Source organism: Ectothiorhodospira variabilis (assembly GCF_022227625.1).
GTDB lineage: Bacteria > Pseudomonadota > Gammaproteobacteria > Ectothiorhodospirales > Ectothiorhodospiraceae > Ectothiorhodospira > Ectothiorhodospira haloalkaliphila.
On sequence record NZ_JAJNAO010000015.1, the window covers coordinates 1 to 57671 of the forward strand.

Annotated in this window: 49 protein-coding genes and 1 pseudogene (1 of these 50 running past the window's edge); 40 read left to right on the plus strand and 10 right to left on the minus strand. The window is 61.7% G+C overall.

The window, feature by feature from the left end; translation table 11 throughout:
* Window positions 1-101 precede the first annotated feature (101 nt).
* The gene (gene uvrA / locus LPW30_RS13010; protein WP_026623674.1) at window positions 102-2960 is read right to left on the minus strand and encodes an excinuclease ABC subunit UvrA; all 2859 of its coding nucleotides are present in this window, start codon (window positions 2958-2960) and stop codon (window positions 102-104) included.
* Window positions 2961-3173: 213 nt separating this feature from the next.
* Between uvrA and ssb the strand changes: the two genes are divergently transcribed.
* From ssb to lnt, 14 genes and pseudogenes are all read left to right on the plus strand, one after another.
* Entirely contained in the window at window positions 3174-3680 is a 507-nt protein-coding gene (gene ssb, locus LPW30_RS13015; protein WP_238624053.1) for a single-stranded DNA-binding protein, read from the plus strand.
* A gap of 153 nt (window positions 3681-3833) precedes the next feature.
* Complete coding sequence (locus LPW30_RS13020) at window positions 3834-5090, plus strand: tyrosine-type recombinase/integrase (protein WP_239681078.1); 1257 nt, start codon at window positions 3834-3836, stop codon at window positions 5088-5090.
* A gap of 67 nt (window positions 5091-5157) precedes the next feature.
* Window positions 5158-6645, plus strand: coding sequence for a site-specific integrase (locus LPW30_RS13025; RefSeq protein WP_274521689.1), 1488 nt, complete (start codon window positions 5158-5160; stop codon window positions 6643-6645).
* Window positions 6638-8674 (plus strand): hypothetical protein, encoded by a 2037-nt coding sequence (locus tag LPW30_RS13030; protein ID WP_239681080.1) that lies wholly within the window; start codon window positions 6638-6640, stop codon window positions 8672-8674. The genes LPW30_RS13025 and LPW30_RS13030 overlap by 8 nt, the downstream gene beginning before the upstream one ends.
* Before the next feature lie 692 nt (window positions 8675-9366).
* On the plus strand, window positions 9367-9834 hold the full coding sequence (locus tag LPW30_RS13035) for a hypothetical protein (RefSeq protein WP_239681081.1): 468 nt from the start codon (window positions 9367-9369) through the stop codon (window positions 9832-9834).
* 1376 nt (window positions 9835-11210) lie between these two features.
* A complete protein-coding gene (locus LPW30_RS13040; RefSeq protein WP_239681082.1) occupies window positions 11211-11753 on the plus strand; it encodes a hypothetical protein in 543 nt (180 codons plus the stop codon).
* Window positions 11754-12464: 711 nt separating this feature from the next.
* Complete coding sequence (locus LPW30_RS16240) at window positions 12465-13523, plus strand: peptidylprolyl isomerase (RefSeq protein ID WP_476588336.1); 1059 nt, start codon at window positions 12465-12467, stop codon at window positions 13521-13523.
* 27 nt (window positions 13524-13550) lie between these two features.
* Window positions 13551-14018 (plus strand): annotated as a pseudogene (locus LPW30_RS13050) (transposase); the annotation flags it as partial.
* A gap of 522 nt (window positions 14019-14540) precedes the next feature.
* Window positions 14541-15464, plus strand: a complete 924-nt coding sequence (locus LPW30_RS13055) for a hypothetical protein (protein WP_239681083.1) — start codon at window positions 14541-14543, stop codon at window positions 15462-15464.
* Window positions 15465-16224: 760 nt separating this feature from the next.
* On the plus strand, window positions 16225-17595 hold the full coding sequence (miaB, locus tag LPW30_RS13060; RefSeq protein WP_239681084.1) for a tRNA (N6-isopentenyl adenosine(37)-C2)-methylthiotransferase MiaB: 1371 nt from the start codon (window positions 16225-16227) through the stop codon (window positions 17593-17595).
* Between the two features lie 51 nt (window positions 17596-17646).
* Window positions 17647-18660: a PhoH family protein gene (locus LPW30_RS13065; RefSeq protein ID WP_025282182.1), complete on the plus strand. Its 1014-nt coding sequence runs from the start codon at window positions 17647-17649 to the stop codon at window positions 18658-18660.
* 2 nt (window positions 18661-18662) lie between these two features.
* Entirely contained in the window at window positions 18663-19139 is a 477-nt protein-coding gene (ybeY, locus tag LPW30_RS13070; protein WP_025282181.1) for an rRNA maturation RNase YbeY, read from the plus strand.
* Window positions 19136-20008, plus strand: a complete 873-nt coding sequence (locus LPW30_RS13075; protein WP_025282180.1) for an HlyC/CorC family transporter — start codon at window positions 19136-19138, stop codon at window positions 20006-20008. The genes ybeY and LPW30_RS13075 overlap by 4 nt, the downstream gene beginning before the upstream one ends.
* 36 nt (window positions 20009-20044) lie before the next feature.
* A complete protein-coding gene (gene lnt / locus LPW30_RS13080) occupies window positions 20045-21583 on the plus strand; it encodes an apolipoprotein N-acyltransferase (protein ID WP_239681085.1) in 1539 nt (512 codons plus the stop codon).
* A gap of 30 nt (window positions 21584-21613) precedes the next feature.
* Here the strand turns inward: lnt and LPW30_RS13085 are convergent, their stop codons facing one another.
* Window positions 21614-22147, minus strand: a complete 534-nt coding sequence (locus LPW30_RS13085; RefSeq protein ID WP_238624055.1) for a zinc ribbon-containing protein — start codon at window positions 22145-22147, stop codon at window positions 21614-21616.
* 245 nt (window positions 22148-22392) lie between these two features.
* On the opposite strand from LPW30_RS13085, the gene leuS reads away from it, so the two are divergent.
* The 14 genes from leuS (at window position 22393) to pmbA (ending at window position 39476) form a co-directional block, all read left to right on the plus strand.
* On the plus strand, window positions 22393-24846 hold the full coding sequence (gene leuS, locus LPW30_RS13090) for a leucine--tRNA ligase (RefSeq protein WP_239681086.1): 2454 nt from the start codon (window positions 22393-22395) through the stop codon (window positions 24844-24846).
* 5 nt (window positions 24847-24851) lie between these two features.
* Complete coding sequence (locus LPW30_RS13095) at window positions 24852-25385, plus strand: LPS-assembly lipoprotein LptE (protein WP_239681087.1); 534 nt, start codon at window positions 24852-24854, stop codon at window positions 25383-25385.
* 11 nt (window positions 25386-25396) lie between these two features.
* Window positions 25397-26437, plus strand: coding sequence for a DNA polymerase III subunit delta (gene holA, locus LPW30_RS13100; RefSeq protein ID WP_239681088.1), 1041 nt, complete (start codon window positions 25397-25399; stop codon window positions 26435-26437).
* Complete coding sequence (locus tag LPW30_RS13105; protein ID WP_239681089.1) at window positions 26437-27711, plus strand: glutamate-5-semialdehyde dehydrogenase; 1275 nt, start codon at window positions 26437-26439, stop codon at window positions 27709-27711. The genes holA and LPW30_RS13105 overlap by 1 nt, the downstream gene beginning before the upstream one ends.
* A 30-nt stretch (window positions 27712-27741) precedes the next feature.
* Window positions 27742-28380 (plus strand): nicotinate-nucleotide adenylyltransferase, encoded by a 639-nt coding sequence (gene nadD / locus LPW30_RS13110; protein ID WP_025282173.1) that lies wholly within the window; start codon window positions 27742-27744, stop codon window positions 28378-28380.
* 14 nt (window positions 28381-28394) lie between these two features.
* Window positions 28395-28781 (plus strand): ribosome silencing factor, encoded by a 387-nt coding sequence (gene rsfS / locus LPW30_RS13115; RefSeq protein ID WP_025282172.1) that lies wholly within the window; start codon window positions 28395-28397, stop codon window positions 28779-28781.
* A gap of 3 nt (window positions 28782-28784) precedes the next feature.
* Entirely contained in the window at window positions 28785-29255 is a 471-nt protein-coding gene (gene rlmH, locus LPW30_RS13120) for a 23S rRNA (pseudouridine(1915)-N(3))-methyltransferase RlmH (RefSeq protein WP_025282171.1), read from the plus strand.
* A 13-nt stretch (window positions 29256-29268) separates the two neighbouring features.
* The gene (locus LPW30_RS13125) at window positions 29269-29817 is read left to right on the plus strand and encodes a Maf family protein (RefSeq protein ID WP_025282170.1); all 549 of its coding nucleotides are present in this window, start codon (window positions 29269-29271) and stop codon (window positions 29815-29817) included.
* Window positions 29818-29894: 77 nt separating this feature from the next.
* On the plus strand, window positions 29895-31373 hold the full coding sequence (gene rng, locus LPW30_RS13130) for a ribonuclease G (protein WP_025282169.1): 1479 nt from the start codon (window positions 29895-29897) through the stop codon (window positions 31371-31373).
* Between the two features lie 39 nt (window positions 31374-31412).
* The gene (locus LPW30_RS13135; RefSeq protein WP_239681090.1) at window positions 31413-35219 is read left to right on the plus strand and encodes a YhdP family protein; all 3807 of its coding nucleotides are present in this window, start codon (window positions 31413-31415) and stop codon (window positions 35217-35219) included.
* A gap of 83 nt (window positions 35220-35302) precedes the next feature.
* Window positions 35303-35611, plus strand: coding sequence for a hypothetical protein (locus LPW30_RS13140; protein WP_051582632.1), 309 nt, complete (start codon window positions 35303-35305; stop codon window positions 35609-35611).
* 18 nt (window positions 35612-35629) lie between these two features.
* Window positions 35630-36454 carry a carbon-nitrogen hydrolase family protein gene (locus LPW30_RS13145; RefSeq protein WP_026623678.1) on the plus strand — a complete coding sequence of 275 codons (825 nt, stop codon included), beginning with the start codon at window positions 35630-35632 and terminating at the stop codon, window positions 36452-36454.
* A 158-nt stretch (window positions 36455-36612) separates the two neighbouring features.
* Window positions 36613-38058, plus strand: coding sequence for a metalloprotease TldD (tldD, locus tag LPW30_RS13150; RefSeq protein ID WP_238624060.1), 1446 nt, complete (start codon window positions 36613-36615; stop codon window positions 38056-38058).
* 71 nt (window positions 38059-38129) lie between these two features.
* Entirely contained in the window at window positions 38130-39476 is a 1347-nt protein-coding gene (gene pmbA, locus LPW30_RS13155) for a metalloprotease PmbA (protein ID WP_238624061.1), read from the plus strand.
* A gap of 56 nt (window positions 39477-39532) precedes the next feature.
* Here pmbA and LPW30_RS13160 read toward each other — a convergent pair whose 3' ends face one another.
* From LPW30_RS13160 to purM, 4 genes are read right to left on the minus strand one after another with little or no spacing between them, the layout of a single operon-like run.
* Window positions 39533-40966, minus strand: coding sequence for a dihydrolipoyl dehydrogenase family protein (locus tag LPW30_RS13160; protein ID WP_239681091.1), 1434 nt, complete (start codon window positions 40964-40966; stop codon window positions 39533-39535).
* 32 nt (window positions 40967-40998) lie between these two features.
* Window positions 40999-41709 carry a DUF3108 domain-containing protein gene (locus tag LPW30_RS13165; protein ID WP_025282163.1) on the minus strand — a complete coding sequence of 237 codons (711 nt, stop codon included), beginning with the start codon at window positions 41707-41709 and terminating at the stop codon, window positions 40999-41001.
* Between the two features lie 34 nt (window positions 41710-41743).
* The gene (gene purN, locus LPW30_RS13170) at window positions 41744-42415 is read right to left on the minus strand and encodes a phosphoribosylglycinamide formyltransferase (protein ID WP_025282162.1); all 672 of its coding nucleotides are present in this window, start codon (window positions 42413-42415) and stop codon (window positions 41744-41746) included.
* Complete coding sequence (gene purM / locus LPW30_RS13175; protein ID WP_025282161.1) at window positions 42415-43470, minus strand: phosphoribosylformylglycinamidine cyclo-ligase; 1056 nt, start codon at window positions 43468-43470, stop codon at window positions 42415-42417. Before purM ends, purN begins: the two co-directional genes overlap by 1 nt.
* Before the next feature lie 200 nt (window positions 43471-43670).
* On the opposite strand from purM, the gene LPW30_RS13180 reads away from it, so the two are divergent.
* The 3 genes from LPW30_RS13180 to hda are packed head-to-tail and all read left to right on the plus strand — an operon-like array spanning window position 43671 to window position 46001.
* Window positions 43671-44735 (plus strand): DUF2066 domain-containing protein, encoded by a 1065-nt coding sequence (locus LPW30_RS13180; protein WP_158407561.1) that lies wholly within the window; start codon window positions 43671-43673, stop codon window positions 44733-44735.
* Entirely contained in the window at window positions 44732-45301 is a 570-nt protein-coding gene (locus LPW30_RS13185; RefSeq protein WP_025282159.1) for a CDP-alcohol phosphatidyltransferase family protein, read from the plus strand. Before LPW30_RS13180 ends, LPW30_RS13185 begins: the two co-directional genes overlap by 4 nt.
* Window positions 45302-45305: 4 nt before the next feature.
* Window positions 45306-46001: a DnaA regulatory inactivator Hda gene (gene hda / locus LPW30_RS13190; protein ID WP_026623681.1), complete on the plus strand. Its 696-nt coding sequence runs from the start codon at window positions 45306-45308 to the stop codon at window positions 45999-46001.
* Here the strand turns inward: hda and LPW30_RS13195 are convergent.
* Together LPW30_RS13195 and wrbA are read right to left on the minus strand one after the other, a co-directional pair.
* Window positions 45998-46351: a DUF2069 domain-containing protein gene (locus tag LPW30_RS13195; RefSeq protein WP_419397966.1), complete on the minus strand. Its 354-nt coding sequence runs from the start codon at window positions 46349-46351 to the stop codon at window positions 45998-46000. The two genes, hda and LPW30_RS13195, sit on opposite strands and share 4 nt — an antisense overlap.
* Window positions 46352-46355: 4 nt before the next feature.
* On the minus strand, window positions 46356-46982 hold the full coding sequence (gene wrbA, locus LPW30_RS13200; protein WP_025282156.1) for an NAD(P)H:quinone oxidoreductase: 627 nt from the start codon (window positions 46980-46982) through the stop codon (window positions 46356-46358).
* 154 nt (window positions 46983-47136) lie between these two features.
* Between wrbA and LPW30_RS13205 the strand changes: the two genes are divergently transcribed.
* From LPW30_RS13205 to LPW30_RS13215, 3 genes are all read left to right on the plus strand, one after another.
* A complete protein-coding gene (locus tag LPW30_RS13205) occupies window positions 47137-47457 on the plus strand; it encodes a DUF4398 domain-containing protein (RefSeq protein WP_239681092.1) in 321 nt (106 codons plus the stop codon).
* A 107-nt stretch (window positions 47458-47564) separates the two neighbouring features.
* The gene (locus tag LPW30_RS13210) at window positions 47565-48152 is read left to right on the plus strand and encodes a LysM peptidoglycan-binding domain-containing protein (RefSeq protein ID WP_026623684.1); all 588 of its coding nucleotides are present in this window, start codon (window positions 47565-47567) and stop codon (window positions 48150-48152) included.
* Window positions 48153-48276: 124 nt separating this feature from the next.
* Entirely contained in the window at window positions 48277-48558 is a 282-nt protein-coding gene (locus LPW30_RS13215; RefSeq protein ID WP_025282153.1) for an acylphosphatase, read from the plus strand.
* A gap of 19 nt (window positions 48559-48577) precedes the next feature.
* Here LPW30_RS13215 and LPW30_RS13220 read toward each other — a convergent pair whose 3' ends face one another.
* The gene (locus tag LPW30_RS13220) at window positions 48578-49459 is read right to left on the minus strand and encodes an HDOD domain-containing protein (protein ID WP_025282152.1); all 882 of its coding nucleotides are present in this window, start codon (window positions 49457-49459) and stop codon (window positions 48578-48580) included.
* A 189-nt stretch (window positions 49460-49648) separates the two neighbouring features.
* Between LPW30_RS13220 and LPW30_RS13225 the strand changes: the two genes are divergently transcribed.
* The 6 genes from LPW30_RS13225 to LPW30_RS16245 all read left to right on the plus strand — a co-directional run bounded on the left by LPW30_RS13225 (window position 49649) and on the right by LPW30_RS16245 (window position 57442).
* The gene (locus tag LPW30_RS13225) at window positions 49649-52033 is read left to right on the plus strand and encodes a DUF1631 domain-containing protein (protein ID WP_239681093.1); all 2385 of its coding nucleotides are present in this window, start codon (window positions 49649-49651) and stop codon (window positions 52031-52033) included.
* Window positions 52034-52130: 97 nt separating this feature from the next.
* Window positions 52131-53291, plus strand: coding sequence for an ABC transporter substrate-binding protein (locus tag LPW30_RS13230; RefSeq protein WP_239681094.1), 1161 nt, complete (start codon window positions 52131-52133; stop codon window positions 53289-53291).
* Window positions 53292-53378: 87 nt separating this feature from the next.
* Window positions 53379-54254 (plus strand): branched-chain amino acid ABC transporter permease, encoded by an 876-nt coding sequence (locus LPW30_RS13235; protein WP_239681095.1) that lies wholly within the window; start codon window positions 53379-53381, stop codon window positions 54252-54254.
* 11 nt (window positions 54255-54265) lie between these two features.
* The gene (locus LPW30_RS13240; protein WP_239681096.1) at window positions 54266-55267 is read left to right on the plus strand and encodes a branched-chain amino acid ABC transporter permease; all 1002 of its coding nucleotides are present in this window, start codon (window positions 54266-54268) and stop codon (window positions 55265-55267) included.
* Window positions 55268-55271: 4 nt separating this feature from the next.
* Window positions 55272-56090 (plus strand): ABC transporter ATP-binding protein, encoded by an 819-nt coding sequence (locus LPW30_RS13245; RefSeq protein ID WP_084306897.1) that lies wholly within the window; start codon window positions 55272-55274, stop codon window positions 56088-56090.
* 5 nt (window positions 56091-56095) lie between these two features.
* Window positions 56096-57442: an ATP-binding cassette domain-containing protein gene (locus LPW30_RS16245; protein WP_239681097.1), complete on the plus strand. Its 1347-nt coding sequence runs from the start codon at window positions 56096-56098 to the stop codon at window positions 57440-57442.
* A gap of 61 nt (window positions 57443-57503) precedes the next feature.
* Here LPW30_RS16245 and LPW30_RS13255 read toward each other — a convergent pair whose 3' ends face one another.
* Window positions 57504-57671, minus strand: the end of a protein-coding gene (locus tag LPW30_RS13255; protein ID WP_239681098.1) for a proline--tRNA ligase. Its footprint extends 1554 nt past the window's final position; 168 of the gene's 1722 nt are visible here — the last part of the coding sequence; the start codon falls outside the window, past its right edge — the gene reads right to left on this strand; its stop codon occupies window positions 57504-57506.

A 57671-nucleotide genomic window follows, 5' to 3' on the forward strand; every position in this document is an offset into this window, starting at 1 on the left:
TGTGAAAACCCCGATCGGTCACCCGGTCGGGGTTTTTTTTGCCCGGCGTTCGGGGATGCCCAAAGCCTGGGGGCGCTGCGCGGGAGCGACTGGGACGGCCGCTAACCCCCGGTGGAGGAAACCGCTGGCGAATCGCTCATGCCTAGCATCGGTGCCAGGAATCTGCCCGTATGCGACACAGGCACTGCAGCGACCGCCTCCGGCGTCCCCGTGGCAATGATCTCGCCGCCGCCGGAGCCGCCTTCAGGGCCCAGGTCGATGAGCCAGTCGGCGGTCTTGATCACGTCCAGATTGTGCTCGATGACCACCACAGTGTTGCCGTGATCCCGAAGGCGATGCAGTACCTTGAGCAGTTGATCCACGTCCTCGAAGTGCAGGCCGGTGGTGGGTTCGTCCAGAATGTACAGGGTGCGGCCGGTGTCCCGTTTGGAGAGCTCCCGGGCCAGTTTCACCCGTTGGGCCTCGCCACCTGATAGGGTGGTGGCGTTCTGTCCCAGTTGGACGTAGGAGAGCCCCACGTCCATCAGTGTGTCCAGCTTGCGTTTGACCACCGGGACGGCTTCAAAGAAGTCCACGGCCTCCTCCACGGTCATCTCCAGCACTTCGTGGATGTTCTTGCCCTTGTAGCGCACATCCAGGGTTTCGCGGTTGTAGCGCTTGCCCCGGCAGATGTCGCAGGGCACGTAGACGTCGGGCAGGAAGTGCATTTCCACCTTGATGACGCCGTCTCCCTGGCAGGCCTCGCAGCGTCCACCGCGGACGTTGAATGAAAACCGGCCGGGTGCGTAGCCGCGGGAACGGGCCTCCTGGGTGCCGGCGAAGAGTTCGCGAATGGGGGTGAACAGGCCGGTATAGGTGGCCGGGTTGGAGCGCGGGGTGCGACCGATGGGGCTTTGGTCGATGTCCACCACCTTGTCCAGGTATTCCGCCCCCTCCACGCGCTCGTAGGGCGCCGGTTGTTCGCCCGCCTTGTTGATCCGCAAGGCCATGAGCCGATACAGGGTGTCGTTGATCAGGGTGGATTTCCCGGAGCCGGATACCCCGGTAACGCAGGTGAGCAGGCCTACCGGGACGTCCATGTCCACGTTTCGCAGGTTGTTGCCCCGGGCGCCGATGATGCGCAGCAGGCGCTCCGGGTCCACCGGGTGTCTTTGGGTCGGGACTTCAATGCGTCGGCGCCCGCTCAGATACTGACCCGTGAGGGACTGTTCTGTCTGGCTCACCTGTGCGGGTGTGCCCTGGGCCACCACGCGGCCTCCGTGGCGTCCGGCGCCCGGACCCATGTCCACCACGTGGTCGGCGCGCCGGATGGCGTCCTCGTCGTGTTCCACCACCAGGACGGTGTTGCCCAGGTCCCGCAGGTAGGTGAGGGTGTTGAGCAATCTTTCGTTATCCCGTTGGTGCAGTCCGATGGACGGTTCGTCCAGGATGTACATCACGCCCACCAGACCAGCACCGATCTGCGAGGCCAGGCGGATGCGCTGGGCCTCGCCTCCAGAGAGGGTGTCGGCGGAGCGGTCCAGGGTGAGGTAGTCCAGGCCCACGTTCACCAGGAAGTTCAAGCGCGCCACGATCTCCTTGACGATCTTGTCGGCGATCTGTCCCTGCTTGCCTGGCAGGGACAGTTCCGTGAAGAAACTGTGGGCATCGCCGATGGGAAGCGCGGTGATCTGGGGGAGGGTGCGGTCGTCCACGAAGACGTTGCGTGCGGCCTGGTTCAAGCGGGTGCCCTGGCAGGCGGGACAAGGATGCATGGACCGGTACTTGGCCAGTTCCTCCCGAACGGCGCTGGAATCGGTTTCCCGGTAGCGGCGCTGCAGATTGGGGATGATGCCCTCGAATGCATGTTCGGATCGGGAGCGGCGGCCCCGTTCGTTGGCGTACTCGAAATGGATCTTTTCCCGGCCGCTGCCGTGGAGCACCACCTGGCGGACTTCGTCGGGCAGTTCCTCGAACGGGGTTTCAATGTCAAAGCCGTAATGGGCCGCCAGGGACTGGATGAGCTGGAAGTAGTAGGCGTTGCGCCGGTCCCAGCCGCGCACGGCGCCGCCGGCCAGACTCAGTTCCGGATGAGCCACCACGCGCTCCGGGTCGAAGAACTGCTGCACGCCCAGCCCATCGCAGGTGGGGCAGGCGCCCACCGGGTTGTTGAAGGAGAACATGCGCGGCTCCATCTCCTGGATGGCATAGCCGCAATGGGCGCAGGCGAACTGGGAGGAGAACACCAGCGGTGCGCGTTTCGGGTCGTCCAGCCAGGCCACCAGGGCCAGGCCCTCGGAGAGGTTCAGGGCGGTTTCCAGGGACTCGGCCAGGCGCAGGCCGATGTCTTCTCTTACCCGGAACCGATCCACCACCACTTCGATGGTGTGCTTGCGCCGTGGCTCCAGGCTGGGCGGGTCGTCCAGTTCGATGAGTTCTCCATCAATCCGGGCCCGCAGATAGCCCTGGGCCCGCAAGCCTTCCAGCACGTTCAGGTGTTCGCCCTTGCGTTCCTGCACCACCGGGGCCAGCAGCATCAGTTTGTCGCCTTCCGGGAGCGCCAGGATCTGATCCACCATCTGACTCACCGTCTGTGCCTCCAGGGTGGTGCCATGCTCCGGGCAACGGGGCGTGCCGGCCCGGGCGAACAGCAGGCGCAGGTAGTCGTAGATCTCGGTGATGGTGCCCACGGTGGAACGCGGGTTGTGGGAGGTTGTCTTCTGTTCGATGGAAATGGCCGGGGAGAGCCCCTCGATGTGGTCCACATCCGGCTTTTCCATCATGGACAGGAACTGCCGCGCATAGGCCGACAGGGACTCCACATAGCGTCGCTGCCCCTCGGCGAACAGGGTGTCGAAGGCGAGCGAGGACTTGCCCGATCCGGACACGCCGGTGATGACGATGAGACGGTCTCGGGGAAGCACCAGGTCCACACTCTGAAGATTGTGGGTCCGGGCGCCGCGGATGATGATCTGTTCCATGGAGTGATCGCTTCGAGGGGGCGGAAGGAGTGGATCCACCCCAGTGACAGATTGCAGGCAAACGACTAATGTAACATGATCCCCGCCCCCCAAGCCGTCCCGGCACAGGGGATCCGTGGGTCGGGGAGTGCGTCCGGCATCACGGATGATCCGGGCATCAGGGAATGATTCGAATCGATTTGAAATGGACCCAATGAGGCGTTAGGAGCGAACATGGCAAGAGGTATCAATAAAGTCATCCTGGTGGGCAACCTGGGGAATGACCCGGAAGTGAAATACATGCCCAGTGGCTCGGCGGTGGCCAATGTGAGCATCGCCACCACGGATCGCTGGAAGGACAAGCAGAGCGGCGAGATGCAGGATCGCACCGAGTGGCACCGGGTGGTGTTCTTCGGTCGTCTGGCGGAGATCGCCGGGGAGTACCTGCGCAAGGGCTCCCAGGTGTATGTGGAGGGCCGCTTGCAAACGCGCAAATGGCAGACCCAGGACGGTCAGGATCGTTACAGCACCGAGATCGTGGCCAACGAGATGCAGATGCTCGGTGGCCGGGGTGGCAGTGGAGGCGGTAGCTCCAGTGGCTTCGATTCCAGCGGCGGCCAGTGGGACCAGAGCCCACCCCGTGACCAGGGCGGTCCCGGATCATCCGGGGGGCAGTCCTCGGGTCAATCGTCCGGCTCGCGCCCCGGGCCCAGTGATTTTGATGACGATATACCCTTCTAGGATTTACCTGAGTCATAATCTGTAAATAATCTAACATAAGGCCCTGTTGTACAGGGCCTTTTCTTTTTCTTTCCTCAAAATCCGTAAAAATTTCGCTTGCGTAATTGTCCGCATAAGTGTACCTTGACTTTTTGTCAAGTTTGAGGAGCGGTCATGACGATATGTTATCAAGTAACTAGATTCGTCATGGACAGTGGTGAACGCTATTGCCTGCTCAAGGAGCAGGCTACTTGCCTGCCCTTGTACTATCCCAATCTATATCTACTGACCCAGCTCCGTAATCGAAGCGTTGCATTTGCGACAATCGAAGCCGAAGCGGCACACTTAGCGGTATTTCATCGCTACCTGATTCGTCGAGGCATAAACCTGGATGAGCGTATATCCACTGGGATGTTGCTCAGGGACTTCGAGCTAGAAGACCTCTATCACTTCACGCAAAGAAAGGCGCTCAAGGTTTCAACTGATGTGCTCGATAATTCGCTGTTCATGCTTGAAGAGTTAGAGGAATCGACCGACCCAGTCGGGAGCAGTACTCATTACGCGAGACTTACGGCAACTGCCAACTACATACAGTGGCTCGCTAGGCATCTATTGGAGAACCCTCCGAAAGATTACGCAGAGCAGATTAGTTCGATCTGTAATCAAATAAAAGAACGACGCCCTAGCCGTAAAAATAGAAATCGCAACGGCTTGGGAAAATCGCTAACCGATGAACAGATAGATCTTTTGTTTGAAGTAATGCGGCCAGGAGCCGAGCTCAACCCATTCACTGTCTCAGTGCAAAAGAGAAACCGATTAATCGTCCTCTTGTTATTTCATCTAGGGATCCGAGGTGGGGAGTTGCTGAATCTGCGCATACGCGACATTGATTTTAGTGCCAATCAGCTCAAAGTCGTGCGTAGAGCCGACGAGACTGGTGATGCCAGAACAAGAGAGCCAAATACGAAAACGCTAGGCCGAGTATTACCCTTGGGTGATGTGTTAGCTAAGGAGCTTCATGATTATATTGTGAATGAACGCCGCAAAGTTCCTCATGCTAAAAGCAATGACTACCTCATTATTACACACAAGGAGGGACCTACTCAGGGGGCACCAATATCAAAGGCTGCCTACTACAAGGTTATAGCAGTGGTTCGATCGGTATCTCCTCAATTATACGAGATGTCGGGCCATATGTTCCGACATACATGGAACCGGAAGTTTTCGGAAAAAATGGACGAGATGGATTCGCCAATGTCTCCTGAACGCCAAGAGCAGGTAAGATCGTTTTTGATGGGCTGGAAAGAGGGTTCAAATACGGCATCTCTCTATAATCGTAGGTTTGCTGAGCAAAAGGCACACGAAGCCGCATTGGATATGCAGAAAACGAGTGGTGTTCGTGTCCCCCGGGGATTGGCCGATGAAAAGTAATAGTTTGCCTGTGGTGTCTTCTATAGGAAGTCATCGTATTCACGCGAGAGCCGACGGGTACACGTTTATGCTGCTAGACGATAAATGGGTCTTGAGTAAGAACGTGTCCATTCATGTGCGTTTGGTCGCTGACCTTCTTGAGGAGAATGCCCGGCTAGGCTTTCTCAAGACACTTGCTCATTACGCCTCCAGCCTTTCTGCTGCACATGCGGAAAACAATTTCATGCGTTTTTACCATATGCTTCGATCCACGGGAGCGTCGGAACTTAACGATAAAGTTTTAATAAATTATCGATCTTCCCTTAATTCCGAAAATGAATGGTACCTCGGAGTTATTCGCGGATTTCTAAGGCGCTGGTATAAGATGGGCTTTCCCGGAGTTAGTAACGACCTAATACGACTCTTGGACGGCTGGAGGTTGCGAGGTAATCGGAAAGGCGACGCCATCAAACGGAAGGACCCCAGTAGCGGCGCCTTAACAGATATCGAGCTACAGGCATTCAATGAGGGTGCAGTATGCGCATTCGAGCGTAACTTGATATCCCTTTCGGAGCTAGCGATGAGCTTGGTGGTGAGCAACACCGGACGTCGCCCAGGTCAAATTTCACATCTAAAGATCGTGGACATTGTGGAGGGCAAAAACGCCAAAGATGAGCGGAGCTATCTGCTAAACATCCCACGAGGTAAACAGGGGGATGGGTTTCGTGCGGGCTTCAAGGCCTTTGCGGTGACTGAGGATCTCTGGGCAATCCTGTCGGCGCAAGCGAGAAATTCCATAGAACAAACGAAAGCTCTGCTCGGCTTTGATCTCCAGGAGGTGGACCGCAAACAGATACCATTATTTCCGGATCTTGCGGCCATGAAGTTAGTGACTTCCCCAAAAGAGCTACGCGAACTGCTTGGAACCGACAAGCTTCACATTGCAGCAGCAGAGATAACTGACGTGCTGCAGTTCGTCGCTGAGGCAGGAGATGTTGTGTCAGAGCGTACGGGCGAGCCGCTCCGAATCAACGCACGGCGGTTTCGGTATACAACCGGCACACGTGCAGCGCGGGAAGGATTCGGTGAGCTCGTGATTGCGGAGCTCCTTGACCATTCAGATACTCAAAATGCCGGAGTCTACGTTAAGAATATACCCGAGCATGTTAAGCGTCTTGACGAGGCCATAGGCTACCAGCTAGCTCCACTGGCTCAGGCCTTCGCTGGCGTGCTCGTCGACTCTGAAAGGGAGGCAAAACGTGGAAGCGACCCAGCCAGCAGAGTCCGTACTGAGGCAGGCCACGGAATAGGGACATGCGGCGAGCTTGGCTTTTGTGGTGCGAATGTGCCAGTACCATGCTATACATGCATGCATTTTCAGCCCTGGATGGACGCGCCTCATAACGAAGTCTATCAACACCTGATTAGTGAGCGCGAACGGCTAATAGACGTAACTGGGGACATGCAGGTGGCAGCAGTTCTGGATCGGAGCATCATTGCGGTTGCTGAGGTGATTCAGCGCTGCGAGCAGCGACGCGAGGAACTGGCTAAAAGTGGGATGGCTGATTATGACTAAGGTGCTTCAGTTCAAACCAAAAGCAGAACTGTCCGCTGGAGAAAACCTGAGTTCATTTATCTGGACATGTCGTAACGATCTAACAGTGTTTGGCGTGGACCTCGATTGGAGTTCACCCGTGTGGCCAAACGTGACAGTATTCGCAAAGCTGGGGGTTACCACGCGCAAGCCTCAGAATCATCAGTTAATGGACTCCGGGTTTAGCGATTTTGCGAAAGCTTATTTTAGATATCAGCAAGGGCAAAAGCCGACGGGAACGAAGAACGAATCGAAGGCATTAAGGGCGATCGAAGCCGCGTTGCTGCAGGTAACCGGAACTGCCGATATTAATAAACTCTCATTTGCTGTACTTGATGAGGCGGCCATGCTTGCCAAGCGGCATTACTCTGCGGGTGCAGCCTATCATTGTGGTCGGGAAATTGAGCGGCTAGCCGATTTTGTCAATGATCACCGGTTGGTTCGTCCGTCAGTCAAGGGTTGGAGGTCGCCGATTAAGCGTCCTGACGACAAGAACAAGACCGGGAGTGCGGGTAGGGCCGAACGTGAAAAAAAATTACCAAACAATATCGCATTGAATGCTTTGGCGGAAATATTTGCAACCAACCCAAGTCATCCCCGAGATATCTTTACGACGTCAACATTTGCGATGCTGATGTCTGCGCCGTCACGCATAACAGAGCTCTTATCTCTTCCTGTGGATTGTGAGGTCATCGAGTGTGACCGAGATGGAGTCGAACGATACGGCTGGCGTTTTTTCTCCGGGAAAGGATTCGATGGTGATATCAAATGGATTCCGACTACTATGGTGCCAATTGCTAAGGAAGCAGTTAGTCGGATGACCCGTCTCTCCGAGAACGCGCGTCGACTTGCGAAGTGGATAGAAGAAAATCCAACAGATTTCTATCGCCACCCTGGATGTCCAAATAAGACTGATGATGAACGATTAACAATGGCGGAAACGGCTTTGGCGCTGGGGGCTGTTAATGGTGACGTTAATGCGGCGAAGGCCTTACTATATAGACGAGGGCTCTCATGTGAGGATGGCGCTCATACCTTGAGGGGGCTATGGATGCATATCATGGAAAGATTGCCATTGGATTTTCCTTGGTTTGATAAAAAGAGGGGCATTAAGTACAGCGAAGCCCTCTTTGCACTGAACAAAAATCAGCTTGCTACAGGAAAGTGTTGCCTGTCGTTCGAGCTTCATAAGCCGACAAATAACTTTTTCAATAATGATCTGTCTCCTCGAGAATCTTTGGGAACCGATGGGCATCGTAGCATTTTTGATCGCTATGGCTACAAGGATGAAGATGGTAGCCGGCTTAAGCTTCGGTCCCATCAAGCAAGGCACCTACTGAACACGATCGCACAGCGAGGAGGCCTATCGAATCTAGAGATTGCGAAATGGTCTGGGCGGGCTGACGTTAGACAAAATCGTACATACAATCACATGACTGAGTACGAATTGGTCGGAATGGCAGAATGTATGGATGTTTCAAAGGAGCTATTTGGCCCAGCCGGAGAGGTATTAAAACATCTTCCGGTTACTACCCAGGAATTCAATACTTTGGAACGTGCCGCAGTACATGTGACGGAGTTTGGCTATTGTGTGCATGACTATACGATGAGCCCATGTGAGAAGTATCGGGATTGTTTGAACTGTACGGAGCAGGTTTGTGTGAAGGGGAATACTGAAAATCTCACGCGTATTAAGGCACGTCTTGAGAGAGTAGAGGACCTTTACAGTCGCGCAAAAGATGCGGTGGAGCAAGGGGATATGGGTGCAGACCGCTGGTATCAATATCACCAGAAGACAGTTGCTCGACTTCGGGAGTTGGTCTCAATACTGGAGAGCCCAAGCATAGAAGATGGTGCGCAAATAAAGTTAAGAGGTAATGATTTTACTCAATTTCGGCGGGTGGCCGAGAAGAAATCAAAGGATGTGAATGAGGTTCAATGCGAGGAGGCCGCCATGCTGCAAGATGTAATGAGAGCACTAGGAGGTGGATTTGGCAAAACACTTAAGTAGTCGGGATATAGAGGCTATTATTAGCCTCATTCATGGATGGACGGATAAAAAGCTAACGTGGGATGCGATTTGTGAGGCGGCAGAGCCATTGGTGGGTAAGAGGCCCACAAGGCAATCTCTGAATGCCCATGATGAGATAACAACCGCATATAAGGTCGTAAAGAAAGGGTTGAGAGAAGACGGGCCTAGGAGGCCGCGCTTTGGGAGCTTGAAGATAGCGGCTGATCGGGTATCTAAGCTAGAGCGTGAGCGGGATCAATTGAAAGAAGAAAATAGGCTGTATAAGCAGCAGTTTGTTATCTGGCAATATAATGCATATAAGTATGGGCTTAAAGAGCACCAATTGAATGAGCCCCTACCTATGATTGATCGGGAGCGTGATGATGGAACTAAGCGTTAACCTTGATTTGCCTAGCGCTTAGCTTACCGTGTCGTCGCTTGCCTGCGTGAGGGGCCGTGAAAGAGAAAGAGGTAAGGACATGAGGCATATTTCTTGTTTGAAGCTTAGTAGGCGTACTGGCGTTTTTTTGTTTGGGTGCCTGTCGCTATTTCCCATGACTTTAGCAGCATCTGGGGGAGGTGAGACCAGTCGGAACTATTGGGCAGCAGCCGAGGTGTCAGATCGTAGTTATGCTGGAGTAGAGCGGTTTTCTCAACGCATATTCGTTAAGCCAGGCCTTTCGAGGGTGGAGGTGGAGCAGGCGTTGGAGGAAGCTGCCGTCGAGCTTTACGAAGAGATGAATGCAGATGCGGTGGTGATCTTCGCATACCAGGAGGGGGATAATCACATGGTGTCCTTTACTGTGGGCAAAGCGACATACGCCCCCGGTGGGAATTGGGCGAATGCAGGGTCATCAAGGGAGGTCGAGTTGCGTCTAGAAGTTGCTGAAGGCTATTTTTCAAGGGGTGATTCCGTTAATGATAGTGGAAGTGATGTAACGTTGCATAATGACCGTGGGAAGATCGGGCTGTCACTCTCGCCTGAGAATTGGGGTGACGATTGGATCATAATCTGGATTCCATCGGGTACAAAAGCGAGTATCGTCGATACATATGAGGCGCAACTAACAGCGAGTCATCAATTGGTGCGATATCGAGTGCGTCTTGAGAAAGGAGGGGAAGAGTATGACGGATGGGTTCATGAGTGGGATATACGTTGATTATCATGTCAAGTGTCTTTTCAAGTATGAGCGTTACTCGCAGGACTATTGTCGTACCTTATTGTCTGGTGGCGCTATCGTTATTGAGGTTAGGCACGGCATAGCCTTCGCGTGAGGTGATATCGCACTTGGTTGAGCCAAGATATTCAACGCTCACGAATCCATGCAAAAGGACGAGAAGTAAGACTACAATGAATGGGGTGTTGAGAAGGAAATGCAGTGAGTGGCTGGGCAAGTGGAGCCTGTCTCATCGCTTGACCGCATCGAGTAATCGGCTGACGGTTTGATCAAGTGTAAGGGCTTGCGCCTTGGCCAAGGAGCGTAACCGGGAGGCCGACCCCCGACTAAGAGCGATTTTCGTTAGCTGTTGACGTGAATGTTCAGCTTGGCGCATGGCAGCTCGATAACGCTGCCAGCCCAACACAGTAGGTCAGCGGGAAAGCCAATCCACAATCGCCTGGGCGGTAATGGTACTGATGCCCTCAAAAGCCGCGCGTGCTTCTTGGAGGTCTCCAACTGCCTTATCCGCATCAGGCGCATTGAGCGGCCGAGCCCAGTACCCATGAGCCCGCATGGCTCCTGTCCAGCCTCGTAAGCCTACTCGTCGTGGCCGCGCCATATCGTTCGTGTCAATTGAATGCGTTAGGTGCTAACATCAGAATTCGACTTTTATGGGTTCTCAAGCTCAAGGGTTAGTTGAGTTTTTTAGAGGCAGTCTCGTCCCGCTGGCGGGGTGTAGCCCCCGTCTCTCGCCAAGTGTCACACGACAACGCAGGAATAACAGCCACTCCGATACAGTAAAACAGCATCATATGCGTGTGGCTCTCCTGATGTTATCTGCTGAAGGCGGTGGCGATTCGGCTGGATTTCCATGGGGGTGTCAATCCGTGAAATAATACGCCAAGTGCGCTAGCCTCCGTTTCATGAGATGATCAGTATCGAGTGTGAGGCATGGACACCGATAGCCATGGCGAGTCGTAGGTTATTGATGCTGCAGCCAAAGAAAACAGCAGTGTGTATATCGTAATTACATGCTGGGTAGATTACGAAACCTTCAAGCGAAGCCTTCCGATGCAACGATAGTAGTATGGCAAACTCATCTTGATGGCGAGTTTGCGCATGGGGCGGGTGATGGTTGAAACGGATTTAGTGATGTCGCATATAAGTAAGACTTTTCCAGCCTGGGAAACGAATATGGGTTCTAATGTGCTGTTAGGGCGTAAAGGTGACCCCATGACTAGAAAAATATTGGCCTGATCGGCATGTGGCGGAAGTGGCTGTGCACATCAAGAGGCTGAAAGAGACGCTTGCTTCCTGCGCGCATGAGCCTCCGCGTTAGAGGCGTTTTTATCAACATCTTGGGAGGAGGGGGGGAATTGAAGCAGTTTCTCAGGTTTCAGATTTCTGGACTGACATTCATGCTCTGGCTGGTTGTTTTCGGAGTTGGTGGGCGGACTGAGGGATTTCCTGATCTAGTGAAAACTCTATATGGTGAAGCAGAAAACGTAAAGATATTGGCCGGAGTCGTGGCGGCTCTTCCGGTCGGAGTTTTAATCCATCAATTCTCTGTGCTCTTCAAAAATTGCGTGGTTGGGCGTTTCTGGAGCGCATTTAGTGATTATCCTGAATATATTGATTTTTCTGATAGAGCTGAACAGAAAAAATACTATTTGGATAAAATTAGCAACCTAAATTCCTTCTACTATGTTAGAGTTGATAATGGAATTTTGGCCCCGTTTCTTGCGTGGTTTGTGGGTAGCGTGCTGGTCGGAGGTGAAGTTGCTCAATACTTAATATATACTGCAATTCTCACAGCGATTGTTACTTTAGCTTATATCCCTAGAATTCATTTAGAAATGCAGTGTCTACAGAATATGCTCGCCAAGTCAGGTTCGTTAGATGCATCGAAAAAGGCCTAACCAACCGCGCTTACCAGGCGTAGTGTTCGCTGCATCACGACTCGAAAGACGCCATAAATCCCGGCATGAGGCTTTAGCTAGGGACGCTCGATGGAGGTAGTAATATACTCAAGCCTGTTTGGCGCTCCTTGCCGCCGCATTGGCAGCGTGGTTAGCTGTGCAAAACTACTTTCGGCAACGGGAGCATGAGCTCATTTGATCCAGGTACCTGGAGGGCAGCCTGGATCTCCTGGCCTAACAAATGGCGCATGTCTCTGAAGTGCCCAGCCACAACTGGGCTCGTTGCCTCGCGATTCTCAAATCATATAGAGATCTTGAGGGCCGGTTCGACCTTGAGGAATTGTCGAAGGGCTTCATCGAGCTTCAATCAAGCAAGCATAATGTGGTAGCTGATCATCGCCTTTACACACTTACTGGAACCTATGATTACTGGGAGGCGTACCAGCATGCAATGACATATTTTGGGAGCGAAAACGCTGTTCTTGTAAAGGAAATACCGGAGGCTATTCGGGGCGTCTTGTTGCAGAGCAGGTTAATGAGCGTCATTCTTACATGGCTCAGCATGCTTTCGTTCATTAGGGGAATCTGCGCGAAAATATGGATAAATACGTGGCCACCCGGCCTAGGTGAAGAGCCGCTTGAATTGGTATTTCGCAAGACTCGTAAGCGAAATTGAGTCAATATATGTCATTAGGTTAAGGGAGAGGGTGTATGGACCATCGTGTCGCAATTTCATTAGCTTTCATGCTTGTGTTGTTACTGCCGTTAGTGGCCGGGTGTTCGATGAGTGAGGTAGGCGTCCCGCAAAGTCTATCCCCACCATATAAGGCCGAAATGGAAGAGGCGGAGCGACGGGGTTCTCCGTTGGTGATAACAGGTATAAGAACTTCTAAGCCTAACACCGCTGGTGGCGTGGACCTTCATATTGACTTTATTTCGGTCAGTGATTCACCGATCAAGTACGTCAATTTTGTTGTTACTCCGTACAATGCTGTACATGATGCGGTTTCATCTACAGTAGATGGACGAAGTGATGCCCAGGTTAGGTCGACTGGCCCACACTATCGTGGCTATACGGCCTCGGGCAAATATTGGCGGAATGTTTGGTACAACACATCAATTACTTGTGCAGCCGTTAAGTCAGTAATAGTCACATTTATGGATGAAACCTATAGGCATTACAGCGGAGCTAATTTAGGAGATGTATTCGCTAGGGGGCACCTCAATTCATGTGGTAACAATCTCGCAGGGTCGGCCCTTGATAATGGTGCAATCTCAAGAGCTACACTTGTGACAAGTAAAGGAGATATTGTTATTGAACTCTATTCCGCGAAAGCCCCAAAGACAGTTGCGAATTTCAAAACCTATGCTCGCGAAGGCTTTTATGATAACACGATCTTCCATAGGGTGATTCCTGGTTTTATGATTCAAGGTGGCGGGTTTACCCCTCAGATGCAGGAGAAGGCCACCCGTGAAGGAGTTCGTAGTGAGGCAAATAACGGCCTTAGCAATACGGTGGGGACAATCGCATTGGCACGCTCTCCTGATCCTCATTCGGGTACTTCGCAGTTCTTTATTAATATTAGTAATAATAGTTTCTTAGACTTTACTTCGGAAACTCGTAGAGGGTGGGGCTACACTGTGTTCGGAAGCGTGGTTGACGGGATGGGTGTCGTGGAGAATATCGCTAACAGTCCTACCGAAATACGCGGAGAACATAGGAATGTTCCCCGTGAAGCCGTCCTACTCAGGGAGGTTATAGTAAATTAATGAACCTTATGCCGATGTCGGTATAAGGTTCACAAGACGGCGAATGTGCTCAACAAGCTGCCCAAGTCGGTTCAGCCCAAGGTCAAGTCTGACCTCCAGGAAATCTGGATGGCGCAGACCCGAGAAGGGGCTCACAAGGCCTTTGATCGCACCCTGAAGCGCTTCGAGGCCAAGTACCCCAAGGCGATGGCATGCCTGAACAAGGACCGGGATGAACTGCTGGCGTTTTACGATTACCCGGCGGACCATTGGGTGCACATCCGCACCACCAACCCGGTTGAATCGACCTTCTCCACGGTTCGCCTGCGGACCATACGCAGCCGGAACTGTGGATCCCGGGCGGCGACCCTGGCGATGGTATTCAAGCTGCTTCAGAGCGCCCAGAAGCGCTGTAGACGCATCAAGCATTTCCGGAGGCTGGAACTGGTCGTCAACAACGTCAAGTTCCAGGACGGGCAGCAAGTAATTGATCAGTCAGACAGGAAGGCCGCCTGATCGTTGTACACCAGATTTGACAACAACTCAATTGTGGACGAACAAGGATATAGAGAGTCCGGCTTTGATTTGGATAAGGTTGTGTGTCAAGGCTTAAAGAAGTTGAAATCTAGCTCATATGCTGGGTCGTATTCTAGAAATTACAAGCACATGGATATGTGCCAAATTCTTGAAGAGTGTACGCCTGAGACTGCTGCTGCATATATTCCGTTCTTGGAGTTACGTGATATTGATCTCGACTTGCTCCGTCAGTTTCTAATTGAAAACGAAGAAAAGTTTGATCATGGCGTATCAAGCTATGCAAGCAGTTTTCGCAAGCTTGCGGCACTTTATGATAGGTTGAGATGGGGTTGGCATTAGTGGAGTGGTTTAATTAACCCGGTTCACATGGGGCGTTACTTCCGAGTGTAGTGGATCGTCTCTGTGGTTGAGTGTTGGTGTTAAGTAGATAACAGAGCTTGGGGTGGGAGTTTAATATTTGGCGTGGTTTGTGACTGCATATCTGACTTGCCGGAGCTCGAGATGAAGTCCGTAGATTGGTGGAAGAATTTTGCGTTGGGCATGGAATTGGATGCTGCCGGTACTTTCGTCTATAACGGTGTTAGGGCGTTGCACGGGTTGCCTTCGCTTAATCACCCTGTTGATTGTTTTGAGGTTCTCTACAATTTGTCTGTAGGAATCGAGAGATTACTGAAGGTTGCAATTATACTTGTTGAGCATGAAGAGCAGGTGAGTTTGGAGCAATTAGAGCGGAGTCTAATTTCTCACAATACAATCGAGCTCGCGGATCGGATTAATAGCAGGCGAAAGTTGGAGCTTGCTAATGTGCATCGTGAGTTCCTGTCGGTGCTCTCCCGATTTTACAAAACGCATCGTTATGGACGGTACTCAATAAGTAACATTCCCGAAATCGATGAAGAGCGAAAATTATTGCTCCGATTTATATGTAAGCACGGGAATATCCAAATGGATATCGGTGATGAGTTCTCCCTAATACCAAATTCCGACAAAATTCGTAGATTTTTTGGAACGGTTGTAAAAAAGATATGTGATGAGGTCTTTAGGGTAGTGAAGGACCGTGCCAGAGAACTGAATATTTTTACGTATGAGATTCGCTCCGATTCTAAAGCAATGAAGGTTTTCTATGGAGAGCGTTTGGATTTCTTGGATGAAGACATCAAGAAAAAGGAGCTGTTATTGTTCCTTATGAGCGAAAAAGCGAAGGGGGTGCATCGGGCCATCTTCCAAGAAGTGGACGCGCTAGATCTTGATCCAACAATGGTGGCCAGCTATATACACGCATTGGTTAATGACGTTCATTTGCCGTATGTCGAAGGTGAGATAGACGAATTGTATATGGAAATGCGTGACGTAAAGGGTCGTCTTGGGATTCTTAGAGTTATTGACAATGAACATCTATCATTCGATGATGAAGGCGAGACGTAGGAGTGGCGCGGTCTGACAGATTTGTTCTGGTAGAGGGAAAGCTTGCCTCGAGTTTTCGCATGGAAGCATGGTCGTATGCGCATGTAATGCCCTCTGCTTTGCGGCCTGAAACGGGAAGTGAGTTGGTCAGAGTAGCGGTCGCTTCAACGCTGCTTGAGACACTGCCCGCCCCCGAGTTGTCGTTGGGTGGTTTGTAAAGTTTTTCCACCGAGCCAAGAGTGGCTCCCTTAATTATGGACAAAAAAGTGGACAAAATGGCATCAAAGGGCGTGTAAGTGTATAAAAAATAACGGAAAAACGCTTCCTTATTACCTCTTAGGTGTATGGTTCCCTTTTAAATAGGACCTGACATGCCCCCTGTGGGAGCGGGCCTGCCCGCGAAAGCGGCGGCCCCAATCCCCCAAGCGCTGCTAACGCAGCGATTCGCGGGCAGGCCCGCTCCCACAAGGGTCGATCTGTCCCCACCGCTACCGGGCGGTCCCTCATGCCGGGCTGCCCCGCAGCTGGCGTTTTGGCGGGCCTTCTGAAACGGGATGCCTGTTCCAGGATGATGCCCCCGCAGATTTGAGTGCCCCTGATGAAGGGGCACTGTGTTGGTGGGGGCACCGTGGGAGCCGGCTTGCCCGCGAATGGCGGTGATGCCGGGCTTTTGGCCTGTGCCACCCGCATTCGCGGCCGGGGGGCGCTCCCACAACAGGCGGCACACGGCCGGGCCCCATCGGCCCGCGACATTCAGCCGGATCACGGTTAAAATCTTCCCATGACTCTCAAGATCCATATCCAGACCCACGGCTGCCAGATGAACGAGTATGACTCGGGCAAGATGGTGGACGTGCTGCGGGCTTCCCATGGGGCGGAGTTGACGGACGATCCCGCCTCGGCTGATCTGTTGCTGCTCAATACCTGCTCCATCCGCGAGAAGGCCCAGGAAAAGGTCTTTTCGCTGCTGGGCCGCTGGCGCCAGCTCAAGGACAGCCGCCCGGGCGTGCTGATCGGCGTGGGGGGCTGCGTGGCCAGTCAGGAAGGGGAGGTGCTGCGCGAGCGGGCGCCCTTCGTGGACCTGGTATTCGGCCCCCAGACCTTGCATCGTCTTCCCGAAATGCTGGATCGCGCCCGCCGGGAGAAACAGCCGGTGGTGGATGTCTCCTTCCCCGAGATCGAGAAGTTCGACCGCCTGCCCGAACCCCGGGCCGAGGGCCCCACGGCCTTTGTCTCGGTGATGGAGGGGTGCAGCAAGTACTGCACCTACTGCGTCGTGCCCTTCACCCGCGGCGAGGAGATCAGCCGGCCTTTCGATGATGTGCTGGCCGAGGTGGCGCAGCTGGCCGCCCAGGGGGTGCGGGAGGTGAATCTGCTGGGGCAGAACGTGAATGCCTACCGCGGCCCCATGCATGATGGCGAGATCGCCGACCTGGCCCTGCTGATCCACTATGTGGCGGCGGTGGACGGCATCGACCGCATCCGCTTCACCACCTCCCACCCGGTGGAGTTCTCCGACAGCCTCATCCAGGCCTTTGCCGATGTGCCCGAGCTGGCCAGCCACCTGCATCTGCCGGTGCAGAGTGGTTCGGATCACATCCTGGCGGCCATGAAGCGCGGCCACACAGCCCTGGAATACAAGTCCCGCATCCGGCGGCTGCGGGAAGCCCGCCCGGACCTGTCCCTGTCCTCGGATTTCATCGTGGGCTTTCCGGGTGAGACCGACACCGACTTCGAGGCCACCATGCGACTGATTGAGGACCTGGGGTTCGATCAGTCCTTCAGTTTCATCTACAGCCCTCGCCCGGGCACGCCGGCTGCCAATCTGGAGGACTCCGTACCCCTGGAGGTGAAGAAGGCGCGCCTGCAACGCCTGCAGGATCGCATCAACGCATCGGCGCGGGCCATCAGCGAGGCCATGGTGGGTTCGGTGGAAACCGTGCTGGTGGAGGGCCCGTCCCGCAAGGATCCGGCCTGCATGGCCGGTCGCACCGTCAATCACCGCATGGTCAACTTCCCCGGTGGCCCGGAGCTGTTGGGGCGTTTTGTCCCCGTGCGCATCACCCAGGTCATGAGCAACTCCCTGCGCGGTGAACTCGTGCGTGATCCCGCACACCCACGACCGACGCCCGTGGCGGCGAACGGCGCCTGATCCAGCTATACTTTTCAAGACACGCAACACGTCCAGTGGCCTGACCCGACCTTGACAGATCAACCTGCCGACCCCAAATCCGCGGCCCGACCCTCCTCTGTGGAGTTGTCGCTGGAGCCCGCTGACAACCTGCGCCTGGCCAATCTCTGTGGCCAGTTTGATGAACACCTTCGATTGCTGGAAAAGCGCCTGGGGGTGGAAATCAATAACCGGGGCGCCCGCTTCAATATCATTGGTGACACGGAGCCTGCCCAGGCCGGTGCCGAGGTGATTCGTGATCTATATCGCATCACTGCGGGCGAGGCCCTGACGCCCGAGCGGGTGCACCTGCACCTGCAGGAGTCTCAGGTGGACCTGCTCATGGAGCGCCGGGACAGTGCCGCCGACGAGGATGAGCCCGTCCTGCGCCTGCGCCGCGGCGTGATCCGGGGGCGCGGTGCCCATCAGATGCGTTATCTGCGCAACATCCGCACCCACGATCTCAATTTTGGCGTGGGTCCTGCGGGGACCGGCAAGACCTATCTGGCCGTGGCCGCTGCCTGCGAGGCTCTGGAGACGGACCGGGTGCGTCGCCTGGTGCTGGTGCGCCCGGCGGTGGAGGCGGGTGAACGCCTGGGATTCCTGCCGGGGGATCTGGCCCAGAAGATCGACCCCTATCTGCGTCCCATGTACGACGCGCTTTACGAGATGCTGGGATTCGAGAAGGTGGCCAAACTTCAGGAACGCAGCGTCATCGAGGTGGCCCCGCTGGCCTATATGCGCGGGCGCACGCTCAATGATGCCTTCGTGATCCTGGATGAAGCCCAGAACACCACACCGGAACAGATGAAGATGTTCCTCACCCGCATCGGCTTTGGCTCCACCGCCGTGGTCAACGGGGACGTGACGCAGACGGACCTTCCCCATCCCCGGCAGTCGGGTCTGCGCCATGGGGTGGAGATCCTCAAGGATGTGAAGGGCGTCAGCTTCACCTTCTTCACCGCCCGGGACGTGGTGCGCCATCCCCTGGTGCAGCGTATTGTCGAGGCCTATGACGCCGGAGATGCCGGCGGCCAGGGTGCCTGACCATGGACTCTCGGACCCAGGTCCAGTATGCGGTGCCTCGCCGGGGCATCCCCGCCCCCGTGTCCCTGAGCCGTTGGGTGGATCTGGCACGCCAGGGCGCCCCGGGTTCCGTGGTCATCCGGGTTGTGGACGAGCATGAGAGCGCCCAGCTCAATGGCGCCTATCGTGGCAAGCGGGGCCCCACCAATGTGCTGTCCTTCCCCTTCGAGGCGCCGGAGGGCATTCCGGTGGATCATCTGGGCGATCTGGTGATCTGCGCCCCTGTGGTGGCCCGCGAGGCCCGGGAGCAGGGCAAGGCGTCCCGCAGTCACTGGGCTCACATGGTGATCCACGGCGTCCTGCATCTGCGCGGTTACGACCATCTGGACGAGGCCGATGCACACGAGATGGAAACGATTGAAACATTGCTGATGGCAGAATGCGGTTATGACGACCCCTATTCCCTCCCTGACAACCCCTCTGAAACGACACCCTCATGAACACTGATCGATCTAGTCACCCCGGGACCCGCAGCTGGGTGGAGCGCTTCAGCCTCGCCCTCTCCTCGGAGCCCCGGGATCGTAGCCAGTTGGTGGAACTGCTGCGCAATGCCCACCAGCGCCAGATCATCGATCCGGATGCCCTGGGGATGCTTGAGGGCGTGATGCAGGTGGCCGACATGCAGGTGCGGGATATCATGATCCCGCGGGCACAGATGGATGTGGTGAACCGGGATGCCCGGCTTGATGAAATCGTGCCCTTTTTGGCGGAATCGGCCCATTCCCGCTTTCCCGTGATCGGTGATGACCGGGATGAAGTGGTGGGCATTTTGCTGGCCAAGGACATGCTGCGTTATTTCACCCCGGAGGGGGCGGAGGGTTTCGACATGCAGGACATCCTGCGCCCCGCCGTGTTCGTCCCAGAGGCCAAGCGGCTGAATATCCTGCTCAAGGAGTTTCGGAACAGCCGCAACCACATGGCCATCGTCGTGGACGAGTATGGTGGCGTGGCCGGACTGGTCACCATCGAGGATGTGCTGGAACAGATCGTCGGCGAGATCGATGACGAGCACGATATCGACGATTTTCTTACCCATATCCTGCGTCATACCAATGGCCGCTTCACCGTCAAGGCACTCACTCCCATCGAGGAGTTCAACGCCTATTTCAACACCCAGTACAGCGACGAGGCCTTCGACACCATCGGCGGTTTCATCGTCCATCGATTCGGGCATGTACCCAAGCGGGGCGAGGAGCTGGTATTCGATCGTTTCCACGTGCGCGTGCTGCGCGCCGATAACCGCCGTGTTCATCTGTTGGAGCTCAGCTACCGGGACATGCCCGCAGTTGAATCCGAAAACGCCTCCTGACCGCGGTCCCGCTGACGTTAAAGACCCCTCCCTCCCATGACTGCATCCGTTTCGGACCTCTCTCTGCCGCGGCGCATTGAGCAACACCCGCGCCTGGCGGCCCTGGTGGCCGCCCTGGCCGGTGTGCTGCAGGTGCTTGCCTTCGCACCTTTTGAAGTGCGTGCCCTGAGCATTCTGGCCCCCGCCATCCTCTTCATCCTCTGGGTGGGTGCCAGCCCGCGCCAGGCCGCCTGGCGGGGCTATGCCTTTGGGGTGGGCCTGTTTGGTGCGGGCGTCTACTGGGTGTATCACAGCCTGCACCTGTTCGGGGCGGCCATCGCGCCCCTGGCGGCCCTGATCACGGCGGGTTTCGTGCTGGCCCTGGCCCTGTTCCCGGCCTTCATGGGCTACCTGGTGGCGCGTTTGCGCGTGCGGATGCCCGGGCCCTGGGCATTGATCCTGCTGATGCCGGCCCTGTGGGTGCTGTTTGAATGGTGGCGGGGCTGGTTCCTCACCGGCTTCCCCTGGCTGCTGCTGGGGACGGCCCATCTGGACACCCAACTGGCTGGCTACGTGCCGGTGGTGGGTGTCTTTGGAGTGAGTGCGCTGGTGGCGGTGATGGCCGGCTGCCTGGCCTGGGGACTGATTCGCGGGCAACGGGCAGCACTGTGGGCCGGCGGTGTCATCCTGGCCCTGTGGCTGGGCGGTGCGCTGCTCTCCCAGGTGGAGTGGACGCGTCCCACCGGCCAGCCCCTCACCGCCAGTCTGCTCCAGGGCAACGTCGCCCAGGAGGAGAAACTGCTGCCGGAGCATCTGCCCCAGTCCATGGCCCTGTACGCCCAACTCACGGAGGAGGCCTTTGGCAGCGATTTGATCGTCTGGCCCGAGACCGCGGTACCCACCTTTCACCGCCGACTGGAGCCGGAATTTCTCGGCCCCCTGGCCCGGGCGGCGCGGGCCCAGGGCAGCACGATGATCACCGGCATCTTCACCTACGATCCGGAAACCGGGAACATGTACAACAGCATTGCCCGTCTGGATGGGGCAGGCGAGGCCGAGTTCTACCACAAGCGCAAACTGGTGCCCTTTGGTGAGTATCTGCCGTTGCGGGGCCTGCTCATGTGGCTGGACGACTTCATCGAACTGCCCATGGCGGACCTGTCCCGTGGGCACGGAGGCTGGACCCTGGAGGCGGCGGGGGTCATTCTGGGACCCTCCATCTGCTACGAGGATGCCTTTGGCTCGCAGATCATCCGCGCGCTGCCCCGGGCCCAGTTGCTGGTGAATGTGACCAACGACGCATGGTTCGGCGATTCCATCGCCCCTCATCAGCATCTCGAGATCGCCCGGGCCCGCAGCCTGGAAACGGGGCGTGAAATGCTGCGGGCCACCAACACGGGTATTTCAGCGGTCATCGACCATCGGGGCCGCATACGGGATCAGTCACCCCAGTTCGAGACCCATGTGCTGACCGCACACACACAACCCCGGGATGGGGCCACCCCCTACGTGATCTGGGGCAACTGGCCGGTGGTCCTGTGGGCTGTTGCCATGGTGGTGGCCCTGCCGCTGCTGGCCCGCCGCCGCACCACCTGAGCGACGGCCCTGGCTGCCCCACCCGTCGCTTCAGCCCCGTACGCGGTGAAATTCGGTGGCGCGGCATTGGGGGCAGGGTGGGATGCGCCCGCTTTCGGTGAAGTGCAGCTCCTTGCCGCACTTGTCGCAGCGGAGCACACCCGGGCCAGCCACTTCACCGGTATGCCAGACGCCCACCACCCGGGCCTGGGCCTCCAGTTCTGCCAGTTCCACCCGGGTGCGATCGGCAATGGAGCCCAGCAGGTCCAGCAGCCGGGCCTCGATCAGTTGCAGGTCCATGCGGAACCATGTCTGGTAGTCGCGACTGGACTCGGTCAGGTAGTCGCCCATGTCGTGCAGGTCCCGGCGGATGTAATCGGCCACCTCGTGCGCCTCTTCCCGAGTGATCTCCCCCAGGTCCACCGCCCGCTTGCGGGCATGCTGAATGGCCTGCTCCAGACTGGGCGCAGCCCGCTCCTCAGCCGTTTCCACGGCATGCTTCACCCGCTCCAGCATGGTGTCGTAGGCATGGGCCAGAGTGTCCTTCACCGGATGTTCTGATTTTTGCTGCTCTTGTTCGGCCATGGTTGTGCCCTCCTGGTGGAAATCGCTGACGCCGCAGTCTCAGAGCCTACCAACTCTTCCGTTGGACAGCTATGCGTGCCCATCGTCTCGGGGGTCACGGCTTGACGACCCCATCAGTTGTTCCCCTGCCGCGCGCACTGGTATTCTTTTCGGTCTTTCCGCACGTCCCGGGCCCGACCCATGCCGCTCTGGGCATGCCCCGTTGCGTCCCGCGAACCCGTATCCAGATCCCAGCCGGTGTGACCATGCAAGAACAGTATCAACCCGAGACCGTCGAGACTGAAGCGCAGGCCTGGTGGGCCGAGCAGGATTGCTTTCGCGCCCAGGAGGACCCGTCCCGGGAAACCTTCTACTGTCTATCCATGTTTCCCTATCCCAGTGGGCGGCTGCACATGGGGCACGTGCGCAACTACACCATCGGCGATGTGATTGCCCGTTACCAGCGCATGCAGGGCCGCAATGTGCTGCAGCCCATGGGCTGGGACGCCTTCGGCCTGCCCGCCGAGAACGCCGCCATGAAGCATGGTGTGCCCCCGGCCCAGTGGACCTACGAGAACATCGATTACATGCGCGGCCAGTTGCAGCGCCTGGGTTTTGCCTATGATTGGTCCCGGGAACTGGCCACCTGTACGCCCGAGTACTACCGCTGGGAGCAATGGCTGTTCACCCGACTGTTCAAAAAGGGGCTGGTCTACAAGAAGACCGCCGTGGTCAACTGGGACCCGGTGGATCAGACCGTGCTGGCCAACGAACAGGTCATCGAGGGCCGCGGCTGGCGCTCCGGCGCCAAGGTGGAGCGTCGCGAGATCCCCCAGTGGTTCCTGCGCATCACCGACTATGCCGAGGAACTGCTCAATGGGCTGGACAATCTGACCGGCTGGCCGGAGCAGGTGCGCACCATGCAGCGCAACTGGATCGGTCGCTCCGAGGGCGTGGAGGTGGCCTTCCCGGTGGACGGTGGTGAACCGCTGCGGATCTATACCACCCGCCCCGACACCCTCATGGGTGTGACCTACATGGCCGTGGCTGCCGATCACCCCCTGGCCCGGCAGGCCGCGGAAACGCGCCCGGAAGTGGCTGCCTTCATCGAGGAATGCCGGCACAACAGTGTCTCCGAGGCCGACATGGCCACCCTGGAGAAGCGGGGCGTGGCCACCGGGATCGAGGCACGCCACCCCATCACCGGAGAGCCCGTGCCCGTCTGGGTGGCCAACTTCGTGCTCATGGAATACGGCACCGGCGCCGTCATGTCCGTGCCCGCCCACGATCAGCGGGACTGGGAGTTCGCCCGCGCCCACGGGCTGCCCATTCGCCAGGTCATTCGTCCGGCGGACGAGACGGCAAGCGTGGACCTGGCGCAGGAGGCCTTCACAGACAAGGGGGTACTGATGGCCTCCGGCGAGTTCGATGGGCTGGACTTCCCCCAGGCCTTCGAGGCCATCGCCGGTTATCTGGAGTCCCGGGAACTGGGTACCCGCCAGGTGAATTACCGTTTGCGGGACTGGGGCGTATCACGGCAGCGTTACTGGGGTTGCCCCATCCCCATCATCAACTGCCCCAGTTGCGGTGCCGTGCCGGTGCCCGAGTCACAGTTGCCGGTGGTGCTGCCCGAGGACGTGGCGTTCGATGGCACCGGGTCACCCATCAAGAAGATGCCGGAATTCTACAAGACCACCTGCCCGGAATGCGGCGGCGAGGCCGAGCGGGAAACGGACACCTTCGATACCTTCTTCGAGTCCTCCTGGTATTACGCCCGCTATACCTGCCCGGACAACCATGACGCCATGATGGATGAGCGTGCCGGGCACTGGTTGCCCGTCAATCAGTATGTGGGGGGTATCGAGCATGCCGTACTGCACCTGCTGTACGCCCGCTTCTTCCACAAGCTGATGCGCGACGAGGGCCTGGTCCCGGGGGATGAGCCTTTCACCCATCTGCTCACCCAGGGCATGGTGCTCAAGGACGGCGCCAAGATGTCCAAGTCCAAGGGCAATACCGTGGACCCCCAGGAGCTGATCCAGCGCTACGGCGCCGACACCGTGCGTCTGTTCATGATGTTTGCCGCCCCCCCGGAGCTGTCTCTGGAATGGTCGGATTCCGGCGTGGAGGGTGCCTTCCGCTTCATCAAGCGGCTGTGGAAGCAGGTGCATGATCACGTCAGCCAGGGCGCGGCCCCGGCCCTGGATCCCGCCAGCCTGAACGATGCCCAGGCGGATCTGCGCCGCAAGCTGCACCAGACCATTGGCAAGGTGAGCGATGATGTGGGTCGCCGTTACACCTTCAACACCGCCATCGCCGCCTGCATGGAGCTGATGAACGACCTGGGGCGTCTGGAAGGGGGCACCGATCAGGATCGCGCCCTGACCCAGGAGGTGCTGGAATCGGTGGTGCTCATGCTCTCGCCCATCATCCCCCACGTGGCCCATCGCCTCTGGCGTGAACTGGGCCACGAGCAGGCCGTGGTGGGCTGCGCCTGGCCGCAGGTGGATGAGTCCGCCCTGCAGAGTGACACCCAGGAACTGGTGGTGCAGGTCAACGGCAAACTGCGCAGCCATATCCGCGTGCCCACGGGGGCTGATCGGGCCGCCATCGAGCAGATGGCCCTGGCTGATGACAACGTGCAGCGTCACACAGAGGGCAAGTCCGTGGCCAAGGTGATCGTCGTGCCCGGCAAGCTGGTCAACGTGGTGGCCAAGTGATCCCCATGGCTCACCGGGCCCCGCGGGCCAACCTGCCTGCGGGCGGCGGTCGCAGCCTGGCCTGGATCGGGGTGGTGCTGGTGTGTCTCACCCTCGTCGCCTGCGGATTTCAGTTGCGTGGGGCGGGGGAACTGCCGCCGGAGATGGCCCGGACGGCCATCTCCGGCATCAGTGAGCAAGATGCACTGGCGCGGGACCTGGCCCAGTCCCTGCGGGCCAACGGCGTCCGGGTGGTGGAGCGGGACGAGGCCGATGCGCTGTTGCGCATCACCCGAATGGATACGGGGCGCCGCACGCTGTCGGTGGGTGGAGATGCGCGGGTGAGTGAATACGAGGTTTATCTCACCATCGGCTTCCAGGTGGAGGGCCTGGGTTCGGAGTTCGAGATCCCCACCCAAACCCTGACCCTCACCCGGGATTATCTCTTTGATCCCGCCGGGGTGCTGGGGCGCTCGGAACAGGAGCGGGTGCTGCGCGAATCCATGCGCCGGGACGCGGTGCAACTCATCCTGCTGCGCCTGCAAAGCGCCGCCCGCTGAGCCTGCAGCCCATGCAGCTTCGTCCCGAGCAACTGGAGTCTCACCTGGAAAAGGCCCTGGCGCCCATCTATCTGCTCTCCGGTGACGAGCCCTTGCAATTGATGGAAGCGGCGGATGCCGTGCGCGCCGCCGCCCGGCTCCAGGGCGTGGAGGATCGTGAGGTCTTCAACGTGGACAAGGGGTTTGACTGGGAGCAACTCTCCGCCGCCGCCGAGAGTCTGTCCCTGTTCGCCCGCCGACGCCTGCTGGAGTTGCGCATGCCCACGGGCAAACCGGGCGCTCAGGGCAGCAAGGTGCTGCAGGCCTACGCCCGGCGACCGGCAGAGGACACAGTACTCCTGATCGAGACCGGTCGACTGGACGCCAGTGACCGCAAGACCGCTTGGTGCAAGGCTCTGGAATCGGCGGGTGTGCTGGTGCAGGTGTGGCCGCTGGATCTGGCCGGCACCCAGGGCTGGATGCAGCGGCGAATGCGCCGGCATGGTCTGCAGCCCACCGCCGATGCGTTGCGTCTGCTGTCAGAACGCGTGGAGGGCAACCTGCTGGCCGCAACTCAGGAGATCGACAAGCTGGTATTGCTGAGCGGCCCGGGGCCGGTGGATGCCGAGGCGGTGCTGAGCGCCGTGGCCGACAGTGCCCGCTTCGGCGTTTTCGACCTGGTGGATGCGGCCCTGGCAGGCGAAACTGCCCGGGCCGTGCGTGTGCTCCAGGGCCTGAGGGATGAGGGCATCGAGGCGGTGCTGGTGCTCTGGGCCCTGGCCCGGGAAATCCGCAGCCTGCATCGCATGGCCGAACAGGTGGAGGCCGGCAAACCGGTCCAGCAGATCCTGAGCGGCGTGCGCCCCCAGCGCCGTCAGCCCATCGTGCGTCAGGCGCTGCGGCGCCATGGTGAGATGGGCCTTGGGCGCCTGCTGGCCAGCTGCGCCCGGGTGGATCGGGCCATCAAGGGCCGCCATCCGGGCAACCCCTGGGATGAGTTGTTAGACTTGACCTTGAATCTGGCGGGGACCCGTGTGGTCCCGGACCATTCCCCTCTGACAGGAACACCGTAGTGTCCGATACAGCAAACGATGACATCCGGAACATGATGCAGGAGATGGGTCATCAGGCCCGTGCTGCGTCCCGGGAACTGGCGCGGGCCGAGTCCGGCGCCAAGAATGCCGCGCTCACGGCCATGGCGGAGTTGATCGAGCAGCGTGCCGATCAACTCATGACGGAAAACCGCAAGGATCTGGAGGCTGGTGAGCGTAACGGCCTGGATGCAGCCATGCTGGACCGGCTGGCCTTCACCCCGGAGCGCCTCGGCGTCATGGCCGAAGGCCTGCGTCAGATTGCCGCACTGCCGGATCCGGTGGGGGCCATCAGTGATCTGAATTATCGCCCCAGCGGTATTCAGGTGGGGCGCATGCGGGTGCCCCTGGGGGTGATCGGCATCATCTTCGAATCCCGGCCCAACGTCACCGTGGACGCCGCCGGCCTGTGTCTCAAATCCGGCAACGCGGCCATCCTGCGGGGCGGCTCCGAGGCCATTCATTCCAACCAGGCCCTGGCTGGCTGCATCCGTGATGGCCTGGCCGCCGCGGGCCTGCCGGCGAATGCGGTGCAGGTTGTTGCCACCACCGACCGTGCGGCCGTGGGTGCCCTGCTGCGCCTGAAGGATCACGTGGATGTGATCGTGCCCCGGGGCGGCAAGAGCCTGATCGCCCGGGTGAGCGAGGAATCCCTGATCCCGGTGATCAAGCACCTGGACGGCATCTGCCATGTGTACATCGATGACCACGCTCAGCTGGACAAGGCCACGCGGGTCACCGTGAACGCCAAGACACAGCGCTACGGCACCTGCAATACCCTGGAAACCCTGCTGGTGGCCGAGGGCATTGCCCCCCGCGCCCTCAAGGCCCTCAAGCCCCTGTTCGATGAAAAGGGCGTGGAACTGCGCGGATGTCCACGTACCCGCGATTTCCTGCCGGATATCGCCCAGGCCTCGGATGCGGACTGGGATACCGAATACCTGGCCCCGGTGCTGTCCATCCGGGTGATGGCAGGTCTGGATGAGGCCATCGAGCACATCAACACCCATGGTTCCCAGCATACCGACAGCATCATCACCGAGGACTACACCCGTGCCCGGCGCTTCCTGCGCGAGGTGGATTCCAGTTCCGTGATGGTCAATACCTCCACCCGCTTCGCCGACGGGTTCGAATACGGCCTGGGTGCCGAGATCGGCATCAGCACCGACAAGTTGCATGCCCGCGGGCCGGTGGGTCTGGAGGGGCTCACCACCCTCAAGTTCATCGTTCTGGGTGATGGCCATGTACGTGGCTGATCAGGGTGGAGTGAGGCGCCCGTTGGACTCATGATCGGCATCCTGGGCGGCACCTTCGACCCCATCCACTTCGGCCATCTGCGTCCGGCCCTGGAGGTGCAGGAACACCTGGGCATGGATGAGGTGCGCTTCATCCCCTGTGGTCTGCCGCCGCACCGGCGGCAGCCGGCGGTATCGGTGGCGCATCGCGCGGCCATGGTGGAGCTTGCCGTGCAGGGGCAGCCAGGGTTCGTCATGGACCCCAGGGAGTTGCAGCGCGAAGGCCCCTCCTACAGCGTGGACACCCTGGAGAGCCTGCGGGCGGAGCTGGGCCAGGAGGTGCCCTTGTGCCTGATGCTGGGCATGGACGCCTTTGCCGGGTTGTCCTCCTGGCACCGCTGGCGGGAGATCACCCGACTTGCCCATGTGGTGGTTTCCCACCGCCCCGGGAGTCCCGCGTCCCATGACCTGGGTGACTGGATGCAGGATCATTGCACCCTGGATCCCCAGGATCTGCGCCGAACACCGGCAGGGCGGGTGTTCTTTCTGCCGGTGACCCAGCTGGATATTTCCGCCACCGCCATTCGTCGCCTGATTGCCCGGGGGTACAGCCCCCTGTACCTGACCCCCAGGGTGGTGGTGGATTACATCGCCGACCATGGCCTTTACGGTCCCGCGGCCACCCGTTAAACAAGAGACTCAAGATGCAGACAGAAACACTGACGCAGATCGTCACCGATGCCCTGGAAGACATGAAGGCTCAGGACCTCAAGGTGATCGACGTGCGTGGCAAGACCTCCATCACCGACACCATGGTCATTGCCACCGGCACTTCCAACCGCCATGTGAAGTCCCTGGCCGAGAACGTCCTGGTCAAGACCAAGGAGGCCGGCGTCATGCCTTTGGGCTCGGAGGGCGAACAGGATGCGGAGTGGGTGCTGGTGGATCTGAACGATGTGGTGGTGCATGTGATGCTCCCCCAGGTGCGTGATTTCTACAACCTGGAAAAACTCTGGCTCACCGATGAGCAGGCCCAGCCCGAGCCCGATGAGGACTCCCCCGAGGCAGCCGTGCGTCGCCTGCGCCGCTAGACCGTGCGCATTCATCTGCTGGCCATCGGCCACCGCATGCCGGCCTGGGTCAACGAGGGCTACCGCACCTATGCCCAGCGCCTGCCTGCGGAATGCCGGCTTGAACTGCGTGAGATCGCCGCGCCACGCCGGGGGCGTAGCGTGCCGGTGGAGCGTCTGCGGGAACAGGAGGGCGAGGCCCTGCTGGCCGCCGTGCCCCGGGATGCCTGGGTGGTGGCCCTGGATGAAAATGGCCGTGGTCTGGACACGGCCACCCTGTCGGGCAAGCTGGACGACTGGATGCAGTCGGGTCGGGATGTGTGCCTGCTGGTGGGTGGCCCCGATGGCCTTGCACCGGCGTGCCGGGCGCGGGCCGATTTCACCTGGTCCCTGTCGCCGCTGACCTTCCCGCACCCCATGGTCAGGGTGATCCTGGCCGAACAGCTGTACCGGGCGTGGTCCCTGCTGCGCGGGCACCCCTATCACCGCGAATAGAGTTTCATCCGTCATGCTGATCCTTGCCTCCGCCTCGCCCCGTCGCCGTGAACTGCTGGATCAGATCGGGGTCTGCCATGAGGTGCGCCCCGTGGATGTGGACGAAACCCCTCACCCGGGGGAGGCGCCCGATGAGTTCGCCCGGCGCATGGCCCGGTCCAAGGCCCTGGCCGGTGCCCACCATGCTGCGGGACGTCCGGTGCTGGGGGCCGACACGGTGGTCAGTATTGACGGTGACATCCTGGGCAAGCCCATGGACAGGGAGCATGCCCTGGACATGCTGGGCCGCCTTTCAGGGCGGGATCACACGGTGTATTCCGCCGTGGCTCTGGTTCAGGGGGAACGGATCCGGGATGCCCTCAGTGCCACCCGCGTGCGCTTCAAGTGCCTGTCGTTGCGTGAGCGGGAGGACTATTGGGCCAGTGGCGAACCGGTGGACAAGGCCGGTGCCTATGGCATCCAGGGCCTCGCTGCCCTGTTCGTGGAACATATCGAGGGCAGTTACAGCGGCGTGGTGGGCCTGCCGCTGTTCGAGACCGGGGCCTTGCTGGCCGGGGACTGAAACCCTTGGCATCCTGTATCGTGTAGTGGGCTTCGCCTCTCCGGGCGCCCAGACACCTAGCAACAAGGCACCGAAGAATGATGGGTACGGAAATTCTCATGAATGTCACTCCCCAGGAGACCCGTGTGGCCCTGGTGGAAAACGGCGTGTTGATGGAGCTGAACATGGAGCGCGCCCGACGGCGCGGTCTGGTGGGCAACATCTACAAGGGCCGGGTGAGCCGCGTGCTGCCCGGGATGGATGCCGCCTTTGTGGACATCGGCCTGGAGCGTGCCGCCTTCCTGCACGCTTCCGATGTGGCACCAGTGGAACGCGAGGAACTGCCCCGGGAAGAAACCGAACGCAACGAGCCCATCCAGCGGCTGTTGCGCGAGGGGCAGGACATCCTGGTGCAGGTGATCAAGGACCCGCTGGGTTCCAAGGGAGCCCGTCTGACCACCTACATCACGGTGCCGTCCCGCTATCTGGTGCTCATGCCCGGCAATACCACCATCGGCATCTCCACCCGCATCGAGGCGGACACCGAGCGTGCGCGGCTCAAGACCACCCTGGAGGCCCTGCAGGCGGAGGTGCAGACCTCCTATGGTTTCATCGTGCGCACCGCGGCTGAAGCTGCCCCCGTGGAGGCCTTGAAGAACGATGTGATCTTCCTGGAAAAACTCTGGCAGACCATCCAGCAATCGGCCCGGGCGGCCAAGGCCGGCTCCGAGGTTTACGCAGACTTGCCGCTCACCCTGCGCATCCTGCGGGACATGGTGGGGGTGGATCTGGAAAAGATCCGCATCGACTCCCGGGAGACCGTGCAGCGGGTGAGCGAGTTCGCCCGGGAATACGTGCCGGAACTGGTGGATCGCATTGAGCATTATCCCGGCGAGCGACCCATCTTCGATCTCTACAACGTGGAAGAGGAGATCCAGAAGGCCCTGGAGCGCAAGGTGGAGCTCAAGTCCGGCGGGTATCTGATCTTTGATCAGACCGAGGCCATGACCACCATCGACATCAATACCGGCGCCTTCGTGGGTCACCGCAACCTGGAAGAGACCATCTTCAAGACGAATCTGGAGGCGGCCCAGGCCATTGCCCGGCAACTGCGGCTGCGCAATCTGGGAGGCATCATCATCGTCGATTTCATCGACATGACCCAGGATGAGCACAAGCGCCAGGTGCTGCGCTCCCTGGAAAAGGCCATGGAAAAGGACTACGCCAAGAGCCAGATCTGCGACGTCTCGCCCCTGGGACTGGTGGAGATGACCCGCAAGCGCACCCGCGAGAGCCTGGAACATCAACTGTGCGAACCCTGTCCCACCTGTAGCGGGCGGGGCTATGTCAAGTCCGCCGAGACCGTCTGCTACGAGATGTTCCGCGAGATCCTGAGGGAGGCACGGCAGTTCGATGCCCGGGAATTGCTGGTGCTGGCCTCCCAGGCAGTGGTGGATCTGTTGCTGGACGAGGAATCCGCCAGCGTGGCGCAACTGCAGGAATTCATCGGCATCCCCATCCGCTTCCAGGTGGAGAGCCTGTACACCCAGGAGCAGTTCGACGTGGTGTTGCTCTGACGGCAAACCGCATGATTCACTAACCCCGGGGCAGATCACTTGTCAGTCAGGATTCTCGCCATCTCCATCCGGGTTGTCGTGGCCGCCATCATCCTGCTGGCTGCCCTTACCCTGGTCCTTCGGCTGGTGGTGCCCCGCCTGCCGGGACTGGAGTCGCGGCTGGAGACCGAGCTCTCCCAGCTGACGGGTCACCCGGTGACGGTGGGTGACGTCAACCTGCGCTGGTGCCTGGTCGCGGCCCGGGTGAGTCTGACCGATGTGCGCATCCACGCCCCCGATGACGCCGATGCTCACGCGCCCCTGCTCCAGGTGGGCGGTCTGCAACTGGACGTGAACCTGCCCGCCAGCCTGTGGCGCGGCCAGCCCGCCTTGGGGCGGATCCAGGTGCAGGACGCCGATGTGCATGTGCTGCGGGATGAGTCCGGTCGCGTGCAGGTTCAGGGCACCCCCGCCGCGAATGGCGAGGCGTCACCACCGGCCGATCTCACCGAACTCCTGGCCGGGCGCCACCTCACCCTCACGGACAGTCGGCTGCGCTGGGAGGATCGCACCCTGGGCATCGACTACCAGTTCGACGATCTGAATCTTGCCGTGGCCCTGGAGGGGAATCGCCTGCGGCTGGCGGGCGACGTCTTTTTGCCGGCCCAGTTGGGGCATGCCCTTCAGGTGGGCATGGACCTGCGCCTGTCCCCGAAGCGGGATCAATGGCGCGGTCGGGCCTACCTGAAGGCCCAGAATCTCCACGTTCAGGGTCTGCCCAGTGAGGCGGGCCAACGTGTGGGGCTGGAGTCGGGCCGACTGGGTGCCCGGGTGTGGCTCACCTGGGATCAGGGTCGGGTGGAGCAGGTTCACATGGAGCTGGAGGGTCGCGAACTGGAGCTGGCAGCCGATGAGGTGGGAGACGTTGTGCCTGCCGGCCTGGACCATATGGCGGGGCGGTTGCTGTGGCTACGAGAACCCGGGGGCTGGCAGTTGCGGGGTAGTGATATCCAGTTGCAGCGCCAGGGCCTGGCCTGGCCCGAAGGCGGATTCGATCTGCGCTATCGGCAAGACGACGAGGCTCGTCAGTTGCAGGGCCGCATCGATTACCTGCGCCTGGACGACATTGCTCCCTTGTGGGTACATCAACTGGTTCTGGCCCAGGCCTGGCGGGAATATGTGTCCGTGCTGGCCCCCAGGGGCACGGTGCATCAGGTGAGCCTGGATCTGCGCCTGCCCCACGATGCCCCCCCCAACCTGCACGCCCACGGACATTTTCGCGGGCTTGGGGTATCTCCCCACGGGCCGGTACCCGGCTTGCGCGGACTGGAGGGGGGCTTTGCCTTCACGGGGGATGAGGGAGAGCTCTGGGTCGACAGCGAGGGGCTGGAATTGACTCTGCCGGATCTGTTCGACCACCCCCTGTGGGCGGACACTGCCCGGGGCACGATCCACTGGAAACAAGGCCCGGGAGGGGGCGTGCTGAGCACGCCGGATCTGCTCCTGGCCAACGAGGATATTCAGGCCCGTGCCCGAGGCGGGTTGACCCTGGGCCAGCATCCGGGCATGGATCTGGTGGTGGAGTTTGGCGAAGGCAACGGCGCCCGCACTGCCCATTATCTGCCACGAGGCATCATGCCCGAGGAAGCCCATGAATGGGTGAGCCGGGCGGTGGTGGATGGGCGGGTGGTCTCAGGAGGCATGCTTTTTCGGGGGCCTTTCGCTGCCTTTCCGTTCCGTGAGGATGAAGGGCGTTTCCAGGTGCAAGCGCGTATCGAGGACGGCATCCTGGACTACCAGGAGGGCTGGCCGCGCATCGAGGCGCTCTTTGGAGAACTGGTCTTCGAGAATCAGGCCATGGAGGTGCGTGGCGCCCGGGGGCGTCTGTTCGATGCCCAGGTGAGCGACGCCCGGGTGCGGATCGACGATCTGCAAAGCCCGCGCCTTGAAATCGAAGGCGGGGTTCAGGGCAGGCTCACCGATTATCTTCGCTATGTCTCGGCAAGCCCCCTGGGTGAAGGGCTGGAGGCCTGGTTGCCCGATGTGCAGGTGGACGGCGAGGGGCAGCTGGATCTGCGCCTGAACATCCCCCTGCAGGGGCGCGAGGCCATGGAGCGTCCGGATCAGGTGGAGGGTGTCCTTGCGCTCCAGGGTAATCGCCTGTCCATGACGGGGCAGGATCTGGCCCTGGAGGCCATCCGGGGGCAGGTGGATTTCACGGAACAGACCGTTGAGGCCCGGGACATTTCGGCCCGGTTCAATGACGTCCCGGTCACCCTGAGTGTGGACCGCTTCGCCGACGGGGCACTGCAGGCCCGGGCCGAGGGGATGCAATCGCTTCATGCCCTGCTGGGCGAGGCCCTCCCCGAGGCTGTGGGCGCCCGGCTGGAGGGGGCCTCACACTGGCGGGCGCAGCTTCACATGCCGCCGGAGGGATCGCCCAGACTGGAGCTGGACTCGGATCTTGTGGGGGTGGCCTCAAGTCTGCCGGTGCCGTTTGAAAAGTCCCGTTCATCCAGTCGTCCTCTGGAGGTGGAGATTCCCCTTGGGGAGGCCGGTGGTTCCATCCGGGCGCGCCTTGAAGGGGATATTCAGGCTGTCTTCTCCCCCGGTGAGCAACCCGATGGGACCACGGGGGAGCTGCGCATTGGCCGCGGGGCGGCCCTGTTGCCGACCGAGGGAATCCGGGTGGTGGGCCAGCTGGATCGGGTGGACGTGGATGATTGGTGGGGGCTGGCCTCGGAGCTGGAGTCGGCCCCCCTGGAAGGTGTAGGCGGGGCGCTCAATGAAGTGGACCTGCAACTGGGGGCGGTGACCCTGGCCGGCGGCCGCGAAACCCAGGACATGAGTATCCATGCCCGGCGGGAGTCCGGCCAATGGGACCTGCAACTGGCCTCGCCGCTGGTGCTGGGCCAGGTGCTGATCCCGCTTGAACCCGACGATGAAACGCCCCTGGTGCTGGACCTGGACCTGCTGGATCTGGATCAGCTCACCCCGGGCGGGGAAGGGCAGGGGCTGGCCGCCCAGGTGGACCCGCGTCGGTTGCCGCCCATGGATATTCGCTTGGGCACGCTGATGACGGACGGGCGGCGTTTTCGCTCACTGACCCTGGTTACCGAGCCGACCCCCGAGGGGCTGGTGATCCGTGAGGGCCAGCTGGCGACGGCGGGGGAACAACTGCAGGGACGGATGCAGGGGCACTGGAACGTGGATGATGACGGGGCCCATCACACCCGGCTGGATCTGGAGCTGGACAGCGATGACCTGGGCCGCGGCCTCACCGACCTGGGCTTCGAACACGCCTTCAGCGGTGGCCGCGCCCGGGTGGAGGCCAGCCTGGATTGGCCCGAGGCTCCTCATCGCTTTGACCTGGCAACACTGGAGGGGACGGGTGAGTTCAAGGTCAGGGATGGTCGCCTCGTCGAGGTGGAGCCGGGGGCTGGACGCCTACTGGGCCTGTTCAGTCTCAACCTGTTGCCGCGGCGCCTGGCCCTGGACTTTCGTGATTTCTTCCAGCGGGGATTTGTCTTTGATGAACTCACCGGCAGTTTCCGTCTGTCCGAGGGCAATGTGTACACCCCGGATCTGCGCATCGACGGCCCCGCCGCCCGCATCCGCATCCAGGGACGCACCGGGCTGGTGGAGCGGGATTACGACCAGACCATCGTGGTGATTCCCAGCGTGCGCGGCACCCTGCCCCTGGCGGGGGCCCTGCTGGGCGGTCCGGTGGCGGGCCTGGCTGTGTTCGTCTTCGATCGGGTGGCTGGCGTGGGCGAGCACATCGACGAGGCTGCCCGGGTGGAATATCGTGTCACCGGCCCCTGGTCCAGCCCCCACGTGAAGGGCGTGGCGAGAGGGGGGGAGTAGGCGCAGGTTCGTCAATTCCATCTGAGTATTGCTATAGTACCGACATGTTGCCAAACCTCCGCAGGGCGCTGTTCCCGTACCTTATGGCTGCGCCCATGCTGGCGGTGGCCGGCGAACCCGTCTACTCCATGAGTGCCGACACCTGGTCCCGTCCCCGCGATGCCGGATCCCTGGTGTCCGAGCCCGCGCTGCGCAGTACCCTGTCGCGCTACGAATCCAGTGGCGGCGGTCACATCGTGCTGCGCCACCCCTCGGGCGAGCGGGGGCATCTCTGGGTGGCGGAATTGCAGGACTGGCTGGTTGCCCTGGGCGTGCCCTCCGAGCACATCCGGCAGGCACCCACGGACGACCTGGAAACACACATCGAACTCACCATCAATCCATCACCCTGACCATCCAAGGGACTCAACGTGACGATTGCCGCCGCCATTCAAATGGCCTCGGGTACCAACCTGACCGCCAATCTGCAGGAAACGCGACGCCTGATCACCGCGGCTGCCCAGTCGGGGGCCCGTCTGGTGGTGCTGCCGGAGAATTTCGCCCTGATGGGCAAGAGCGAACTCCACAAGGTGGAGATCCGCGAGGAGGATGGTCAGGGTCCCATCCAGGAGTTCCTGGCCGAACAGGCTCGCCAGCATGGCATCTGGCTGGTGGGCGGGACCGTGCCCCTGGCCTGTCCCGACCCCGGGAAGATCTACGCCAGTTGCCTTGTGTATGACGATCAGGGCCAACGGGTCGGTCGTTACGACAAGATCCACCTGTTCGATGTGCGCCTGCCGGACAACGAGGAACACTACGAGGAATCCGACACCATCATGAGCGGTGACCAGGTGGTGGTGGTGGAGACACCCTTTGGTGTGCTCGGGCTGGCGGTATGCTATGACCTGCGTTTCCCGGAGCTCTTCCGCGGACTCCTGGATCGGGGGGTGGAGATCATCGCCTTGCCAGCGGCTTTCACCGCCGTTACGGGGCGGGCCCATTGGGAGCCTCTGGTGCGGGCCCGGGCCATCGAGAACCAGGTCTACATGGTGGCTGCTGCCCAGGGGGGATACCACGTGAACGGCCGGGAAACCCACGGTGACAGCATGGTGGTGGACCCCTGGGGCAACGTGCTGGACCGTCTGCCCCGGGGCTCCGGCGTGGTGTGTGGCGAAATGGATCCAGAGCGCCAGAAGGTCATCCGCCGCAGCTTCCCCTCGATCTATCATCGGCGTCTGTCCTGCGACTTGACCTGAGGCGATCTGACCTGAGGGTTGCCCGAGGCCCGGTGGGCATAAAAACCCCAGGACCCTCGGGCTTGAATTACAGAACCAGCCCCCCAACACTGATCTCAGGCCCGGCACTGCGACCGGGATGAGTTGTCAGCGATCCCAAACCCGGAAGGCCCCTATCCATGACCCAGACACTGGAAACCGCACGTCATCACCTGCTTGATCCCTCCGGCCTGACCGATTCGGATCTGGATCGGGTGCTGGGCACCCTGGCCGGTCCCGGACTGGACGGTGGCGACCTTTACTTTCAACTGGCCCGGCACGAGTCCTGGGTGCTGGAAGATGGCATCGTCAAGGAAGGGGGCTACAACATCGAGCAGGGCGTGGGGGTCCGCGCCCTGAGCGGCGACAAGACCGGGTTCGCCTACACCGACGAGATCGCCCCCGCCTCCCTGATGGAGGCGGCCCTGACCGCCCGGGCCATCGGTCGCGATCACCGGGATGGCAGCGTGCCGGTGCGGCGGGCCACCCCGGCCCATCGCCTTTACCTCCCGGTGGATCCCTTGGGCACCCTGGATGAGCAGGCCAAGATCGAACTGCTGCAGTCCCTGGATGCCGAGGCCCGTGGCCAGGATTCCCGTATCAGCCAGGTCATGGTCAGTCTTGCCGGCGTCCACGAGGTGGTCATGGTGCTCAATACGGACGGCACCCTTGCGGCGGATATCCGCCCCCTGGTGCGCATGAATGTGCACGTGATTGCCGAGGATCGGGAAGGGCGGCGGGAACAGGGTTCCAGCGGCGGCGGCGGTCGTACCGGCTATGGCTTCTTCCTGGAGAAGGAACGTGGCCTGGGCTACGCCCGCGAGGCCGCCCGCCAGGCCCTGTTGAACCTGGAAGCCGTGGACGCCCCCGCCGGCACCATGACCGTGGTGCTGGGGTCGGGCTGGCCGGGTGTGCTGCTGCATGAGGCCATCGGCCATGGCCTGGAAGGCGATTTCAACCGCAAGGGCACCTCGGCCTTCAGTGGTCGCATGGGACAGCGCGTGGCCGCCCCCGGGGTCACGGTGGTGGACGATGGCACCCTGGAAGGGCGTCGTGGATCGCTGAACGTGGACGACGAGGGTACGCCCACCCAGTCCACCACGCTGATCGAGGACGGTGTCCTCAAATGCTTCATGCAGGATCGCCTCAATGCCCGTCTCATGGGCCTGAAGCCCACCGGCAATGGTCGCCGGGAGTCCTACGCCCACCTGCCCATGCCGCGCATGACCAACACCTACATGCTGGCCGGGCCCCATGATCCGGGTGAAATCATCGCCTCCGTGGACAAGGGGCTGTATGCCGTCAACTTCGGTGGCGGCCAGGTGGACATCACCTCCGGTAAATTCGTGTTCTCCGCCTCGGAGGCCTATCTCATCGAGGGTGGCAAGCTCACCCGCCCGGTGAAAGGAGCCACCCTGATCGGCAACGGGCCCGATGTGCTCACTCGGGTGTCCATGGTGGGCAATGACCTGGATCTGGATACCGGCGTGGGCACCTGTGGCAAGGAGGGCCAGAGTGTCCCGGTGGGTGTGGGTCAGCCCACCCTGCGGGTGGATGGCCTCACGGTGGGTGGCACCAGCCACTGACCCCTCATTGTCTCAGGCTGCGCCCGATGCATTCCCTGGCAGTCTTGCACCTATCCCACAAAGGAGCCCCCATGTCGCAAACAACCACCTCGGCCCTGGACGAGAAAGATCTGGAAGCCATCGTCAGCCAGGTGCTGGACGAGGCCCGCCGCGCCGGTGCCACCAGCGCCGAGGCCGCTGCCAGCCAGGACGCCGGGCTGTCGGTCAATGTGCGCCTGGGTGAGGTGGAAACCCTGGAATACCACAAGGATCAGGGCATCGCCGTCACCGTCTACATGGGGCAGCGCAAGGGCACGGCCAGCACCTCCGATCTCAAGCCCGAGTCGCTTCGGGAGGCGGCCGAGGCAGCCTGCCGCATCGCCCGTTACACGGCCGAGGACCCCTGTGCCGGTCTGGCCGATCCGGCACTGATGGCGCAGGACTACCCGGCACTGGACCTGGACCATCCCTGGGGTCTGACGGCCGATGAGGGCATCGAGATTGCCCGTGCCTGTGAGGCGGCCGCCCGGGAGCGGGATGCGCGCATCGTCAATTCCGAGGGAGCCGGAATCAACAGTTTTCGTGGCACGGCGGTCTACGGTAATACCCACGGCTTCGTGGGCGGCTATGCCACCACCCGGCACTCCCTGAGTTGCTCGGTGCTGGCCGGTGACGATGACGGCAACATGCAGCGAGACTACTGGTACACCGTGGCCCGGCACCGGGACGCCCTGCAGGCGGCACAGGCCGTGGGCGTGGAGGCGGCCGACCGGGCCCTGCGTCGTCTGGGAGGACGTCGCCTGTCCACGCGCCGCTGCCCGGTGCTGTATTCCCCGGATGTGGCCCGCTCCGTGCTCGGTCACTTCATTGCCGCCATCCGGGGCAGCACCGTGTATCGCAAGGCCTCGTTCCTGGTGGATCGCCTGGGCGAGCCGATCTTCCCGGAGTTCGTGCACATCCACGAGCAGCCGCACATCCCCCGGGCCCTGGGCAGTGCCCCTTTCGACAACGAGGGTGTGGCCACCCGGGCCCGGGATCTGGTCAGCGGCGGACGACTGGAGTCCTACGCCCTGGATACCTACGCGGCCCGCAAGCTGGGCATGCAGAGCACCGGCAATGCCGGCGGACTGCGCAACCTGACCATCGACCCCGGCCCCATGGACTTTGAGCAGCTGCTTGCCGAGATGGGCACGGGCCTGCTGGTGACGGAGTTGATTGGCCATGGCATCAACATGGTCACCGGAGACTATTCCCGGGGCGCGGCCGGGTTCTGGGTGGAGAATGGCCAGATCCAGTATCCCGTGGAAGAGATCACCGTGGCCGGCAACCTCAAGGACATGTTCCGCGACCTGCGGGCCGTGGGCTCGGACATGGACCTGCGCGGTAATGTGCGCACCGGTTCGCTGCTGATTGACGGGCTGACGGTGGCTGGGGAATAGACCCGAGCCGGTGGGGAGCCAGCACATGTGCCCATGCAGCGAGGGGCCACGCCCCGTCAGGTGGTAGAGGTTTCACTGCCGAAGATGGGTTCACGAAGCCCCCATTTGCCTGCCAGGGTCTCCACGGCGTTGAGCACTTCCTCGGCCCGGGCCGGGTGGTTGAAGCGGCCGCGGGCAATCCAGGCCAGGGCCGTTTCCCGGTCCGGCGCCAGGGAGAGCAGATGGATCAACTCCCCCGCCTGGGCGCCCGTGATCTCTCCCCCCAGCAGTGTGGCCGTGTCCATGTCGGCGATGAGCCGGACGAAGCCCGCCGTGTCATCCTGGCCCAGCGCACAGGGGGAGGTCTCGAAGGCGGCAAACCCCACGGCCGGTTCGTGGCCGGCGTCCTCCGCGGCATCCTCGTCCATGCCCAGGCGGGCCAGTTCCAGGGCACTGTAGACCACCACGGGCACCTGCCCGGGGTCCTGCTCCCGGGTGTTGCCGGTGATGATGTTTTCAATGGCCACGGTGGCGTCGGACAGGGCGTGATTGGCTGTCATCCAGGGGCTGGCCACGTCGCCGATGGCATATACGTGATCGGCGCTGGTACGCAGGTGACCGTCCCGTTGCACAAAGCCGGCATCGTCCGTCTCCACCCCGGCGGCATCCAGTGCCAGTCCCTCGGTGTGGGGCACCCGTCCCGTCCCCAGGCAGACCCAGTCCACGGTCACTGCCTCGCCGCCCTCCATCCCCAGTGTGACGCCATCGTCATGGACATCCACCGACACGAAGCTCACCCCGCTTTGCAATGTGACCCCCTGGGCCGAAAGCGCATCCCGGAGGGCGGTCAGGGCCGGGCGGCTGAAGTTCAGGCGTCGGAGCATGGGTGATCGGGCCAGCCAGGTGACCTGCTTGCCCATCTGGCTGAAGATGAAGGCAAACTCCGTGGCCACCACGCCGCTGCCGATGATGGCGACGCGGTCCCCGGGCGGTGGCGGATCATCAAACAGCATGTCGCTGGTGAGCACCCGGCCCGGCACGGCCTCAAACGGTGGGGGAACATGGCTATGGGCACCGGTGGCGATGATGATGTGACGGGCGCTGATGGCCTGTTCGCCATGCTGAGTCGTTACCACCAGGGTGTGGGCATCCTGAAAACGGGCATGGCCGGTGAGTGTGGCCACCTTCAGGTGATGCAGATATTCCTGGTAGCTGCCCCGGATGTGCTCCACCACGGCGCGCTGATGGTTCCAGGCCTGGTCCATGCGGGCCTTGAGTTCTCCCTCCAGTCCCCGGTTGGCAAAACTGGATTGCGAGGCCACCAGGCGGGCGGTGTGATACCAGTCCTTCTTGGGCACACAGCCCCGGTTGAGGCAGCAGCCGCCCCAATCGGCCTTCTCGATGATGACCACCGACAGTCCCCGCAGGGCGCCCAGCACGGCCGCCCGATAGCCGCCGGGTCCGGAGCCGATCACTGCCAGGTCAACTTCCTTGGGTGTGTTGTCGGACATGGGGGCTCCCTGTGGGCTGGTGGGAGAGGATGTCATCGGGGACTGTCGTGCCACTCCAGGGAGCGGAGGTTGAGAACCACGCTATCGCCGTTCTGCTCCTGCTCCAGGCGCACCGGCAGGTAGTTCATGCGCGGCGCGAACCAGGTGCTGACAGTGGTATCCCTATCCTCGATCTCCCGGATCACGGGAATGGCCTCCACCCGGCCCATGGGGGTGGTGATGTTGCGCGGCTCTCCCACCGTGAAGTGATAGGTGCGAACACGGTCGCGATCCACGATGGTCTGGCTGAATTCCTTCTCGCCCCGGTGCAGCCTGTTGATCATGGCCAGTTGCAGGGCAAAACGATCCACCGCGTCGTGGGGCAGGTCCAGTTCGAAGGGCTTGTCATTGTGCATGCCCTTCACCCGATACTCCTCCCAGTCGAAACGGCTCTCGGTGAGCCGCTTGCGGCTGCCGCCGGTATGGCTGTAGAGGTACTCCTCGCTGCGCAGGCCGTCGGGCGTCATGCGCATGATGCTTTGTTCGATGATCTCGTCACTACGCACCCAGGAGAGCACGCCGGTGGGTCGCAGGCGGGCGCGGTATCGCAGGAACTGCCCCTCGCGGGTGAGGGTGATGTGTCCCACCACCGAGAGCCCCATCTTCTGGGCCTCGTACTCCGCGGTGTAGGAGGGCGGGACGAAGGGCATGGACTGGGCCGCTACCGGCAGACAGGCCAGCAACAGTACCAGGCCCAGCACCATGGCGAGCGCCGCGGCCAGGGGCCTGGGTGCCCGATCAGGCGTCCAATGGTGTGTCGGCCTCCACCTGGAGGGGGGTGTGCAGGGTTTTTTCATCAAGCCTTACCTGTCCATCTGCGAGTGTCAGCCGCCCCTGGCAGAACCAGCGCACCACCTGGGGATAAACGCGGTGTTCCTGCTGCTGTACGCGGGCGGCCAGGATGTCGGGTGTGTCATCCCTGAGCACCGGCACCCGGGCCTGGATGATCACCGGACCGCCGTCCAGTTCGGTGTTGACGAAATGAACGCTGCAGCCGTGACCTTCGACACCGTCCTTGAGCGCCCGTTCATGAGTATGCAGCCCACGGTAGGCGGGCAGCAGCGATGGGTGGATGTTGATCAGTCGGCCCGCGTAATGACCCACGAAGTCCGGAGTGAGCACACGCATGAAGCCGGCCAGCACCACCAGATCCGGGGCATGGGCATCGATGCCGGTCATCAGGGCAGCGTCGAAGGCCTCTCGGTCCCCATGATCCCGATGATTGATGACCTCATGGTGAATCCCTGCGCGGGCAGCCCGATCAAGGCCCGCCACGCCGGGGCGGTTGCTGATCACGGCGCGAATGCAACCGGGGATGCGGCCATCCTTCACGGCGTCGATCAGGGCCTGGAGGTTGGTGCCCGATCCCGAGATGAGCACCACGATGCCCGGCTGTGCGGCAGCGCCCATCAGCGTACCAGTTCCACGTGAGGTGCACCCTCGCCCGGGGCGATCTCACCCAGGCGCCAGCTGTTGATGCCCTCGTTCTTCAGGAGTTCCTGGGCGGCAGCAACCGCCTGGGAGGGTAGCACCACCACCATGCCGATGCCGCAGTTGAAGGTGCGCAGCATCTCCCGTTCCTCCACGCCCCCGGCCTGGCGCAGCCAGTCGAACACGGCCGGTCGTGGCCAGGCATCCGGGTTCACCCGGGCCTGGGTGCCTTCGGGCATCACCCGGGGCAGGTTTTCCAGCAGGCCGCCCCCGGTGATATGGGCCAGGGCGTGCACGGGCTGGGCCTGCATCAGGGCCAGCAGGGGTTTGACATAGATCCGCGTGGGGGCCATCAGGGCCTCACCCAGGGTCACCTCGCCACAGGGGGCGTCCAGATCCGCTTCGGTCAGCTCGATCAGTCGCCGGATCAGGGAATAGCCGTTGGAATGGGGGCCGGAGGCCTCCAGGCCGAGCAGGACATCACCGGGGCCCACCTGGCTGCCGTCGATCAGACGAGACTTTTCCACGATGCCCACCGCAAACCCGGCCAGATCGTATTCTCCGTCTCCGTACATGCCCGGCATCTCGGCGGTTTCTCCACCCACCAGTGCGCAGCCTGCCAGGGCGCAGCCGTCGGCAATGCCCTTCACCACGTCGGCGGCGGTGTCCACGTCCAGGGCGCCGGTGGCGTAGTAATCCAGAAAGAACAGAGGTTCGGCCCCCTGAACGATGATGTCATTGACGCACATGCCCACCAGGTCGATCCCGATGCTGTCGTGGCGTCCCAGCTGCTGGGCCAGCTTCAGCTTGGTGCCCACGCCATCCGTGCCGGAGACCAGCACCGGTTCGCGGTAATCCTGCCAGGGGAGCTCGAACAGGGCACCAAAGCTCCCCAGGCCCGCCATCACGCCGGGGCGCCGGGTGCGCTGGGCATGGGGCTTGATGCGCTCCACAAGGGCATTGCCTGCATCGATATTGACGCCAGCATCCTGGTACCGGATGCCCTGGGCGGGTGGTTTGTCGTTCTGGGCCATGGTGCATGTCCTTGAGTGGATGGATGCCGGCTGGCGCTTGGCGGGGCAGGGCCGGCAATCGGGTCGCGAACCGGTGCCTGCCGGGTGCTGACGGGGGCTGTGATGTTAGCGACGCCGGGTGTTGCTGTAAACCGAGGCGGTGGGCCCGGCAGTTATGGTATTTTAGCCGCACAGACACCCCTAGCCCTAGTCCTGGTGCCATGAAATCAGTTGTTCAGTCCCGGCCGTTCCTATCCGTGGTTTTGGCGCTCGCCGCCCTGGCCTGGGCTCCGGTCGCGCTGGCGCTGCCCCCGGCAGGCCTGGATGAGGCCCAGGTGCCCGTGGATACCCGCGATCGGCCCGAGCGCGCCGAGGCCTTCTCCAGGGCCCTGGGTCAGGTGCTGGTCAAATATACCGGAGATCGTGCCCTGGCTGACGATGAGCGGGTGGCCGGGTTCCTGGAGCAGGCCCCCCGTCATGTCCGTCAATACCGCTACCAGGAGCAACCTGACGGCAGCAATGCCCTATGGGTGCGCTTTGACACGGCCCCCCTGGAGCGTTTCCTGCGCGACAGTGGTCTGCCGGTCTGGGGACGGGACAGGCCGGCCTTGCTGGTCTGGATGCTGGTGCAGGATGATGAAGAGCGGCGCCTGGTGGGCGATCAGGATGCCGGTGAGGCACGCCACGCCATGGAGCGTGTTGCCCGCGAGCGCGGCCTGCCGTTGATCTTCCCTCTGCTGGACATGGAAGACCAGGCCCGTGTCAGCCCCGCCGATGTGGTGGGTGGGTTTGACGATTCCCTGCGCGAGGCCTCTGCCCGCTACAGCCCCGATGGCATGCTCGTGGTGCGTGTCCGTGAGCGCGGCGGCAACTGGGAGGGGCGTTTCCAACTGCATGTGGAGCAAGGCGGCGGCAGCTGGGAGATGCGGGATGGTCAACTGTCAGGCCTCATGCAGCAGGGAGTGGACCAGGTGGCGGATAATCTGAGCCGGCAGATGGTGGTCACGGGTCTGCAGCAGGACCGGGAGGGTGTGAAGGTCGTGGTGACGGGGATCGGCTCCCTGTCCGACTACCTGCGCGCCGGCCGGTACCTGTCGAATATGGCCCCGGTGAGCCGTGTGCAGCCCCAGGGCCTGGATGCTGAGCGGGCCCTGTTCCTGGTGCAGGTGCGTGGCGAGGCCAGGGATCTGGAACGGGCCGCGCGGCTGGGCTCCACCCTGGCGCCCGCATCCCTGGATGATGAAAACGAGGCCGGCGAGGCCCTTGGATTCAGGTTGCTGCGGTGAGTCTGCGTCAACTACCCAACACGATCACACTGCTGCGCATCGCCCTGACGGTGCCCATTGTCTGGGCGCTGCTGGTCGAGCAATACGGGCTGGTGCTGTGGCTGCTGCTCCTGGCCGGACTGTCCGATGCCCTGGACGGCTGGCTTGTGCGCCGCTACGGCTGGTACACCCGCCTGGGCGGATATCTGGACCCGCTGGCGGACAAGATACTGGTGGTGAGCACCTACTTCACCGTGGCCTGGACGGGGCTGCTGCCCTGGTGGCTGGTGGCCCTGGTGGTGGCCCGGGAGGTCATCATTCTCAGTGGTGCCCTGGCCTTCCGGGCGGTGACGCGCAGCCTGGAGATGCAACCGCTGTTCATCAGCAAGGTGAACACCTTCATGCAGATCGTGCTGGTCCTCTCGGTCATCGTGAGTGCGGGGGTGCTCTCCCTGCCGGCCTGGTATCTGGATGGCATGCTCCTGCTGGTGCTTTTCACCACGGTCAGCAGCGGCCTGGCCTATGTGGTGGCCTGGAGTCGCAAGGCCTTCAATCATGGCCGTGCCACCGTTGAACCCCCGCGGTGACGTCATGACCCAGCAACTGACCCTGGATGTGGCGCTGCGTGATGGCGCCACTTTCGATGTCTTTCACTCCGGTGACCATCCTTTGGGCCCGGAGGCGGTGCGTGCGGCCGCTCAGGGCACGGGGGAGCCCCAGGTGTACCTTTTCGGTGAAGCCGGCTGCGGCAAGACGCATCTGCTGGAGGCGGCCTGCCATGAGGTTTGCCGGGCGGGGGGGCGGATCGCCTATCTGCCCATGGGGCTGCTGGCCGATAGTGGTCCGGGCGTCCTGGATGGCTGGGAGGGGCTGGATCTCATCGCTCTGGACGACCTGGACCGGATGCCGAGGGCGGCAGATTTCGAGCGGGCCCTGTTCGACTTCATCAATCGTCAGCGGGATGCCGGGACGCGCCTGGTGCTCGCCTCGCGCACGGCCCCGCAGTCCCTCTCCGTGGCCCTCCCGGATTTGCGATCACGTCTGCTCTGGGGGCCGGTGTTCCAGCTCCATGAGCTCAGTGACGTCCACAAGCGTGAGGTGCTCGTGCACCGTGCCCGCCGTCGCGGTTTCGACCTGCCCCCGGACGCCTGTGACTACCTGCTGCGCCACAAGCGCCGGGATCTGACTTCACTCATGGGGCTTCTGGACCGCCTGGACAAGGCCTCGCTCCGGGACAAGCGCAAGATCACCCTGCCTTTCGTGCGCAAGGTGCTCCAGGCCGACTAGGCCTTCGCGGCCTCGCCGCGCGCGGCCTTCGCATACCCCAGGCATCCGGCGAAAAATACCAGACTCAGCACCAGCATCAGCAGCCCATACGCCTGATGCCCGCCTGTCGTGGCCATGCCTACACCGATCACCACATAGGGCAGGGCCAGCAGGCTGCTCCAGACGTGGGTCTGGGGGCGCCCGTACAGCAGCCCTCGCAAGGGGATCAGTAGTGGCCCGCCCAGCAGAAGCAGCAGCAGGGAGCGGGGGAAGTCCTCCGGGGGCGAGGCCCAGGTGGTGGCGATCACGATCAGGGCCAGCAGACCGAAGAAGCCGCCCAGGGTGAGCATGCGGTAGTTGCGCTTCGACACGATATCACCCCTTTTGATCGCCACCCTGTTTCAGGGCGAGGGCGGTGCGGGCCAGGCGGCGGCCCAGCGCATGGCAGAGTATCCGTTCGTGTTCCGTGAAGGGGTTGTCTCCCTTGGGGCCCGAGACATGACTGGGGCCGTAGGGCGTCCCGCCGGAGGTGGTCTCGGTCAGTGCGGCCTCCGAGTAGGGCACGCCGACGATGAGCATGCCATGATGCAGCAATGGGTTGATCATGCTCAGCAGGGTGGATTCCTGGCCGCCGTGCTGCGTGGCGGTGGAGGTGAATACGCCCGCCGGCTTGCCCACCAGGTCACCCGAGAACCACAGGTTGCTGGTCTGGTCCAGAAAGTACTTGAGGGGCGCCGCCATGTTGCCAAAGCGCGTGGGCGTGCCGAAGGCTGCGCCGTCGCAGGCCTGCAGGTCTTCCATGGTGGCGTAGGGTGGGCCGTCCGCCGGGATGGCATCCTCCACGGCCTCGCAGGTGGTGGATACCGTCGGGACGGTACGCAGTCGGGCGGTGCACCCGGCCACCTCCTCAATGCCGCGCGCCACGTGGCGAGCCATCGTGGCGGTGGCGCCGTAGCGGCTGTAATAGACGACAAGGATTTCTGCCTGGGGATTGAGTGTCATGCTCACTCCTGCTGGGCCATGGGACGAACCGTATTTAAACAGTCGTCAAAGGTTTTGTCTGTAGGTGGTTGTTGCCTTGACGGTTTTGTAGTCTGATGCTAGTGTCCTTACATCTCTCACGGGAGCCTCAGACGCCATCGTGAACTCTAATCGCATGCTGCTTTTCTTTCCCCGCCCTGCCGGCCGGCGTCGCGCCATATTATACGCCCTGGCCCTGCTTGTGGGGGCCGTGCTGATGCTGTCGGGCTGTGCCACCACGCCGCCCGTTCAGGAGATGAGTGATGCCCGGCAGGCCCTGAGGGCAGCCGAGGAGGCTCGGGCCCCCGACCTTGCGGGCGACACCTATCAGCGTTCCCGAGAACTGCTGGAGCAGGCCGAAACCCGGTTGCAGCAGGGTGAGTACCGCTCAGCACGCTACAAGGCCAAGGAGGCCAAGCGTCTGGCCATTGAGGCCCGCATTCGGTCCGGGGATTGACCCCGTCGTGCGGTTCGCGTTGCGCTGCGGGATCGTCTAGAATAACAGGCATCGGGGGGCGTCCCCTTTGTCTCGCTTACCAAGATCAAAAAAGGGAGTCTGTGGCCGTGAAAACCAAAAAGAACACGATACTTTTGGCGGGCGTGGTGTCCGCGGCCCTGCTGTCGGGCTGCGCCACCGTGTCGGAGACCCCTGTAGGAACAGCCTACCTGGTGGATGCAAGTGGCGAGCATGTGAGAAGCGCCGCCGGGGACTGCTGGCGCACCGGCTACTGGACCGAAGAGCGAGCCAACGAGACCTGCGATCCGCAGCTGTTTGCCCGTGCCCCTGAGCCGGCTCCAGAGCCCACCCCCGAGCCTGCACCGCCTCCGGCCGAGCCGGAGCCGGAACCTGAGCCCAGTTTCATGTCGTATCACGTGGAGCGGGGTGATAGCCTCTGGAAAATCTCTGGCAAGAGTTCCGTGTACGGCAACCCCTACCAGTGGCCCCTGATCTACCGCGCCAACGTGGACCAGATCCGCGATGCCGACCTGATCTTCCCGGGGCAAGAGTTGCGGATCGAGCGGAATCCGGCATCGGCCGACGTGGACGAGGCGGTACGGCATGCCCGCACCCGGGGCGCCTGGCAGGTCGGCCCGGTGGAGCGCTCTGACCTGCGCTACCTGGAACAGTATGGGCTGTCTCCCAAGCGTTGATCCTGGGGGGCTTCGGGCCCGAACATGACCAATGCCGCAGTACTTGATGGAAGGGCCCGCCTTGGCGGGCCCTTCCACGTTGTGCCCACCTGTCGAAAGACAGCCGGATACGGAGTCAAACATCATGTCGCAGACCAACCACCAGACCATGCGCTGCTGGGTATCAGGCCGTGTGCAGGGCGTGTTCTTTCGGGCGTCCACCCAGGGCAAGGCACGGGAGTTGGGACTGGATGGATATGCCATGAACCTGCCGGATGGGCGGGTTGAAGTGGTGGCCCGAGGCCCGGAAGCTGCGCTGGAGTCGCTCAGGCAATGGCTGCGCCAGGGACCACCCCAGGCGAGGGTGGACAGTCTCGACTGCGAGGCCTTTGCCGGGCCGGTGGAGTCGGGGTTTCACACCCGCTGAGGTGCTGGGCCATCCTGTCTCAGGCCCTGGCCCTGGGCAGGATGACGGTGAGGATTTCCAGGAACTGGGGCGTGATCTCGTCCCAGATGTCGTCCGTGTCCTCTTCCTCCAATTTCAGTGTTGTCCAGATGCCTGGATCCACCAGGCACGCATAGCCACCATATTCACTGAAACTGCCGTGCTCGGTGCGATTGCTCAGAGCATCGGCCAGGTGCACCACCGATACCTCCAGGCTGGCCTGGTGAGCGGCGCCAGGCCGATGATGCCGACCCACCGCTTCCTGCAGGACCGGTGGCAGGCCCCAGATGCGCAGCAGCTCCCCGCCCACGTCTGCGTGATCGAATCCCAGGACCTCCCGCTCCTGCTCCGCCAGCACCTGTTCATTGCCCCGGGAGATCATCAGGGCCTCCCGCAACTCCTCGGGATAACGGCTGTACAGCACCAGGCTGCCCACATCGTGCAGCAGGCCTGCCACGAACAGCCTCTCCGGATGCAGTACGTGGCAGCGTTGGGCCAGCGAGCGGGCCACCAGGGCAGTGAAGATGCTGTGACGCCAGAACACCGCCACATTGACCAGTTCGCAGGGCAGGCGCGAGAAAGTGTTCGTTGCGCTTACTGCCAGCGCCAGGTGATAAAGGGCGCGCGTGCCGATGATGGATATGGCCCGGGAGACCGTATCAATCCGGTTGGGCAGGCCGTACATGGCCGAGTTGGCCAGGTGCAGCACCTGGGCGCTCAGGTTGGGATCCTGTGTCACAATGGCGGCAATGCTGTTGGCCGAAGAGTGGGGCGCCTCCAGCGCCTGGCGCAGCCGGATGATGATTTCCGGCGGGGATATCAGGTGCGACACGTCCTTCAACAGGTCGCCGAGATCGAACCGCTTGTCTGAAAGGTCGCCCATGCGCTTGATTGGTCTCGAAAAAATTTGAATTTTGTCGCGTTTCCCAAGCCTAACTATGGACTATAAGACACTGAAGTCAACCGCGCCGGGAGCGGTTCCAAGCAACCCCAGGTTATCGCCATGAACGAGAAAGCCGTACACAACGTGGTCGCGTTCAAGGCCCCAGGTCAATCAAAGGCGGGGGGGCGCATGCCTATTCAGATCCTGGGCCATTGCCGGAACCTGTCTACCCGTCACGTGGAACCACTGCTGCGGGAGATGCTGGATAACGCCGACGACGCCCTCTTCAAGCTGGCGGAGAAGGCCGAGGACAATCGCTCCCAGACGGCCTATTTCGACGCCATGCGGGAGTTGCGCCGGCAGCGCTCCACCATGGAGAGCGAGTACGCCACCCAGATGGCACGGGTCTTCGATCAATGCCTGCGCGCCAGGCCCGCAGCGTCGCGGTCCCCCACCGCCGAACCGGATGAACTCAGTCTGGTGGACGATGAGGAACTGGAGGAAAACCTGGCCATCGATGGCATGGTGGGCAAGGCGCGGCGCCTGAACGAGCATGACCTGCACGCCATTGAGCGTCGTCTGGCTGCGGTGATGGAGCGATCCCGCTTGAGCGAGGAGGATAACCCGGTGGACCCCGTGGCGTTCTGTCGGGGGTTTCGGGATGCCATGCAGGTGCTGGATGTGGATATCCGCATCCGTCTGATCATCTTCAAGCTGTTTGATCAGTTCGTGGTCTCCCGCCTGGCTCCGTTGTACCACGAGATCAATCGCTACCTGGTGGAAATGCGCATCCTCCCGGACCTGCGACACGAGAGCCGGGAAGGACGGCCCGTTTCCGAGTCTCGCAGGGATGCCCCGGAGGGCTTCGGGGACGAAGCGGAGATGGACTCGGGTGCCTATGGTGTCGACGGCGAGGATGATGAGGGCGATCTGGTGGCGCTGCTGCGGCATTGGGTAGGTCGTCGGGACGCGCAGGGGTCAATCCACCAGGGTGGACGCTCCGGGGGCATGGGTGCCGGTGTGCCCGGGGGAGGCTCCGGCACGGGCGGCGCCGCTTCGGGCCAGGGCAGGGCGGTCACGGCCGATATGGGGTCGGTGATCGCCGCCCTGTCCTCGCTGCCCTCCCGGGGGCAGATGGGCGTTGCAGGGGGTGGAGCTGCCGAACTCAAGGGGGCCGTGGTTGGTGCGTTGAACACCGGTGGAGATCAGGCCGTCGCCCTGAACGGCATGGACGAGTCGGCCATCGATATCGTCGCCATGCTGTTCGAATTCATCTTTGATGACCCGGCGCTGCCGGCTCCCATCAAGGAACTCATAGGCCGTCTGCAGATTCCCGTACTCAAGGTGGCCCTGCTGGACAAGGGCTTTTTCAGCCGCAAGCGCCACCCTGCCCGCCGCCTGCTCACGGAACTGTCCCGGGTGGGCGTGGGCTGGTCCGAGGCCGCCGATGAGGAGGAAGGCCTGCGGGTCAAGATCGAGTCCCTGGTGGAGCGCCTGCTGAATGACTTCGAGGACGATGTGGGTATCTTCGAGGAGGTTCTCCAGGATCTGCAGGATTTCTGTGCCCAGCAGGCCGAGCGGGCCGCCCAACGGGAGGAGCAGGCGGCCCTGGCCACCCAGGGTCGCGAGAATCTGCTGCTGGCCAGGGGCGTTGCGGACGAGGCCATCGAGCGGGTGATCGATGGGCGTACCCTGCCCGAACCCATCGAGCATCTGTTGCGCCACACCTGGAAGGAATTGCTGGTGCTGATCTACCTCAGAAACGGTCAGCACAGCCAATTGTGGCAGAAGGCCTTGAACGTGGCCTCACTGCTGGTGTGGAGTCTCATCCCCAAGGAGCGGCAGGACGAAAGAGATCAACTCACGGGTCTGTTGCCCTCCTTGCTCAAGGCCCTCCAGGACGGTATGGCCCGCATGTCCCGGCCGCCGGAGGAACAGCAGGAAGTCATGGCCCTGCTGGCTCGGGAACACACGCGCATGGTGAAGACGCCGATGCCTGCCGGGGATGCCGCTGCGGTGGCGCCCGACCTGGAGGAGGTGGCGGCGACACCCTCCACCCGCAAGCAGGCTGTCGACCCCGCGCCAACCAGCGGGGAGGCGAAGCCTGCCGCGGATCCGCTTCTTCAGTCACCGGCCCGCGAGACCCCGGCCGAGGGCGCGGCGGCGGATATCCATGATGGTCGTTCCTTCATGGCTCGCAAGGTAGCGGAAATCAACCAGCTGATCTCCGAAGGGCGCTTCAGCGTGCCGGGTCAGAGCACCCCGGAGGCGTCCGAAGGCGAGGGCGCTGGAGATGATTCCGTGGAGGATCTGCATCTGATGACCGCCCGGGAACTGGCCGAGGGTACCTGGCTGGAACTGTTGGATGCGGAGAACCAGCCCGAGCGGATCAAGTTGTCCTGGAAAAGCCTCATCAGCGGCAAGTACTTCTTTGTGAATCGTCAGGGTCTGAAGGTCCGTGAGATGACTTCCCACGCCCTGGCCGCCGAGTTCCGCGCCGGTCGGGCGCGAATCATCGAGGATGTACCGGTCTTCGATCGGGCCATCGAGACCCTCCTGTCCAGCCTGAAATAGGGGTGCTCGGGCGGCGCCCCTAGCCACCTATGACAAATTTGTGGTTTTATTAGCGGGTTTTTCCATCTGGCCACCCCCCCACAGACTGGAGTACCCGGTGAACAAGAAGAGCTTGCTGCGCGGCATGGCCGCTGTCACGACCCTCCTTGCCCTGGCCCTTGCCGGGCCCGCCCCGGCCTCCGAAGGTCCGATACGCATCGGCGCCTTCGTCTCCGCCACCGGTCCCGCATCCTTCCTGGGTGACCCGGAACTCAAGACCCTGGAGATGTATGTGGAGCGCATCAATGAGGCGGGCGGGGTGCTGGGTCGGCCTCTGCAACTCATCCATTATGATGATGGTGGCAGTGCCTCCGAGGCCCGCAACTTCGCCAATCGTCTGCTCCGCCGCGATCGCGTGGACGTGCTCATCGGCGGCAGTACCACCGGCACCACCATGGCCGCTGTGCCCCTGGCCGAGCGGGCCCGCACACCGATGATTTCCATGGCCGGCGCCCTCACCATTGTCGAACCCGTGCGTCCCTGGGTGTTCAAGACCCCGCAGTCGGATCGCATGGCGGCGGAGCGTGTCCTGAGCGACATGCAGGCGCGCGGCATCACGCGCATCGGCCTGATCTCCGGCACCGACGGGTTTGGTCGTTCCGGTCGGGAACAGACCCTGGAAGTGGTGGAACAGTTCGGGATCCAGGTGGTGGCGGATCAGACCTACGGCCCCCAGGATACGGACATGACCTCACAGCTCACCCGTATCCGCAACACCGAGGGCGTTGAGGCGGTATTCAATTTCGGTTTTGGTCAGGGTCCGGCCATTGTCACGCGCAACTATGCCCACCTGGGCATTGATCTGCCTTTGTACCAGTCCCACGGCGTGGCCTCCGACCGCTTCCTGGATCTGGCCGGACCGGCCGCCGAAGGGGTGCGCCTGCCTGCCTCCGCGCTTCTGGTGCCTGATGCATTGCCGGATAACGACCCGCAGAAGCCGGTGGTGCAGGGTTACAAGGAGGCCTACGAGGAGCGCTGGAATACTTCCGTGTCCACCTTTGGCGGTTACGCCTACGATGCCCTGCACCTGGCCGTTCACGCCATCGAGCAGGCGGGCAGTACCGACCCCGAGGCCATTCGCGAAGCCCTGGAATCGATCCAGGATTTCGTCGGAGTGACCGGTGTCTTCAACATGACGCCGGAGGATCACAACGGTCTTGAGCCGGAATCCTTCCGTTTGCTGGAGGTTCGCGATGGTCGCTGGGCGTTGATCGACTGAACCCCGTGTCCCTCAGTGCATGGGCGCCCGGGTGACTCCTGACCCGGGTGTTCCATATGACCCTTGTTAGCCTGCCTCGAGTCCCGCATGTTTGCCGAGTTCCTACAGTACCTGTTCGCTGGCGTCACCACCGGTGCCATCTATGCCCTGGTGGCCCTGGGGTTCACCCTGGTGTACAACGCCAGCCATGTGATCAACTTTGCCCAGGGCGAGTTCATCATGATCGGTGGCATGGCCACCCTGGCCTTCATGGCCATGGGGCTGCCCATGCCTCTGGCCATTGCCATGGCGATCCTCCTGGCGGCGGTGCTGGGCGCGCTCCTGCATCGGTTCGCCATCGCCACGGCCCGGCAGGCGGATGTGGTCACCCTGATCATCATCACCATCGGTGCTGCCATCTTCCTCAGGGGCATCGCCCAGGTGATCTGGGGCAAGGAGTACCATGCCCTGCCTTCCTTCAGTGAGCGGGCATCCATCGAGGTGATGGGGGCGGTGATGTACACCCAGAGCCTGTGGGTGCTGGGCATTGCCACCGTCCTGGTGCTGGTGCTGGCCCTGTTCTTCAAGCGCACCTTGCTGGGCAAGGCCATCCTGGCCACCTGCATGAACAAGCAGGCCGCCCGTCTCATGGGGGTGCGCATCCAGTTTGTGGTGATGCTGGCCTTCACCCTGGCGGCCATTCTTGGCGCCGTGGCCGGCGCGGTGGCCGCGCCCATCACGCTGACCTCCTACGACATTGGCATCATGCTGGGCCTCAAGGGGTTCGTGGCCGCGGCCATCGGCGGGTTGGGCAGCGGCGTGGGTGCCGTGGTGGGCGGTCTGCTGCTGGGTATTGCCGAGGCCATGACCGCCGGTTACATCTCCTCCGATTACAAGGACGCGGTGGCCTTTTTGCTCATCCTGGTGATCCTGCTGTTCATGCCCCGTGGACTGTTCGGTAGCCGTGTGGCGGAGCGGGTGTGATGCGTTTGTCCATGCCTTCGAAGATGCCGGGTCTGCCGGTGCTGGTGCTCGTCCTGCTGCTGGTGCCCATCATTCTGAACGACGAGTTCTATCTGGATATCGCCACCCAGATGGCCCTGATCGCGGCCACCGTGGTGGGGCTCAACCTTTTGGTGGGCTATGCAGGACAGGTGAGTCTGGGGCACGCGGCCTTCTTTGCCATGGGGGCCTACGGCAGTGCCATTCTCACGGGTACCTACGGCTGGACGCCGGTGCCGGCCCTGCTGTGCGCGGCCTTGCTGGTGGCCACCCTGGCCTGGCTGGTGGGGCGCCCCATCCTGCGCCTGAAGGGGCATTATCTATCCATGGCCACCCTGGGCCTGGGCATCATCATCGCCATCGTCATCAACAACGAGGGCTGGCTCACCGGAGGGCCCGATGGGATTCCGGTTCAACCCCTGTCGCTGATGGGCTTTGAACTGAGCATCTTCGATGAATACCACCTCTTCGGGCTGGTCATCTCGGGTACCCACGCCTGGTATGCCCTGGCTGGGGTCCTGCTCGTGCTGGCGGTGTGGATTGCGCAGAATCTGATCGACTCCCCCATCGGCCGGGCCCTGCGCGCAGTGCATGGCTCCGAGGTGGCGGCCCGCACCGTGGGGGTGGATACCAGTCACTACAAGCTGCTGATCTTCGTGATCTCGGCGGTGTATGCCAGCGTCATGGGGAGTTTTTTCGCCCACTACACCGGCTTCATCACACCGCAGCTGGCCACCTTCGAACACTCTATCGAGCTGATCACCATGGTGGTGCTGGGGGGGATGGGGTCCACCTACGGGGTGATCATCGGGGCCGTCCTGCTATTGCTGCTGCCCCAGTTGCTTACCGACTTTCACGAGTACGAGATGATGATGTTCGGCCTCATCCTGATGCTCACCATGATCTTCATGCCCAAGGGTTTGCTGCCCACCCTGAGCGCCCTGGTAAAACGTCATTGGCCGGCGGGTGTCCGGTCGTCGGGTCCGGGGGGGTGAGCGCATGAATGCCGTATTGTCACAGAATGCGTCCGCCGAGCCTGATGCGGGCAACGTCAGGCGTGCCGGTGCAGATCTGGCGGTGCTATCTTTGAGCAAGGCCTTTGGCGGCGTGCATGCGGTGGAGGATCTGAGCTTTCATATCCGTGCCGGCACCATCCATTCCGTGATCGGCCCCAACGGGGCAGGCAAGACCACCCTGTTCAATCTGATCACCGGTCTTTACCAACCGGATCAGGGGGAGGTGCTGCTCAACGGACAATCGGTACAGGGCATGCCCCCTGAGCGCCTGGCCCGGCTCGGCATGTCCCGCACCTTTCAGAACCTGCAAATCTGCATGAATATGTCTGCGGTGGAAAATGTCATGCTGGGCCGGCATCTTCACCTCAAGCGCAACTTTCTCGCCGCCTTGCTGCGCTGGCCCTCCCTGCGGCGCAGCGAGCGGGCCTGCCGGGAGCAGGCGCGGGAGTTGCTGTGCTTCGTGGGTTGCGAGGCTTACCTGGAGGCAGAGGCCTCGGCCATGCCTTATGGTGCCCTCAAGCGCCTGGAGATCGCCCGGGCACTGGCCACGGAGCCGGGCATCCTGCTGCTGGATGAGCCGGCAGCGGGCCTGAACAGCGCCGAAACCGCCGCCCTGGAGCGCCTGATCCAGCGCGTTGCCGATCAGGGGGTGACCGTGGTGCTGGTGGAGCATGACATGAAGCTGGTCATGGCTGTCTCCGATCAGGTGCTGGTGCTGGATTACGGCCGCAAGCTGGCAGAGGGGACGCCGCAGGAAGTACGCCACAATCCCGATGTCATTGCCGCCTACCTGGGGGGGTGAGGGCCATGAACGAGCCGAACAAGACCGCCAGTCAGCGAGCCACGGGCACGATCTCCGAGGAGCACCTGAACCTGTGGCGCATCATCCTGCTGCTGGAACGCCTGCAACAGGACATGGATCAGCAGGGCACCGAGCCGGACGAGGTGCTGATCAATGCCATCCTGGATTATTTCGAGCATTACTCGGAGCGGGTGCAGAGCCGTCCCAACGAGATCCTGCTTTTCGAGCGCCTGCGGGCCCGGGCGGGTGGGGGTTTCGAGGAGCTGGATGAGCTGGAGGCGGATTATCTGACGGCCCACGACGCCCTGCAGCACCTGCGCGTGCTGCTGCACCGCTGTGTGGAGCACTGGCCCGAGGGGCGCGATGAGCTGTGTGCGGCCCTGGACCGATTCAGTCATACCCTGCGCCGGCACATCCTGCTGGAAGAGCAGATCCTCATACCCCAGGCCCTGAAGGTGCTCAACGAGGCGGACTGGACGGCCATCGCCGAGGCCCGGGACCAGTACAACGATCCCCTGTTCGGTGAGCGGGTGCGGGAGGAGTTCCGCGACCTGCGCCACCGCATCATCAACCTGGCGCCGGAGCACGTGGGGGGGCTGGGGATCAGTCATCCCACCCGCCTGGAGGCTCCACCGGATCGCCACGAGATGCTGGCCATCCAGGGTCTGGTGTCCTCCTATGGGCGCATCCAGGTGCTGCACGAAGTGGACCTGACCATCCGGCGTGGTGAGATTGTCTCCCTGGTGGGGGCCAATGGCGCTGGCAAGAGCACCCTGCTGATGACCCTTTCCGGGCTGCAGCCGGTGGACGCCGGGCGCATGACCTACGAGGGGGAGGATCTGCGCCGCTGGCCTTCACACCGCCGCGTGGCGCAGGGCATCGTCCAGGTCCCGGAGGGCCGGCAGGTCTTTCGTGACATGACGGTGCACGACAACCTGCTCATGGGGGCCTACACCCGCGGGCATGGCAAGGAGGTGGATCAGGATCTGGAACGGGTGTACGGGCGCTTTCCCATCCTGCGCCAGAAGCAGCGTCAACTGGCGGGCACGCTTTCCGGTGGTCAGCAGCAAATGCTGGTAATTGGTCGCGCCCTCATGGCCCGGCCTCGACTGCTGTTGCTGGATGAGCCCAGCATGGGGCTGGCGCCGCTGGTGGTGGAGGAGATCTTCGATATCATCCGGGAACTCAACCAGGAGGGGATCACCATCTTCCTGGTGGAGCAGAACGCCGCCCAGGCGTTGTCGGTGTCCCATCGGGGCTATGTGCTGGAGGCAGGGAAGGTGGTCCTGGAAGGGCGGGGTGAGGAGTTGCTGGAGAACGAACAGGTGAGGGCAGCCTACCTGGGGATCTGACGCCCGTCCCCCGGGCCGCGGTCGGGTGGCCCGGGGGTGTCCTGTCAGGTGGGCATCGGCCTCACGCGGCCTGCATGCGCTCCTTGAGGAACGCCACCAGTCCGTCCAGCGCCACCATGGTGGCTTCCCCATCCCGTCGTCCCTTGTATTCCGCTTCGCCGGCATCCAGTCCCTTCTCGCCCAGCACCACCCGGTGCGGGATGCCGATCAGTTCCATGTCGGCGAACAT

Bases quoted from the DNA above. Each gene is read 5' to 3' on its own strand.
- uvrA (WP_026623674.1), bottom strand. From the start codon at position 2,960: ATGGAACAGATCATCATCCGCGGCGCCCGGACCCACAATCTTCAGAGT.
- ssb (WP_238624053.1), top strand. From the start codon at position 3,174: ATGGCAAGAGGTATCAATAAAGTCATCCTGGTGGGCAACCTGGGGAAT.
- LPW30_RS13020 (WP_239681078.1), top strand. From the start codon at position 3,834: ATGACGATATGTTATCAAGTAACTAGATTCGTCATGGACAGTGGTGAA.
- LPW30_RS13025 (WP_274521689.1), top strand. From the start codon at position 5,158: ATGCTGCTAGACGATAAATGGGTCTTGAGTAAGAACGTGTCCATTCAT.
- LPW30_RS13030 (WP_239681080.1), top strand. From the start codon at position 6,638: ATGACTAAGGTGCTTCAGTTCAAACCAAAAGCAGAACTGTCCGCTGGA.
- LPW30_RS16240 (WP_476588336.1), top strand. From the start codon at position 12,465: ATGGACCATCGTGTCGCAATTTCATTAGCTTTCATGCTTGTGTTGTTA.
- LPW30_RS13055 (WP_239681083.1), top strand. From the start codon at position 14,541: ATGAAGTCCGTAGATTGGTGGAAGAATTTTGCGTTGGGCATGGAATTG.
- miaB (WP_239681084.1), top strand. From the start codon at position 16,225: ATGACTCTCAAGATCCATATCCAGACCCACGGCTGCCAGATGAACGAG.
- ybeY (WP_025282181.1), top strand. From the start codon at position 18,663: ATGGACTCTCGGACCCAGGTCCAGTATGCGGTGCCTCGCCGGGGCATC.
- LPW30_RS13075 (WP_025282180.1), top strand. From the start codon at position 19,136: ATGAACACTGATCGATCTAGTCACCCCGGGACCCGCAGCTGGGTGGAG.
- lnt (WP_239681085.1), top strand. From the start codon at position 20,045: ATGACTGCATCCGTTTCGGACCTCTCTCTGCCGCGGCGCATTGAGCAA.
- LPW30_RS13085 (WP_238624055.1), bottom strand. From the start codon at position 22,147: ATGGCCGAACAAGAGCAGCAAAAATCAGAACATCCGGTGAAGGACACT.
- leuS (WP_239681086.1), top strand. From the start codon at position 22,393: ATGCAAGAACAGTATCAACCCGAGACCGTCGAGACTGAAGCGCAGGCC.
- LPW30_RS13095 (WP_239681087.1), top strand. From the start codon at position 24,852: ATGGCTCACCGGGCCCCGCGGGCCAACCTGCCTGCGGGCGGCGGTCGC.
- holA (WP_239681088.1), top strand. From the start codon at position 25,397: ATGCAGCTTCGTCCCGAGCAACTGGAGTCTCACCTGGAAAAGGCCCTG.
- nadD (WP_025282173.1), top strand. From the start codon at position 27,742: ATGATCGGCATCCTGGGCGGCACCTTCGACCCCATCCACTTCGGCCAT.
- rsfS (WP_025282172.1), top strand. From the start codon at position 28,395: ATGCAGACAGAAACACTGACGCAGATCGTCACCGATGCCCTGGAAGAC.
- LPW30_RS13125 (WP_025282170.1), top strand. From the start codon at position 29,269: ATGCTGATCCTTGCCTCCGCCTCGCCCCGTCGCCGTGAACTGCTGGAT.
- rng (WP_025282169.1), top strand. From the start codon at position 29,895: ATGATGGGTACGGAAATTCTCATGAATGTCACTCCCCAGGAGACCCGT.
- LPW30_RS13140 (WP_051582632.1), top strand. From the start codon at position 35,303: ATGGCTGCGCCCATGCTGGCGGTGGCCGGCGAACCCGTCTACTCCATG.
- tldD (WP_238624060.1), top strand. From the start codon at position 36,613: ATGACCCAGACACTGGAAACCGCACGTCATCACCTGCTTGATCCCTCC.
- pmbA (WP_238624061.1), top strand. From the start codon at position 38,130: ATGTCGCAAACAACCACCTCGGCCCTGGACGAGAAAGATCTGGAAGCC.
- LPW30_RS13160 (WP_239681091.1), bottom strand. From the start codon at position 40,966: ATGTCCGACAACACACCCAAGGAAGTTGACCTGGCAGTGATCGGCTCC.
- LPW30_RS13165 (WP_025282163.1), bottom strand. From the start codon at position 41,709: ATGGTGCTGGGCCTGGTACTGTTGCTGGCCTGTCTGCCGGTAGCGGCC.
- purN (WP_025282162.1), bottom strand. From the start codon at position 42,415: ATGGGCGCTGCCGCACAGCCGGGCATCGTGGTGCTCATCTCGGGATCG.
- purM (WP_025282161.1), bottom strand. From the start codon at position 43,470: ATGGCCCAGAACGACAAACCACCCGCCCAGGGCATCCGGTACCAGGAT.
- LPW30_RS13180 (WP_158407561.1), top strand. From the start codon at position 43,671: ATGAAATCAGTTGTTCAGTCCCGGCCGTTCCTATCCGTGGTTTTGGCG.
- hda (WP_026623681.1), top strand. From the start codon at position 45,306: ATGACCCAGCAACTGACCCTGGATGTGGCGCTGCGTGATGGCGCCACT.
- wrbA (WP_025282156.1), bottom strand. From the start codon at position 46,982: ATGACACTCAATCCCCAGGCAGAAATCCTTGTCGTCTATTACAGCCGC.
- LPW30_RS13205 (WP_239681092.1), top strand. From the start codon at position 47,137: ATGCTGCTTTTCTTTCCCCGCCCTGCCGGCCGGCGTCGCGCCATATTA.
- LPW30_RS13215 (WP_025282153.1), top strand. From the start codon at position 48,277: ATGTCGCAGACCAACCACCAGACCATGCGCTGCTGGGTATCAGGCCGT.
- LPW30_RS13220 (WP_025282152.1), bottom strand. From the start codon at position 49,459: ATGGGCGACCTTTCAGACAAGCGGTTCGATCTCGGCGACCTGTTGAAG.
- LPW30_RS13225 (WP_239681093.1), top strand. From the start codon at position 49,649: ATGCCTATTCAGATCCTGGGCCATTGCCGGAACCTGTCTACCCGTCAC.
- LPW30_RS13235 (WP_239681095.1), top strand. From the start codon at position 53,379: ATGTTTGCCGAGTTCCTACAGTACCTGTTCGCTGGCGTCACCACCGGT.
- LPW30_RS13240 (WP_239681096.1), top strand. From the start codon at position 54,266: ATGCCTTCGAAGATGCCGGGTCTGCCGGTGCTGGTGCTCGTCCTGCTG.
- LPW30_RS13245 (WP_084306897.1), top strand. From the start codon at position 55,272: ATGAATGCCGTATTGTCACAGAATGCGTCCGCCGAGCCTGATGCGGGC.
- LPW30_RS16245 (WP_239681097.1), top strand. From the start codon at position 56,096: ATGAACGAGCCGAACAAGACCGCCAGTCAGCGAGCCACGGGCACGATC.